General features: G+C 59.2%; 54 protein-coding genes (1 of these 54 cut by a window edge). 36 read left to right on the top strand and 18 right to left on the bottom strand.

Features of this window, described 5'->3' with window-relative positions:
- The 11 genes from cobM to mdoH all read left to right on the top strand — a co-directional run.
- Positions 1-504, top strand: partial view of a precorrin-4 C(11)-methyltransferase gene (cobM, locus tag GOW60_RS04570; RefSeq protein ID WP_171228404.1) — the 3' portion only. 291 nt of this gene lie to the left of the window's left edge; 504 of the gene's 795 nt are visible here — the last part of the coding sequence; its start codon lies off the left edge, out of view; its stop codon occupies positions 502-504.
- Positions 491-1,813 (top strand): cobyrinate a,c-diamide synthase, encoded by a 1,323-nt coding sequence (locus tag GOW60_RS04565; RefSeq protein ID WP_171228403.1) that lies wholly within the window; start codon positions 491-493, stop codon positions 1,811-1,813. Before cobM ends, GOW60_RS04565 begins: the two co-directional genes overlap by 14 nt.
- A complete protein-coding gene (gene cobA, locus GOW60_RS04560; protein ID WP_171228402.1) occupies positions 1,810-2,538 on the top strand; it encodes a uroporphyrinogen-III C-methyltransferase in 729 nt (242 codons plus the stop codon). Before GOW60_RS04565 ends, cobA begins: the two co-directional genes overlap by 4 nt.
- Positions 2,531-3,301 carry a precorrin-6A synthase (deacetylating) gene (gene cobF, locus GOW60_RS04555; RefSeq protein WP_171228401.1) on the top strand — a complete coding sequence of 257 codons (771 nt, stop codon included), beginning with the start codon at positions 2,531-2,533 and terminating at the stop codon, positions 3,299-3,301. Before cobA ends, cobF begins: the two co-directional genes overlap by 8 nt.
- A gap of 58 nt (positions 3,302-3,359) precedes the next feature.
- Positions 3,360-3,818, top strand: a complete 459-nt coding sequence (locus GOW60_RS04550) for a DUF302 domain-containing protein (RefSeq protein WP_171228400.1) — start codon at positions 3,360-3,362, stop codon at positions 3,816-3,818.
- Positions 3,819-3,896: 78 nt separating this feature from the next.
- Positions 3,897-5,516 carry a thiamine pyrophosphate-binding protein gene (locus GOW60_RS04545; protein ID WP_171228399.1) on the top strand — a complete coding sequence of 540 codons (1,620 nt, stop codon included), beginning with the start codon at positions 3,897-3,899 and terminating at the stop codon, positions 5,514-5,516.
- Positions 5,503-6,687 (top strand): CaiB/BaiF CoA-transferase family protein, encoded by a 1,185-nt coding sequence (locus GOW60_RS04540; protein WP_171228398.1) that lies wholly within the window; start codon positions 5,503-5,505, stop codon positions 6,685-6,687. The genes GOW60_RS04545 and GOW60_RS04540 overlap by 14 nt, the downstream gene beginning before the upstream one ends.
- Before the next feature lie 179 nt (positions 6,688-6,866).
- Positions 6,867-8,237, top strand: coding sequence for a tetratricopeptide repeat protein (locus GOW60_RS04535; protein ID WP_171228397.1), 1,371 nt, complete (start codon positions 6,867-6,869; stop codon positions 8,235-8,237).
- A gap of 28 nt (positions 8,238-8,265) precedes the next feature.
- Positions 8,266-9,483: an OpgC family protein gene (locus tag GOW60_RS04530; protein ID WP_152457447.1), complete on the top strand. Its 1,218-nt coding sequence runs from the start codon at positions 8,266-8,268 to the stop codon at positions 9,481-9,483.
- The gene (locus tag GOW60_RS04525; RefSeq protein ID WP_171228396.1) at positions 9,480-10,979 is read left to right on the top strand and encodes a glucan biosynthesis protein; all 1,500 of its coding nucleotides are present in this window, start codon (positions 9,480-9,482) and stop codon (positions 10,977-10,979) included. Before GOW60_RS04530 ends, GOW60_RS04525 begins: the two co-directional genes overlap by 4 nt.
- Positions 10,976-12,847, top strand: a complete 1,872-nt coding sequence (gene mdoH, locus GOW60_RS04520) for a glucans biosynthesis glucosyltransferase MdoH (protein WP_171228395.1) — start codon at positions 10,976-10,978, stop codon at positions 12,845-12,847. Before GOW60_RS04525 ends, mdoH begins: the two co-directional genes overlap by 4 nt.
- On the opposite strand, the gene GOW60_RS04515 is transcribed toward mdoH, so the two are convergent.
- Both GOW60_RS04515 and GOW60_RS04510 read right to left on the bottom strand, forming a co-directional pair.
- Positions 12,848-13,672: a PHB depolymerase family esterase gene (locus GOW60_RS04515; RefSeq protein ID WP_171228394.1), complete on the bottom strand. Its 825-nt coding sequence runs from the start codon at positions 13,670-13,672 to the stop codon at positions 12,848-12,850. It lies immediately after the preceding gene.
- The gene (locus GOW60_RS04510) at positions 13,669-14,109 is read right to left on the bottom strand and encodes a rhodanese-like domain-containing protein (RefSeq protein WP_171228872.1); all 441 of its coding nucleotides are present in this window, start codon (positions 14,107-14,109) and stop codon (positions 13,669-13,671) included. Before GOW60_RS04510 ends, GOW60_RS04515 begins: the two co-directional genes overlap by 4 nt.
- A gap of 256 nt (positions 14,110-14,365) precedes the next feature.
- On the opposite strand from GOW60_RS04510, the gene GOW60_RS04505 reads away from it, so the two are divergent.
- Genes GOW60_RS04505 through selD form a run of 7 tightly spaced genes read left to right on the top strand, consistent with a single transcriptional unit; the run spans position 14,366 to position 22,455 of the window.
- Positions 14,366-17,236 (top strand): monovalent cation/H+ antiporter subunit A, encoded by a 2,871-nt coding sequence (locus tag GOW60_RS04505; RefSeq protein WP_171228393.1) that lies wholly within the window; start codon positions 14,366-14,368, stop codon positions 17,234-17,236.
- Entirely contained in the window at positions 17,236-17,595 is a 360-nt protein-coding gene (locus tag GOW60_RS04500; RefSeq protein WP_152457442.1) for a Na+/H+ antiporter subunit C, read from the top strand. Before GOW60_RS04505 ends, GOW60_RS04500 begins: the two co-directional genes overlap by 1 nt.
- Positions 17,592-19,133, top strand: coding sequence for a monovalent cation/H+ antiporter subunit D (locus GOW60_RS04495; protein WP_171228392.1), 1,542 nt, complete (start codon positions 17,592-17,594; stop codon positions 19,131-19,133). Before GOW60_RS04500 ends, GOW60_RS04495 begins: the two co-directional genes overlap by 4 nt.
- Positions 19,133-19,630: a Na+/H+ antiporter subunit E gene (locus tag GOW60_RS04490; protein WP_152457440.1), complete on the top strand. Its 498-nt coding sequence runs from the start codon at positions 19,133-19,135 to the stop codon at positions 19,628-19,630. The genes GOW60_RS04495 and GOW60_RS04490 overlap by 1 nt, the downstream gene beginning before the upstream one ends.
- Positions 19,627-19,896 (top strand): K+/H+ antiporter subunit F, encoded by a 270-nt coding sequence (locus tag GOW60_RS04485; protein ID WP_152457439.1) that lies wholly within the window; start codon positions 19,627-19,629, stop codon positions 19,894-19,896. The genes GOW60_RS04490 and GOW60_RS04485 overlap by 4 nt, the downstream gene beginning before the upstream one ends.
- Positions 19,897-19,903: 7 nt before the next feature.
- A complete protein-coding gene (locus tag GOW60_RS04480; protein WP_152457438.1) occupies positions 19,904-20,290 on the top strand; it encodes a Na+/H+ antiporter subunit G in 387 nt (128 codons plus the stop codon).
- Positions 20,291-20,295: 5 nt separating this feature from the next.
- Positions 20,296-22,455 (top strand): selenide, water dikinase SelD, encoded by a 2,160-nt coding sequence (gene selD / locus GOW60_RS04475; protein WP_171228391.1) that lies wholly within the window; start codon positions 20,296-20,298, stop codon positions 22,453-22,455.
- On the opposite strand, the gene mnmH is transcribed toward selD, so the two are convergent.
- Together mnmH and GOW60_RS04465 are read right to left on the bottom strand one after the other, a co-directional pair.
- Entirely contained in the window at positions 22,446-23,498 is a 1,053-nt protein-coding gene (mnmH, locus tag GOW60_RS04470) for a tRNA 2-selenouridine(34) synthase MnmH (protein WP_171228390.1), read from the bottom strand. The genes selD and mnmH overlap by 10 nt on opposite strands.
- A gap of 47 nt (positions 23,499-23,545) precedes the next feature.
- Positions 23,546-24,211 (bottom strand): SOS response-associated peptidase, encoded by a 666-nt coding sequence (locus GOW60_RS04465; protein ID WP_171228389.1) that lies wholly within the window; start codon positions 24,209-24,211, stop codon positions 23,546-23,548.
- 94 nt (positions 24,212-24,305) lie between these two features.
- Here GOW60_RS04465 and GOW60_RS04460 point away from each other — a divergent pair, with 94 nt between their 5' ends.
- A complete protein-coding gene (locus GOW60_RS04460; protein WP_171228388.1) occupies positions 24,306-25,919 on the top strand; it encodes a tetratricopeptide repeat-containing sulfotransferase family protein in 1,614 nt (537 codons plus the stop codon).
- 61 nt (positions 25,920-25,980) lie between these two features.
- Here GOW60_RS04460 and GOW60_RS04455 read toward each other — a convergent pair whose 3' ends face one another.
- Positions 25,981-27,564, bottom strand: coding sequence for a bifunctional UDP-sugar hydrolase/5'-nucleotidase (locus GOW60_RS04455; RefSeq protein WP_171228387.1), 1,584 nt, complete (start codon positions 27,562-27,564; stop codon positions 25,981-25,983).
- A gap of 107 nt (positions 27,565-27,671) precedes the next feature.
- On the opposite strand from GOW60_RS04455, the gene GOW60_RS04450 reads away from it, so the two are divergent.
- From GOW60_RS04450 to arsC, 4 genes are read left to right on the top strand one after another with little or no spacing between them, the layout of a single operon-like run.
- Positions 27,672-28,010 (top strand): DUF952 domain-containing protein, encoded by a 339-nt coding sequence (locus tag GOW60_RS04450; RefSeq protein ID WP_171228386.1) that lies wholly within the window; start codon positions 27,672-27,674, stop codon positions 28,008-28,010.
- A complete protein-coding gene (locus GOW60_RS04445; RefSeq protein ID WP_171228385.1) occupies positions 28,007-28,438 on the top strand; it encodes a DUF1330 domain-containing protein in 432 nt (143 codons plus the stop codon). Before GOW60_RS04450 ends, GOW60_RS04445 begins: the two co-directional genes overlap by 4 nt.
- Positions 28,435-29,493: a quinone-dependent dihydroorotate dehydrogenase gene (locus GOW60_RS04440; protein ID WP_171228384.1), complete on the top strand. Its 1,059-nt coding sequence runs from the start codon at positions 28,435-28,437 to the stop codon at positions 29,491-29,493. The genes GOW60_RS04445 and GOW60_RS04440 overlap by 4 nt, the downstream gene beginning before the upstream one ends.
- Complete coding sequence (gene arsC, locus GOW60_RS04435) at positions 29,490-29,831, top strand: arsenate reductase (glutaredoxin) (protein ID WP_152457429.1); 342 nt, start codon at positions 29,490-29,492, stop codon at positions 29,829-29,831. Before GOW60_RS04440 ends, arsC begins: the two co-directional genes overlap by 4 nt.
- On the opposite strand, the gene GOW60_RS04430 is transcribed toward arsC, so the two are convergent.
- Genes GOW60_RS04430 through GOW60_RS04420 form a run of 3 tightly spaced genes read right to left on the bottom strand, consistent with a single transcriptional unit; the run spans position 29,828 to position 32,086 of the window.
- Complete coding sequence (locus GOW60_RS04430; RefSeq protein ID WP_171228383.1) at positions 29,828-31,144, bottom strand: MATE family efflux transporter; 1,317 nt, start codon at positions 31,142-31,144, stop codon at positions 29,828-29,830. The two genes, arsC and GOW60_RS04430, sit on opposite strands and share 4 nt — an antisense overlap.
- Positions 31,145-31,146: 2 nt before the next feature.
- Positions 31,147-31,665, bottom strand: coding sequence for a PaaI family thioesterase (locus GOW60_RS04425; protein WP_152457427.1), 519 nt, complete (start codon positions 31,663-31,665; stop codon positions 31,147-31,149).
- A gap of 1 nt (position 31,666) precedes the next feature.
- Entirely contained in the window at positions 31,667-32,086 is a 420-nt protein-coding gene (locus GOW60_RS04420; RefSeq protein ID WP_152457426.1) for a PaaI family thioesterase, read from the bottom strand.
- 115 nt (positions 32,087-32,201) lie between these two features.
- Here GOW60_RS04420 and GOW60_RS04415 point away from each other — a divergent pair, with 115 nt between their 5' ends.
- The 8 genes from GOW60_RS04415 (at position 32,202) to GOW60_RS04380 (ending at position 39,933) form a co-directional block, all read left to right on the top strand.
- On the top strand, positions 32,202-32,570 hold the full coding sequence (locus GOW60_RS04415) for a MerR family DNA-binding transcriptional regulator (RefSeq protein WP_152457425.1): 369 nt from the start codon (positions 32,202-32,204) through the stop codon (positions 32,568-32,570).
- A gap of 267 nt (positions 32,571-32,837) precedes the next feature.
- A complete protein-coding gene (locus GOW60_RS04410) occupies positions 32,838-33,239 on the top strand; it encodes a MerR family DNA-binding transcriptional regulator (RefSeq protein ID WP_152457424.1) in 402 nt (133 codons plus the stop codon).
- A 42-nt stretch (positions 33,240-33,281) separates the two neighbouring features.
- Entirely contained in the window at positions 33,282-35,063 is a 1,782-nt protein-coding gene (locus tag GOW60_RS04405; RefSeq protein WP_171228382.1) for an acyl-CoA dehydrogenase C-terminal domain-containing protein, read from the top strand.
- A gap of 53 nt (positions 35,064-35,116) precedes the next feature.
- The gene (locus GOW60_RS04400; RefSeq protein ID WP_152457422.1) at positions 35,117-35,329 is read left to right on the top strand and encodes a hypothetical protein; all 213 of its coding nucleotides are present in this window, start codon (positions 35,117-35,119) and stop codon (positions 35,327-35,329) included.
- A gap of 60 nt (positions 35,330-35,389) precedes the next feature.
- Positions 35,390-36,028: a glutathione S-transferase family protein gene (locus tag GOW60_RS04395; protein ID WP_171228381.1), complete on the top strand. Its 639-nt coding sequence runs from the start codon at positions 35,390-35,392 to the stop codon at positions 36,026-36,028.
- 11 nt (positions 36,029-36,039) lie between these two features.
- On the top strand, positions 36,040-37,251 hold the full coding sequence (locus tag GOW60_RS04390; RefSeq protein WP_152457420.1) for an acetyl-CoA C-acetyltransferase: 1,212 nt from the start codon (positions 36,040-36,042) through the stop codon (positions 37,249-37,251).
- Entirely contained in the window at positions 37,251-37,739 is a 489-nt protein-coding gene (locus GOW60_RS04385; RefSeq protein WP_170347235.1) for a cupin domain-containing protein, read from the top strand. Before GOW60_RS04390 ends, GOW60_RS04385 begins: the two co-directional genes overlap by 1 nt.
- Positions 37,732-39,933 carry a 3-hydroxyacyl-CoA dehydrogenase NAD-binding domain-containing protein gene (locus GOW60_RS04380; RefSeq protein WP_171228380.1) on the top strand — a complete coding sequence of 734 codons (2,202 nt, stop codon included), beginning with the start codon at positions 37,732-37,734 and terminating at the stop codon, positions 39,931-39,933. The genes GOW60_RS04385 and GOW60_RS04380 overlap by 8 nt, the downstream gene beginning before the upstream one ends.
- Before the next feature lie 56 nt (positions 39,934-39,989).
- Here the strand turns inward: GOW60_RS04380 and GOW60_RS04375 are convergent, their stop codons facing one another.
- Both GOW60_RS04375 and GOW60_RS04370 read right to left on the bottom strand, forming a co-directional pair.
- Complete coding sequence (locus GOW60_RS04375) at positions 39,990-40,763, bottom strand: Hint domain-containing protein (protein WP_367396931.1); 774 nt, start codon at positions 40,761-40,763, stop codon at positions 39,990-39,992.
- A gap of 281 nt (positions 40,764-41,044) precedes the next feature.
- Entirely contained in the window at positions 41,045-41,980 is a 936-nt protein-coding gene (locus tag GOW60_RS04370; RefSeq protein WP_171228379.1) for a DMT family transporter, read from the bottom strand.
- 147 nt (positions 41,981-42,127) lie between these two features.
- Here GOW60_RS04370 and GOW60_RS04365 point away from each other — a divergent pair, with 147 nt between their 5' ends.
- Positions 42,128-43,141 carry a hypothetical protein gene (locus GOW60_RS04365; protein ID WP_152457416.1) on the top strand — a complete coding sequence of 338 codons (1,014 nt, stop codon included), beginning with the start codon at positions 42,128-42,130 and terminating at the stop codon, positions 43,139-43,141.
- Positions 43,142-43,147: 6 nt separating this feature from the next.
- Here the strand turns inward: GOW60_RS04365 and upp are convergent, their stop codons facing one another.
- The 7 genes from upp to GOW60_RS04330 all read right to left on the bottom strand — a co-directional run bounded on the left by upp (position 43,148) and on the right by GOW60_RS04330 (position 49,535).
- Positions 43,148-43,780 carry a uracil phosphoribosyltransferase gene (upp, locus tag GOW60_RS04360; protein WP_152457415.1) on the bottom strand — a complete coding sequence of 211 codons (633 nt, stop codon included), beginning with the start codon at positions 43,778-43,780 and terminating at the stop codon, positions 43,148-43,150.
- Entirely contained in the window at positions 43,777-44,763 is a 987-nt protein-coding gene (locus GOW60_RS04355) for an adenosine deaminase (RefSeq protein WP_171228378.1), read from the bottom strand. Before GOW60_RS04355 ends, upp begins: the two co-directional genes overlap by 4 nt.
- Positions 44,760-45,971, bottom strand: a complete 1,212-nt coding sequence (locus GOW60_RS04350) for a phosphopentomutase (RefSeq protein ID WP_171228377.1) — start codon at positions 45,969-45,971, stop codon at positions 44,760-44,762. The genes GOW60_RS04355 and GOW60_RS04350 overlap by 4 nt, the downstream gene beginning before the upstream one ends.
- A complete protein-coding gene (locus GOW60_RS04345; RefSeq protein ID WP_171228871.1) occupies positions 45,968-47,275 on the bottom strand; it encodes a thymidine phosphorylase in 1,308 nt (435 codons plus the stop codon). The genes GOW60_RS04350 and GOW60_RS04345 overlap by 4 nt, the downstream gene beginning before the upstream one ends.
- Before the next feature lie 4 nt (positions 47,276-47,279).
- A complete protein-coding gene (locus GOW60_RS04340) occupies positions 47,280-47,696 on the bottom strand; it encodes a cytidine deaminase (protein WP_171206635.1) in 417 nt (138 codons plus the stop codon).
- Between the two features lie 68 nt (positions 47,697-47,764).
- Complete coding sequence (locus GOW60_RS04335) at positions 47,765-48,868, bottom strand: cupin domain-containing protein (RefSeq protein WP_171228376.1); 1,104 nt, start codon at positions 48,866-48,868, stop codon at positions 47,765-47,767.
- Positions 48,831-49,535 (bottom strand): hypothetical protein, encoded by a 705-nt coding sequence (locus GOW60_RS04330; RefSeq protein ID WP_171228375.1) that lies wholly within the window; start codon positions 49,533-49,535, stop codon positions 48,831-48,833. Before GOW60_RS04330 ends, GOW60_RS04335 begins: the two co-directional genes overlap by 38 nt.
- 185 nt (positions 49,536-49,720) lie before the next feature.
- Between GOW60_RS04330 and GOW60_RS04325 the strand changes: the two genes are divergently transcribed.
- From GOW60_RS04325 to GOW60_RS04310, 4 genes are all read left to right on the top strand, one after another.
- Positions 49,721-51,994 (top strand): NADP-dependent malic enzyme, encoded by a 2,274-nt coding sequence (locus tag GOW60_RS04325; protein ID WP_171228374.1) that lies wholly within the window; start codon positions 49,721-49,723, stop codon positions 51,992-51,994.
- Positions 51,995-52,158: 164 nt separating this feature from the next.
- On the top strand, positions 52,159-52,350 hold the full coding sequence (locus GOW60_RS04320) for a hypothetical protein (RefSeq protein ID WP_171228373.1): 192 nt from the start codon (positions 52,159-52,161) through the stop codon (positions 52,348-52,350).
- 10 nt (positions 52,351-52,360) lie between these two features.
- The gene (prpE, locus tag GOW60_RS04315) at positions 52,361-54,250 is read left to right on the top strand and encodes a propionate-CoA ligase PrpE (protein WP_171228372.1); all 1,890 of its coding nucleotides are present in this window, start codon (positions 52,361-52,363) and stop codon (positions 54,248-54,250) included.
- A 90-nt stretch (positions 54,251-54,340) separates the two neighbouring features.
- Positions 54,341-55,792, top strand: a complete 1,452-nt coding sequence (locus GOW60_RS04310; protein ID WP_171228371.1) for an amidase family protein — start codon at positions 54,341-54,343, stop codon at positions 55,790-55,792.
- A 240-nt stretch (positions 55,793-56,032) separates the two neighbouring features.
- Here the strand turns inward: GOW60_RS04310 and GOW60_RS04305 are convergent, their stop codons facing one another.
- Entirely contained in the window at positions 56,033-56,794 is a 762-nt protein-coding gene (locus tag GOW60_RS04305) for an NAD kinase (protein ID WP_254443845.1), read from the bottom strand.
- Between the last annotated feature and the right edge of the window lie 246 nt (positions 56,795-57,040).

The raw sequence follows: 57,040 nt of genomic DNA, 5'->3' as shown, positions 1-57,040 counted from the left end.
AAGGAAATGGGCATCCCGGTCAGCGTGACCCCAGGCGTTCCGTCCTTTGCGGCGGCTGCGGCGGCTTTGGGAACCGAACTGACTCTGCCCGGGCTGGCGCAATCCGTGGTTCTGACCCGGACGCCGGGCCGTGCATCTTCCATGCCCGAAGGCGAGACGTTGGAGAATTTCGCACGCACGGGGGCGACACTTGCCATTCATCTGTCCATCGGCAATCTGGACAATGTCATTGCCGATCTGACCCCGGCCTATGGGGCCGACTGTCCGGTCGCCGTGGTCTATCGCGCAAGCTGGCCGGATGAACGGATCATCCGCGCCACGCTGGGAACGCTCAAAGAGGCGCTGGATGACAGCATCTCGCGGACTGCGTTGATCATGGTCGGTCCGGCACTGGCGGGCGAAGGTTTCGACGAAAGCTGCCTGTATTCGAAAGATTACGACCGCCGCTATCGCCCGCAAAGCGCCGAGAGCCCCTGGTCAAGCTGGAGCCATGGTGATGATTAACCCTCCGGGCCTTCTGATTTCCGCCCCGTCTTCGGGTACGGGCAAGACAACGGTCATGCTGGGCCTGTTGCGCGCGTTGGCCGAGGATGGCCTGACCGTTCAACCGTTCAAGAGCGGACCGGACTATATCGACCCCGCCTTCCACCGAGCCGCGTCCGGGCGGGCTTCGTTCAATCTTGACAGCTGGGCGATGGGCGATCCTTTGTTGAACGCGATCTCCGCGCAGGCCGAAAGCGCCGACATCGTGGTGGCGGAAGGTTCGATGGGCCTGTTCGATGGCGTGGCCAAGCCGGGTGAGTTGGGTCATGGGTCCAGCGCCGAGACCGCTGCGCGGATGGGTTGGCCGGTTGTTTTGGTGCTGGATGTCGGCGGCCAGGCGCAATCTGCAGCGGCAACCGCGCTGGGGTTCAGGATGTACAACCCCGATCTGCCCTTTGCTGGCGTCATTCTAAACCGCTGTGCCAGCCCCCGGCACGAGCGCCTGACCCGGCTGGGGATGGAACGCGCCGGCCTGCCGGTTCTGGGTGTGCTTCCGCGCCGAGGCGATCTGACCCTACCCGAGCGGCATCTGGGGTTGATTCAGGCAGTCGAACATCCGGATCTGGAAAGCGCCATTGTAGGCTATGCCGCATTTCTGCGCGAACATGTGGATCTCGAGGCGATCAAACGGGCGGCTTCCTCAGGCCCCATTGGGCCATCGTCAGACGCGCTGCCGCGCCCTCCGGCCCAGCGGATTGCATTGGCACGGGATGCGGCTTTTTCTTTTACATATCCACATTTGCTGGAAGGCTGGCGCACCGCCGGGGCCGAGATCCTGCCCTTCTCGCCGCTGGCTGATGAAGCCCCGGCGGCGGATGCCGATCTGGTCTGGCTTCCCGGCGGATATCCTGAACTGCATGCCGGGACGTTGGCCGCAGCCCAAACGTTCCTTGCGGGTCTGCGCAAGCACGCGGAAACAAGGCCTGTGCATGGCGAGTGCGGTGGATACATGGCGCTGGGTCATGCGCTGATCGACAAGGATGGCGTGCGGCATGAAATGGCTGGCCTGCTGGGGCTGGTGACGTCGTACCAAAAACGCAAATTCAACCTGGGCTATCGCAAGGCCGAACTTTTGGCCCCGATGCCGGGTTTTGCGCGGAATGCAGCGCTACGCGGGCATGAGTTCCACTATTCCTCGATCGTGGATCAGCCTGACCCGCCGCTGGCCCGTGTGTTTGATGCCGAAGGCGCAGAGGGACCTCAGACCGGCTCCGTTCGCGGCAATGTCACAGGTACGTTCTTTCACCTGATTGCGGAGGCAACTGCATGAGCGGATTTGTCTCTTTCATCGGCTCGGGCCCCGGCGATCCGGAGTTGCTGACATTGAAGGCCGTCGACAGGATGCAAAAGGCCGATGCGATTTTGTTCGATGACCTCAGCAGCGGGCCGATTCTGAGCCACGCGCGCGAAGACGCCGACCTTGTGGGCGTGGGCAAACGGGCAGGTCGCCCCTCGCCCAAACAGGACCATGTCAGCAGGTTGCTAGTGGACTACGCCCAGACCGGCCAACATGTCGTGCGGCTGAAATCCGGCGATGGCGGCATGTTCGGGCGGCTGGAAGAAGAACTTGTTGCCCTTCGGGATGCGGGCATTGAATTCGAGATCATCCCCGGCATCCCGTCTGCCGTGGCTGCCGCAGCTGCCGCAGGTATCCCGCTGACGCGTCGTCTGACCGCACGGCGGGTGCAGTTCGTCACGGGGCATGACGTCAGTGGCGCGTTGCCGAACGACCTGAACCTGACAGCCTTGGCCGATTCTCAGGCCACCACCGTCGTATTCATGGGCAAACGTACTTTCCCGCTTCTGGCAGAAGCGCTGCATTCACACGGCCTGCCTTTGGATACGCCTGCTTTGATGGCTGAATCTGTTTCGACCCCGGATCAGAAGCTGACGCGCGCCACCATCGGTGCCCTGGCCGAACAGCTGAAATCCGAGATCGGCACGGCTCCGGCCCTGATCCTTTACGGGCCACTGGCGGAGTTCGAAGATGATTGACCTGAGCCTGATTGGCATCGGCACCGGCAACCCCGATCACGTGACCTTTCAGGGCGCGCAGGCGATCCGGTCGGCCGATCTGATCCTGATTCCCCGCAAGGGCGAAAACAAGGCCGATCTGGCCGGGCTGCGTGAGGACATCATCGATCGGGTAACCGAGACACCGCCAGAGATTGCCTATTTTGACATCCCCAGGCGCCGGGCGGATGACGGCTATCTGCGTGGCGTGGACGAATGGCACGACGCCATTGCGCTGCGCTGGCAAGAGGCAATGGATGCCCACCCGGAGGCGCAGCACATTGCGCTGCTGATTTGGGGCGACCCGTCGCTGTATGACAGTTCGCTGCGCATTGCGGCGCGGCTGGACCCCAAGCCCAACACCAGGGTGATCCCGGGCATCACGGCCTTGCAGGCTTTGACCGCGGCTCATGCGATCCCGATCAATGACCTGGGCGCACCCTATGTCGTGACCACCGGGCGTCGTATCCGGGATGAAGGCTGGCCTGAAACCGCTTCGAAGGTCGCCGTCATGCTGGACGGCGAATGTTCGTTCCAGTCCCTCAGGATGGCAGAGTATGACATCTGGTGGGGGGCCTATGTGGGCATGAAAGAAGAACTGCTGATCAGCGGCCCTTTGGATCAGGTCGCGCAGCGGATCCTGGACACGCGCGCCCGCGCACGAGCCGACCATGGCTGGATCATGGATATCTACGTGCTGAAGAAACGCGACGTGCAGCAGCGCGCGGCGAACACGGATTCGTGACCGCGCAGAACTCTCAAGTCTGGCACATAGGTCAGAGCAAGATACCGGAGACGCGTTGATGAAAGCCTTCATTCCCCTGCTCTGCCTGATCGCTTTACCTCTGTGGGCTCAGAATGCGCCCGAGGGCTGGGCCGTGTACCCAACCCGGAAACCGTATGTAGAACTGGTTGACGCAACCAAAGCAGCGATCAAGGAAAACGGGCTGATCGTCGTGACTCAGGCGGGCCCGACCAAAGCGGCGGCAGCACGTGGGATTTCGATTCCCGGAAATCGCGTGATCGGCGCTTTCAACAATGACTACGCCGTGCGGGTTCTGGAAACCTCGATCCACGCGATGATTGAGGCCCCGATCCGGTTTTACGTTACCGAGAACAAAGACGGGACGGCGAACCTGTCGTATAAAACCCCCAGTTTCGTCTTTGCGCCCTACGTCTCGGAAGGTGGTCAGAACCTGATGGATATTGCCGCCGAGCTTGACTCGACGTTTCAATCGATCGCTGAACGCGCAGTCAAATAGTCACACTGGCGTGAACCGCCTTGCGTCCGGGAACGTCCTCCGCAATCTGCTTGAAACGGTTTTATCGGAGCATGACTGATGCAAGACCCCTCGCCCCGCGCTGCGGATATTCTGGCCCAACGCCTCTATGAAGCGGGGTGCCGACACGCATTCGGGATGCCGGGAGGCGAGGTCCTAACGCTGGTCGATGCGCTGGAAAAGGCTGGGATCACCTTTCATCTGACCAAGCACGAAAACTCTGCCGGGTTCATGGCCGAGGCCGTTCATCATCGCGACGGTGCACCTGCGATTCTGGTCGCCACTCTGGGTCCGGGCGCAATGAACGGGATCAATGTGGTGGCGAACGCTTTGCAGGATCGTGTGCCGATGGTCGTTCTGACCGGATGCGTCGATGCAGACGAAGCGTTGACCTATACCCATCAGGTCATGGATCACAGCCGGGTTTATCGCTCGATCACCAAAGGCACTTATACGCTGACAGCCAAAGGCGCGGATATCATTGCCGACAAGGCGGTGTCGCTGGCCATGCAGCCACGACCCGGTCCGGTTCATATCGACGTCCCGATCTCGGTTGCCGACACGCCTGTTAACGGCGTGAAACGCCGCCGGCTGGCCAAGGTCGCGCCGGTCAGCCCCGGTGGTGAATGCCTTGAGAAGGCCCGCCGCTGGGTGGCCGAGGCCGAACGCCCCATTGCCATCATCGGCCTGGATGTCCTCTATGACGACTCGCGCAGTGTCGTGCAGGCGTTCCTTGAGCATTTTGGCATTCCTTTCGTGACGACCTATAAGGCCAAAGGCGTCGTGCCCGAGGATCACGCGCTGTGTCTGGGTGGCGCGGGGCTGTCGCCGCTGGCTGACAAGCATCTTGTGCCTCTGATCGAACAATCGGATCTGGTATTGTGCCTGGGATATGACCCGATCGAAATGCGCCCCGGCTGGCGTGAGATCTGGGATCCGGAAGAAAAGCGCGTCATCGATATCTCTGCCGTGGTCAACGACCACTACATGCATCAGGCTGGATTGAACCTTGTTGCCCACACGGGCGAGACATTGGAGGCAATCGCCAAGGGCAACCCGGCGCGTGAAACATGGCCGGGCAACGAACCCGAGCAGGTCAAGGCCGCGCTGGCAAAGGCCTTCCCCACCGATGACAACTGGGGGCCCGCTGCCGTCATTGCCGAAACCCGCGCCGTCCTGCCGCCTGAAACACTGGCCACGGCCGACAGCGGCGCACACCGCATTCTGCTGAGCCAGATGTGGGCGTGCAGCGAAGAACGCGGGCTGATCCAGTCCTCGGCGTTGTGCACGATGGGGTGCGCCCTACCCATGGCCATTGGCCTGAAACTGGCCGAACCCGACCGCCCGGTGATCAGCTTCTCGGGGGATGCGGGGTTCCTGATGGTTGCGGGCGAGTTGTCGACAGCGGCTGAAATGGGCGGCAACCCGATTTTTCTGGTCTTCGTGGATGCCAGCCTTGCCCTGATCGAGCTGAAACAACGCCAGCGACAGATGCGCAACACAGGCGTGGATTTCGGCCATCATGATTTTGCCGCCATGGGCCGGGCCTTTGGCGGCAATGGCCATACGGTTCGCAACAGGCCAGAGTTGCGCGCCGCGCTGGAAGCTGCTGTAAAGGCTAAGACATTTACGGTGATTGCTGCTGAAGTTGAGCGTGGAGGCTATGATGGCCGCATCTGAAGGCCCGTTGAGGGGTGTCAAGGTTCTGGACCTTAGCCGGATCCTGGCAGGCCCGACATGCACGCAGCTTCTGGGTGATCTGGGCGCAAGCGTCATCAAGATCGAAAACCCGGCAACCGGGGGCGATGACACGCGGCAATGGGGCCCGCCCTACGTTAGCGATGCCGAGGGCAACCGCTCGGATCTGAGCGCCTATTTCATGTCTGCCAACCGCAACAAGAAATCCGTCGCGCTGGATATCTCCTCGGCCGAGGGTCAGGCGGAAATCAAACGCTTGGCGTCACATGCGGACATCCTGATCGAGAACTTCAAACCGGGCGGGCTGGCCAAATACGGGCTGGACTATGCCACCCTGTCGCAAGAGTTTCCAAGCCTCGTATACTGTTCAATCTCGGGCTATGGTCAAACCGGGCCGAATTCCAGCAAGCCCGGCTATGACCTGATGGCGCAGGGCTATGGCGGGATCATGTCGCTGACCGGCGACCCCGAGGGCGCGCCCATGAAGGTGGGTGTTGGCATCGCCGACGTGATGTGCGGGATGTATGCAACCGTGGGTATCCTGGCCGCGCTGCGCCACCGCGACTTGACCGGCGAGGGCCAGCAGATCGATCTGGCGCTGGTGGATTCTCAGATCGCCTGGCTGATCAATGAAGGCGTCAACTATCTGACGTCAGGCAATGTTCCGCAACGACGCGGAAACGGGCACCCCAACATCGTCCCTTATGACGTCTACGAAACCGCCGATGGGCACGTGATTCTTGCGGTTGGAAATGACGGCCAGTTCAGAAAACTGTGCAACTTCATCAATGCTCCTGAACTGGCAGACGATCCGAGATTCGCGACCAACCCGGCCCGATTGGAGCATCGTGACGCGCTGAATTCGATTCTTCGCCCCGCTGTGAAGGCGCTGGACACCCAGACCGTCATTTCCGGTCTGGAGGCTGTCAAAGTGCCCGTCGGCCCGGTGCAGACGCTGGATCAGGTGTTCAACACGGAACAGGTGGCCGCAAGACAGATGCAGATTGCCATGCAGGCCCAGCCGGGTCAGGTCAACCTGATCGGGAATCCTCTGAACCTGTCTCGGACACCTGTAACATATCGTAACGCCCCACCGGTCTGTGGGGCCGATACTGAGGCTGTTCTGAGCGCCGAAAACCCGTTCGAGGATTGAAATACTTGCACATTTAGGCGGCAAGTCGCTGAAACATGCCCTTGAATCGGCGGTTTTTTTCATCTTTTTCGCACACGTCATTTCACCAATTCGAGAGCAGCGTCGATACTGTTACGCCCCTCTCGCACACTCTGGTACATCGAACAGTGTCAAATATCGCAATCAGATTGGACCCAAGTATGAAACAAGACGTTTTCGGACAGATGAACACCCTGACCCAGCCGGCGGCAGTCGAAGCGTGGAATGGTGTTCTGCTTGGGTTCATGGCTCATGCCGCTGTCACGCCGCAGCACCTGGGCAAAGTGCTGGAACTCGAGCCCGACTTCGCGCTGGGTCAAGCGGTCAAAGGTCTGTTCATGGCGCTGCTTGGGCGGCGCGAGATGATGGCGGTTGCTGTCGAAGCGCTGGCTGCTGCCAACGCGGCGATGGAACGTCAACCTGCAACTGAACGCGAACGTCTCTACGTGGATGCGCTGGCCCTGTATCTGGCCGGACAACAGGCACAGGCGGTTCAGAAATTCGAAGCGATTCTGCGTGACCATCCGCAGGACACTCTGGCGATGAAACTAAGCCATGCGACCCGCTTCGTTCTGGGTGATGCAAACGGAATGCGCCGCTCGATCGAGCGGGTGATGCCCGCTTATGAGCCGGACCACCCCGGGCGCGGCTATCTGCTGGGCTGTCATTCCTTCGCGCTGGAAGAAACAGGCGCTTATGAAAAAGCCGAAATCGCGGGCCGTCAGGCGCTGTGGATGGTGTCCGATGATGCCTGGGGCCTGCACGCGGTGGCCCATGTCCATGAGATGACGGGCAATGCGCAGCTGGGCCTAGACTGGCTGGCCGGGCGCGAGGCGGCCTGGGCCCACTGCAACAACTTCCGGTACCACGTGTGGTGGCACAAGGCACTGATGCATCTGGATCTGGGTCAGGTCGATCAGGTGATGGAACTGTATGACAACCATATCCGCAAGGACAAAACCGACGATTATCGTGACATCTCGAACGGTACTTCGCTGCTGATGCGGCTTGAACTTGAGGGCGTGAATGTCGGAAATCGCTGGGAAGAGCTGGCTGATCTAAGCGCCGCACGAACGGAAGACGGCTGCCTGATCTTTGCCGATCTGCACTATCTGCTGGCACTGACCGGTGACAATCGCGCCGATGCCACGGCCAAGATGCTGAACCGCATGAACAAGGATGCGGCCCGCGCCGACGACGACACCACCCGCCGCATGGCAGACCCCGGTATCGCTGCGGCCATGGGCCTAGAGGCCTTTGGTGACGGCCACTATGGAACGGCGTTTGATCATCTGCTCGCGGCGCGCGATTCCATGCAACTGGCCGGTGGCAGCCACGCGCAACGTGATGTATTTGAACGCATTACCATTGATTCCGGCCTGCGCGCGGGTCGCCTGGACGCGGTGGAACGCATTCTGGATGACCGTCGCGCCAAGCGCGCCGGGGGCGAAGACAATTATGCCATCGCGCGTCGCGCCCTGATCGACGCGGCCCGCGACAGCGGTGACGTCCAAAGCGTCCCTGCCGAATAACAAGAAGACCAAGAAGGACAGAAAACGTATGGCGACCATATCGCCCGCTTCTGATTTTGTACCCGCTGCGGCCCCGGCCGCAGCCCCTGCCAGTGCGCGTGACCCGCGTCTGGATTTCTATCGCGGCATCGCGATGTTCATCATTCTGATCGCCCATATTCCCAACGATCCCTGGGCAAAGTGGATTCCTGCCCGCTTTGGGTACTCGGACGCAACCGAGATTTTTGTGTTCTGCTCGGGCATGGCCTCGGCCATTGCGTTTGGTGGGGCATTTCTGCGCAAGGGATGGTGGATGGGCACCGCCCGAGTGGCCTACCGCATCTGGCAGGTCTATTGGGCGCATATTGCCCTGTTCTTCTTTGTTGCAATGACAATGGCCGCGTTGGATCAGACCGGCGCGTTCGAGAAGACCTATGTCTCGTCGTTGAACCTTCAGCATTTCTTCAATGACCCGGCCCCGCAATTGGTCGGGATTTTCACACTGACCTATGTGCCGAACTACTTCGATATCCTGCCGATGTATCTGGTCGTACTGGCGCTGATGCCGCTTTATATGGCGCTCTACCGCGTCAGTTTCTGGCTGATGGCGGCAGTTTGCGTGGCCATCTGGTTCATCGCCCAAACCGGCGCGCTTGCCCTTCCCGCCGAACCCTGGTCCGAGCGCCAGTGGTTCTTCAACCCCTTCGGATGGCAATTGCTGTTTTTCACCGGCTTCGCCTTCATGCGCGGTTGGATTCCGGCCCCGCCCGTGTCGAAATCCTTGATCTGGGTGGCGATTGCCTTTGTCGTTTTGTCAGCCCCGTTCGGGTCATGGAAAGTCTTCACCTGGATCAACACGGCTGCACCCGAGCTTGGCGCAGTGATCCGCAAGGGCTGGCCCCTGACCGAAGAGCTGCGTGGCAAAACCGAGTTCGGCCTTCTTCGATATGTCCACTTTCTGTCGCTGGCCTATCTGGGATGGGTTGCAGCGGGCGAACACGGCCACCGCCTGATCGCGACGGGTCATGGTGTGGGCGCACGTATCTGGCAATTCCTGCTGGCCGTTATCACCAAGGTCGGCCAGCAATCCCTTGCCGTTTTTGTGTTTTCGATGGCCGCGGCCCGGCTGATCGGCGTCGCGCTGGATCAGGCTGGGCGGGATGTCGCCACTGTCTTCATCGCCAACATGATTGGGTTTGCGATGATCATCGGCGTTGCCTATCTGGCAGCTTGGTTCAAGTCACAACCCTGGAAGTCGAAGAAATGAAATTTACCCGTCGCGCATTCCTCGTCTCGACGACTGCTTTGGCCTTCGCCCCATCCGCCTATGCGACGGGCGGTGAGACGCCTTTTGACCGCGACTATGTGATCGAGATGGCCCGCGATCTGGCCAGCCGCCCCTATGTGGAACGCGAGATGGTACCGCAGGAATGGCAGGACCTGACCTATCAGCAATACCGTTCCATCCGGTTCCGGCTTGACCGGGCGCTGTGGTATGAAACCGAGACGCCCTTCAACGTGGATTTCTTCACCCCCGGCCTGTATTTCCCACGCACCGTCAAGGTGGAAACGGTCGAGAACGGCATGACCAAGCCGGTCGCCTTCGATCTGGATATGTTCGACAAGTCCGAAGACGTGCCGCAACTGCCGATCGATGACACGCTGGGCTTCTCGGGCCTGCGCCTGCGCACTGAAATGCACCGCCCCGGCAAGACAGATGAATTCTGCGTCTGGCAGGGGGCCAGCTATTTCCGCGCCATTGGCCTGCACGAGGTTTACGGACTGTCCGCGCGGGGTCTGGCGTTGAAAACCGGCGACCCGGATGGCGAGGAATTTCCCGAATTCATCCGTTTCTGGCTGGAACGTCCCGAACCGGGCCAACGCAACATGGTCGTGCACGCATTGTTGGACAGCCCCAGCGTGACCGGCGCCTATCGTTTCAACGTCACGGCGGGCGCGGATTGCATCATGGATATCGAGGCAACGCTGTTCCCGCGCGAAGACCTGCCCCATGTGGGTATCGCTCCGGGAACTTCGATGTTCCTGTTCGACCAGACCAACCACAGCCGGTTCGACGATTTCCGCCCTGCTGTGCACGACAGCGACGGGTTGATGATCCGCAATGGCGCGGGCGAGGTCCTGTGGCGCCCGTTGGCCAATCCGACCCGATTGCAGGTTTCATCCTTCGTCGATACAAACCCACGCGGGTTTGGTCTGATGCAGCGCAAACGAGAGTTTTCGGACTATGCCGATCTCGAGGCCAATTACCACAAGCGCCCGGGCCTGTGGGTCGAGCCCCGGGAAGACTGGGGCAAAGGCTCGGTCACGCTGGTCGAGATCCCGGCAGATCAGGAAATCTATGACAACATCGTCGCCTATTGGCGTCCGGCTGAACCCTATGCGGCAGGCAGTCAGGTTGATCTGTCCTATCGCCTGATCTGGGGGGAAGAACCCCAGCGCACACCGATGCCGCGCGTGATCAACACCGCGATGGGCGAGAACACCTTTGGCGAAGGCCGGCTGGCCGTGATCGATTTTGAAGACAGCGAGCTGTTCGAGGACCTGGGCGCAATCACGGTCTTTGTGGATTCGCCACATGCGGAAACTTCGGAAGGCGTCTTGCAGCGCAACCCGGATACCGGTGGTCCACGCCTGGCGTTTTCGTTCCAGCCCGGCGAACGCAACCATGTCGAGTTGCGCGCGCAATTGTTGAAAGACAAACAGCCCGCCTCGGAAGTCTGGCTGTACCGTTGGACCGCATGAGCCGCGATCTGCATATCATGCCGCCCGAGGCCCCTCTGGCGATGCCGGCGCAGAATTTTGGCGCACGGTTCCGGGATGCCGATGCGCCTTCCGGTCAGCACAAATCATCTGCCGGATTCTGGCGCGCGCTGGTTTTTTCGCCTGCTATGGCCGCCACTCTGGCGTTGCTGTGGGTCATGTGCGACTGGTTCGGCGCGGAAGGCATCAACGTGGTCGAAGCCATCCTTTTGGCATTGATTTCGTTCAACTTCTTCTGGATTTCCTTCACCGTCTGCACCGTTTTGCTGGGCATGGTGTCGCTGGCGAAACAGGAACGCCCCGAGCGCCGGACCGCGGCGCAACCCCTGCGGGTGGCCCTGCTGACCCCGGTGTACAATGAAGTCCCCTGGAACGTGTTGGGCAATGCCCGCACCATGCTGGAGGATCTTCAGGCGCGGGGCGGCAAACACCACTATGCCATGTTCATCCTGTCGGACACGCGCGATCCCGAGATTGCGGCGCAGGAACAGGCCAGCGTCGAAGCACTGCGCACCACGCTGGCACCCGGGCTCGAGCTGTATTATCGCCGCCGCGAACAGAATACCGACCGCAAGGTGGGCAATATCGCCGACTGGGTTAGCCGTTGGGGCGCGGATTGGGATGCCATGCTGGTGCTGGATGCCGACAGCCTGATGACCGGGCGCGCGATCCATCGCTTGACTGATGCACTGGCATGCGATCCGGGTGCGGGCTTGATTCAAAGCTATCCGCAGCTGATCGGCGCACAGTCGGTCTTTGCCCGGATGCAGCAATTTGCAAATGGCGTCTATGGCATCGCCTTTGCCGAAGGTCTGGCCCGTTGGTGCGGGCAAGAGGGCAACTATTGGGGCCACAACGCGATTATCCGCACCAAGGCTTTTGCCACCAGCGCCGGCCTGCCCAAGCTGCGTTCGTTCAGCGGTCAGGACAAGCTGATCATGAGCCACGATTTCGTCGAGGCCGGCCTGCTGCGCCGCGCCGGATGGGCCGTGCGATTTCTGCCGCGTATTCGCGGGTCATATGAAGAAACACCGCCGACCCTCATCGATCACGCCATGCGGGACCGCCGCTGGTGTCAGGGCAATCTGCAACACCTGAAACTGCTGGGTTCTTCCGGATTCCGTGCCGTGTCGCGGTTTCACATGTTCCACGGCGCGGTCGGCTATCTGATGTCCCCGTTGTGGTTTGCGCTACTGTTGATGTGGGCGCTGATCGGTCAGGGTCAGGATGCCTCTGTCCTGCATTATTTCAGCCCCGACAATCCTTTGTTCCCGCAATGGCCCGAGATGTCGGAAACCCGTCACGTGCTGATCATTCTGGTCATGTACGCGATGCTGCTGGCCCCCAAGGTTCTGGGCGTTCTGGCCCTGCCGCTGAGCGGTGTACGCTACGCGGATTTCGGTGGCGGGCGCAAATTCCTTGCCTCTTTCCTGGCCGAGGTTCTGTTGTCGATCCTTTACGCTCCGATCCTGATGGTGCAACAGATGATCGCTGTGTTCCGTACGGCTTTCGGCATTCAGCGCGGCTGGTCGCCTCAGGCCCGCGACGGTGGCACCTATGGTCTGCGAACGCTGATCCTGTGCCATGCGCTTGAAACCGTCATTGGAGTCGCGCTGAGTGTCGGTATCCTGTCCGGTCTGGTGTCGATCTGGCTGGCCCCGATCGCAATCAGTCTGGCGCTGGCTATCCCGTTGTCAGCGCTCAGCGGTGTCTCGGCAGGTGCCGCGCGCAAGATGGTCGGAATGCGGGAAGACTTCAGCGAACCCGCCATTACCCGGTCAGCGCGCCGCTATCGCGATGAACTGAAGCGACTGGTCGAAGGCAAAGGCAACATGACCCCGGCCGAGTGATCAACTGCCGGGAAGCCCTTCGTACCAATCGACTATCATATCGGCCCAGCCCGCGGGAACGGTGTGCCCTCCGGGAAACAGAGCAAATTCCAGCGCGCTGCCTTTGGCACATGTGGTCCAGCGGCGGCGCATGAAATCCCCCGTCGTGCTGAACCCGGTCGGTTTGTGATCGACGCAACCGTTCGCATCTCGCCAGATTTCGAGACCCGCATGGATATCACCCTGCTGAAAGCGTCCTCCGCCCAGCAAGCGCCCTTCCAGCGGCACCACATTGTCGGTCCAGCCATGCGTGTGGAACATGCGGATCGGACCGTTGCAGGTTTCGGGGTGCGGGCGCCAGAAACCACCGGACACCGGGACATAGGCCGAAAACGTATCGGGGCTCTCGCAGGCCAGATAGTTGACCATGAAGGAGCCGGCGGAAAACCCGCCCAGCAGGACACGGTCAGCGTCGATGCCAAACCGCCGTGCCGCATCTTGCACCGCTTCGGCCAGAAAGGCGGTTTCGTCCCGCTCACCAAAACCGGGATAGAAATTCCAGCTTTTGGTGCTGCCCCGGTCGGGCCGTTCCAACCCCTCAGGGGCCATCACTGCATAACCGCGGCTCAACAGCGGTTCGACCATCCCGCGGTTGCGCATCGTGCCCGACCCGCTGCCGCCATACCCATGCAGGAACACCACCATGGGCGCATTGTCCACATCGGGCAGTTCGATGTGATAGGCCCCCATGGGTGTCTCACAGGTATCCTCTTGTCCGGCACACCCCGCGAAAGCGATCTGCCCGGTCACTGCCAAGGCCAAAACAAGGCTGAATTCCCGGATCATCCTGCATCCTTATCATATTTGCGCACCGGCAATCCGGCCCGAACCCATCCCGGCCCTGCGGCCGAACCCAACATACCCTCGGGCACGTCGATCACATTGGTGAATCCAGCTTCGATCAGGCGGTTGCTCAGGCGCGCCGAGCGCACGCCGCGCGCGCAAATCAAGGCCACCGGGGTCGCCGGATCGCCGCCAGCCAATTCTGTCAGTGCTTTGACAAAATCCTCGCGCCGCATGTCCAGCGGCACGGCACCTTCGCCTATGCCCAATGCGCGCCATTCACGCGGCGTGCGGATATCGATCAACAGAACGTTTCCCTTCGAAGCCTGCTCATGGGCCTCGGCAACCGTTATCCGGCCGCCGCCGTGGTCTTCGGGGATCAAACGGTATTCCCTGATCGCAAACCCGCCTGCAATCGCCGCGCATGCGCCGATCAACATCCATCTTCGGGCTCGGTTCACTTTCTCGGCCAAGATTCAGCCTCCTGTTCGCTGACATGTGTTCTATCACAGATGGTCTGAAACCGGGGCGTCGAAAAACCCGACCCGCATCAAGATCACGTCATTTTATCGAATCCTTGCAGAGTTTTTGATGCGGCCTATAGGACTCTGTAAAAAAGTTACAATATCTGGACAGTCGGGAAAATATCCTTACAAAATTGGCTTCACACTGACCGCCCAGACCGGAGTATCGCACTTGTCCCTATTCCTCATCGCGGCCCTTCCCTTTCTCGGCGCTGTTTTTCCTGCCCTGCTGATCCGGGCAGGCCGGAACGCAGCCGCCTCCGCCGCCGGGTTGACCACATTCCTGGCCCTGATGGGCCTGTTGATCCATATCCCTGCGGTGATGCGCGGAGACGTCGTGACCGCCCGGTTCGACTGGATACCGGGGCTGGGGCTGAACGCGAATTTCATGCTGGACGGCCTGGGATTTTTGTTCGCGTTGCTGATCCTGGGCATAGGGCTGCTGATCATCCTTTATGCAAGGTTCTATCTGTCGCGCGAAGATCCGATGGGGCAGTTCTTTACCTATCTTTTGCTGTTTCAGGGCGCGATGGTCGGGATCGTCCTGTCCGACAACATCCTGCTTCTGCTTATATTCTGGGAGCTTACATCGCTCAGCTCATTCCTGCTGATCGGCTATTGGAAGCACCTTCCCGAAGGTCGTCAGGGCGCGCGCATGGCTTTGGCTGTCACTGGCTCTGGCGGCTTGGCGATGATTGCCGGGATGCTGATCCTCGGCAATATCGTGGGGTCTTACGACCTCAGCGTCATTTTGCAGAACAAAGAACTGATCCAGGCCTCACCCTACTACATGCCGGCGCTGATCCTGATCCTGCTGGGCTGTTTCACCAAGTCGGCGCAGTTCCCGTTTCATTTCTGGCTACCGCACGCCATGGCCGCGCCAACACCGGTTTCGGCCTATCTGCACTCTGCCACAATGGTGAAAGCGGGCCTGTTCCTGATGGCACGGATGTGGCCGGTTCTGGCCGGCACGGATGCGTGGTTCTACATCGTCGCCACGACGGGGCTGATCACAATGCTGATTGGCGCGTCTATCGCGTTGTTCAAGGACGACCTTAAGGCGCTGTTGGCGTTTTCGACCGTTTCGCATCTTGGCCTCATCACCATGCTGCTGGGCTTTGGCACAAAAATTGCAGCTGTCGCTGCCGTGTTCCACATCATCAACCATGCGACGTTCAAAGCCGCCTTGTTCATGACCGCTGGGATCGTGGATCACGAAACCGGCACGCGCGATATCAAAAGGCTGGGTGGCTTGCGCCACCTGATGCCGATCACCTTCACAATCGGCACGATTGCCGCCCTCTCGATGGCCGGGCTGCCGCCTCTGAACGGTTTCCTGTCCAAAGAGATGATGCTTGAAGAAACCGTGCACACCACATGGCTGCACTCTCATTACCTGGTGCCGGGGCTGGCGCTTTTGGCTGCGTTGTTCTCGGCCGCTTATTCCTTCCGCTTCGTCAGCCACGTCTTTCTTGGACCTCAGCGGGAAGATTATCCGGCACATCCGCATGATCCGCCCGTTGGGTTGTGGATTGCGCCCGCGTTCCTGGTCGTACTTGTCATCCTGATCGGCCTCTATTCCGCGGCCATTGTCGGCCCATTGGTCGCAGTGGTGTCCAGCGCGGTGATTGGCGGCGAGAAGCTTCCGTATTACTCGCTGAAACTCTGGCATGGCTTCACACCGGCCCTTTACATGTCGGTCGTGGCCACGCTGGGTGGTCTATTCCTGCTGGCGTTGCACAGACGAGGTGAGCAGATATGGAACGCTCTGCCCCGCCCCGAAGCCAAGCAGATCTTTGAAGCAATCATAGAAGCGCTGACCAGATTGAGCCGATGGATCACGGATGAGATGCACAACGGGGTCCTTAGCCGCTATGCGATCATCTTCGTCGCCTTTACCGTTGGCCTGGGTTATTACGCGTATTCGACCGGAACCATCGGCATTGAAACCCGCGTTCCGCTGCCGGCTCAGATCATTCCTATACTTGGCTGGATCTGTCTTGTGGGTGCGACGCTGGGCATTATGTGGTTCCACCGGAATCGTCTTTTGTCACTGGTTTTGATCGGTGTCGTCGGCCTGATCGTTTCGGTTGCCTTCAACTATCTCTCGGCCCCCGATCTTGCCTTGACGCAGATCTCGGTCGAAGTGGTGACAATGATCCTTTTGTTGCTGTCGCTGAACTTCCTGCCGACCGAAACGCCCTGGGACAGTTCGGCGGCACGGCGCTGGCGGGACGCGGCGATTTCCGTGGTCGCGGGCCTTGGCACCGGTGCGTTGATCTACGCGATGATGATGCGCGATTTCGTGTTCCCGACGATTTCAGAGTTCCATCTGGCCAATTCCTACAAAGGCGGCGGCGGCACCAATGTGGTCAACGTGATCCTTGTCGACTTCCGGGGTTTTGATACCTTTGGCGAGATCATCGTTCTGGGCATCGCCGCGCTGATCATCTTTGCGCTGACGGAATCCGTTCTCGGTACAAATGTCCGCAGCTATCTGCTGAACCGCAAACCGCATTGGCCGCAATCCGGGGATTCGCATCCGCTGATGATGGTTGTGGTCACCCGTGTCATGATGCCGATCGCACTGATGGTCGGGGCTTACATCTTTTTCCGCGGGCACAACCAGCCCGGTGGCGGCTTTATCGCCGGCCTGATCGTCGCCATCGCCTATCTGATGCAATACATGGCCAGCGGCTATACCTGGGCCATCGAGCGGCAAAGGTTCTATTACCACGGCACCATCGGCTGGGGCGTTCTGATCGCCGCGGCAACCGGGTTGGGTGCTTGGTTCAATGAACGCCCCTTCCTGACCAGCGATTTCGGCTACATCAACTGGCCTCCGCTGGAGGAATTCGAATGGGCCACCGCCATGCTGTTTGATACAGGCGTATTCCTGGCGGTTCTGGGTGCGGTCATGCTGGCATTGGACAGCCTGTCCCGCTTTGCGTGGCAACCGGGGATGGCACAGGAATTCCCGATGGATATCAACCCGCTGCGAGACAACCCTCCGGAAGAAGAACAAGAGAAGGAGCAGGCCTGATGGAAGCGCTCGTAGCCTCTGCCGTCGGTATCATGACCGCTGCCGGGATCTTCCTGATCCTGCGCCGTCGGACGTTTCCGGTCATTCTGGGCCTGTCTCTGATCACATACGCGGTGAACGTCTTCCTGTTCGCGACCGGACGACTGGCGCTGAACGCACCAGCGGTTCTGAACAAGTACGAGGACGTCCCCTATACCGACCCACTGCCACAGGCGCTGGTCCTGACGGCCATCGTGATCTCGTTCGGGATGACCGCCGTGATCGTGATGATCTCGCTCAGCGCATACCTGTCCGCCAAGAATGACCATATCGACATGACCGCCCAGGACAGTGTTGACGCGCCGGGAGATGACGCATGAACCACTGGATCGTTGCGCCGATCGTCCTGCCCGCGATTCTGGCCCCATTCATCATCATGGTCCTGCGATACCATCTGGACCTGCAACGCATCTTCTCGGTCGCGGGCGTCGTGGCTTTGCTTGGGATTGCGCTGACAATCACGGCTCAGGCCTCGGGCGGGGTCATTCAGGTGTACGAGCTTGGCGACTGGCCCGCCCCCTTTGGCATCGTCATGGTGCTGGATCGCATGTCCGCAATGATGGTTCTGCTGACCGCCCTGCTGGCCCTGCCGATCGTGCTTTATGCCATCGCCTCGGGCTGGGATGACCGGGGCAAGCATTTCCACGCGCTGTTTCATTTCCAGCTCATGGGCGTCTGTGGCGCCTTCCTGACCGGCGACGCCTTCAACCTTTTCGTGTTCTTCGAGGTGCTGCTGATCGCGTCTTACGGCCTTATGACTCATGGCGGTGGCGCGGTACGGTTGAAAGCGGGTGTGCAATATGTGGCGTATAACCTGTTGGGGTCGACCCTGTTTCTGTTCGCCCTTGGCACGATCTATGGCGTGACCGGTACGCTGAACATGGCGGACATCGCCGTGCGCGTTGCAGAGATCCCAGCCGAAGATACCGCATTGCTGCGGGTTGGTGCGGTGTTGTTGCTGCTGGTCTTCTGCATCAAGGCTGCCGTTCTGCCCCTGCACTTCTGGCTGCCCGCCAGCTATGCCAACGCCCCGCTGCCGGTTGCGGCCCTGTTTGCAATCATGACCAAGGTAGGGGCCTATTCGATCCTGCGAATGTACACTCTGGCCTTCGGCCCCGACGTCGAAGTCACGCAGGGTCTGGTTGGCGATTGGCTGCAACCCGCGGCGCTGCTGACGCTTGCCGTCGGTGCCGTCGGCATTCTGGGATCGCAGCATATTGCCCGCATGGTTGCCTTTTGCGCAATTGCGTCCATGGGGACTTTGCTGATCGCGATTTCGCAATTCACGCCCGGCGCGACGGCAGCCGCTCTTTACTACGTGTTCCATTCGACACTTGCGACCGCGTTGCTGTTCCTCATCGCTGACCTGATCATGGAACGGCAGGGAGGGGCCATAGCCCCCAAGCGGCCGATGCCGCAAAGCGGGTTGATTGCTGCCTTGTTCTTTGTCGGCGCCATCGCGATGGCTGGAATGCCGCCGCTGTCCGGCTTTGTTGGCAAGCTTTTGGTTCTGGACGCTTCGCGTGATGCATCCGATGCCACCTCGGTCTGGGCCGTTATCCTGATTGGATCATTCGTCACCATCGTCGGGCTGGCCCGTGCCGGGACGCTGATTTTCTGGAAAAGCTACGACGCTGAGGTTGTCACAACCGATGAAACCGCCGAAGGCGAAAACGCGTCTGCCGCCGCCCCCGAACCGCAACCCGGCCTTGCTTTTACGGCTGTGTTCGGGGCCGTGGCAGGTCTGGTCCTGCTGACCCTGTTCGCAGGTCCGGCCTTGGAGTACACGAGCAAAACCGCAGAGCAGTTGTTTACGCCTGAAAACTACATCTCTGCCGTCTTGGGAAGGGAAGAGTGATGAAACTGCTGCGCCGAATTTTCCCGCACCCCCACCTGACGATTTTGCTGACGCTTGTCTGGATTCTGCTGGCGAACAAGCCTTCGCTGAACTCTTTGATTTTTGGCCTGATCCTCGGGATCATCATTCCATTCGTCACACAACCCTACTGGCCGGATCGTCCCAAGCTTCGCAACTGGCCAATGGTTGTGGAATATATGCTGGTGGTGCTTTGGGATATCGTGGTTGCGAACGTGACGGTGGCCCGGATCATCCTGTTCAAACGCAATGATAGCCGCCAGCCCAACTGGATCTGCGTCCCGCTTGAACTGCGCACACCCGAAGCGATCACGGTTCTTGCGGGCACCATCACGATGACTCCGGGCACCGTCAGTTGTGATTTGTCAGCTCAGGGGCATAATCTGCTGGTGCACTGTCTTGATGCCCCGGACCCCGAAGCCGTGCGGGACCAGATCAAACAGCGCTATGAACGTCGCCTGAAGGAGATTTTCGAATGATCGACTACGCGATTTATTTTGCATTTGCCTGTTTCGGTGCGGCGATCATGATGTGTCTGTGGCGTATCATAACCGCTGACGGGGTCGGCACCCGGGTTCTGGCCTTAGACACTATGGTGATCAACACCATCGCCCTGATGATCCTATATGGGCTGGATCAGGGGACCGAGATCTTTTTCGAGGCCGCCATGATCATTGCCATGCTCGGTTTTGTTTCCACCGTGGCCTATGCGCGCTTCATGTTGCGCGGCAACATTATCGAATGAGGGCGGGATGACATTCATCGTGGAACTGCTGATCGCCTTTTTCCTGATCGTCTCGGGTATCTTCGGCTTTGTCGGGTCTTTTGGCATGATCAAGCTGAAAGACCCGATGTCCCGCCTGCACGCCCCGACCAAGGCAACGACCTTGGGGGTGGGCGGCGTGCTTCTGGCTTCGATCGTGCATTCTGTTCTTCTGGAAGGAAAGCTGTCCCTGCACGAGCTGCTGATCACTCTGTTCCTGTTCCTGACCGCTCCGATCACGGCCCTGTTCATTGCAAAATGGCACATACATCGGCATGAAAAACCCGAAGACCTGCCGGATGCCGGCGAGGATGAGCTTTGGGCCACCCACGCCGTCGAGCAGGTCGAAGACGTTCCGGATCATAGCGCGAATTGAAACCGATGCATATTCCTCCGCTGCCCCTGACCCGCGATCTGGTTCTTGTTGGCGGAGGTCACACCCACGCGCTGCTGCTGCGCAAATGGGGGATGGCCCCGTTGCCGGGGGCGCGTGTGACAGTGATAAACCCCAGCCCTACGGCCCCGTATTCCGGAATGCTGCCAGGCTATGTCGCCGGGCATTATGACCGGTGGGAGCTGGACATCGATCTGGTCAGACTGGCCCGCTTCGCAGGCGCGCGCGTCATTCTGGGCCCGGTCGATGGAATCGATACTGAACGTCAGGAAATCCATGTTCCCGGGCGTCCTCCGGTAGGTTTCGATGTGGCGTCGGTCAATGTTGGGATCACTTCGGACATGCCCGCAATGCCCGGCTTTGCGGAACATGCCGTACCGGCCAAACCACTGGGACCATTCGCGGCAGAATGGGCTGCTTATCTGGCGGGCAGCGGCCCTGCCTCGGTCGTCGTGATCGGCGGTGGAATCGCCGGGGTTGAACTGGTTATGGCGATGGCTCATGCGCTCAGGGCCAAGGGTCGGTTAGCGCAGGTTACGCTGATCGACAATGCCATTGCCTTGACGGCCACCAAACCCAAAGCGGCAGAGACGATCCGCCGTGCGATGCAGGATCTTGGTGTAGAGGTGATCGAAAACGCCGCGATCAGCCGGATCGCTTCGGATCACGTCGCATTGCAGGACGGGCGCAAGATCCCGACCGGTTTCGTGACAGGTGCGGCCGGAGCCCGCCCGTATGGCTGGATCGAAAAGACCGGGCTGGACCTTGAGGATGGCTTCATCCGGGTAAACAGCTACCTGCAATCCAGCGATCCCGTGGTTTTTGCCGCCGGTGATTGCGCCCATCTGACGGACAATCCCAGACCCAAAGCCGGTGTTTATGCAGTGCGCGAAGCACCGGTTCTGTTCGACAATCTGCGCGCGGCGCTGGGGGTTGGACGGATGCGCAAGTACGTCCCGCAGAAAGATTACCTGAAGCTGATTTCGCTGGGCTGCAAATCAGCGCTGGGTGAGCGTTTGGGGTTGTCCCACAGCGGAGCGATGATGTGGAAATGGAAGAACCACATCGACCAGACTTTCATGAACAAGTTCCGGGACCTGCCGCAGATGAAGCCCCCCGCGCTGCCGCGCGCGCATGCCGCCGGGCTTGTCGAGGTGCTGGGTGAAAAACCGATGTGTGGCGGATGCGGTGCCAAGGTCGGGCGCGGAGCATTGCAGGTGGCGCTGAAATCGCAGCCCGATCCCGTTCGCCCGGATATCATCCCCCTGCCCGGCGACGACGCGGCTCTGCTTCAGACGGGCGGGGTTCGGCAGGTCATGACATCAGATCACCTACGGGCTTTTACCAATGATCCCGCACTTATGGCGCGCATCGCCGCTGTACATGCCCTGGGGGATGTGTGGGCCATGGGGGCCGCACCTCAGGCCGCCACGGCAACGATCATCCTTCCGCGCATGTCTGCTGCCCTGCAACGCCGTACCATGTCGGAAATCATGTCGATCGCAGGAGACGTCATGCGGGACGCCGGTGCCGATATCGTGGGCGGGCACAGTTCCATGGGTGACGAGATGACAATCGGTTTCACACTGACCGGCCTGTGCGACGCCGACCCGATTACGCTGGCCGGCGGGCAACCGGGCGACTGTCTGATCCTGACCAAACCCATAGGAAGCGGCGTTCTTATGGCGGCCGAGATGGCAGGCCAGGCCAACGGTGCCTGGGTCGCCGCAGCCTACCGGCACATGGCGCAGCCGCAGGGCAAGGCGGCCCGCATACTGGCCGGGGCCCATGCGATGACCGACGTGACCGGGTTTGGTCTGGCCGGACATCTGCAAGGCATCTGCGACGCTTCCGGATGCGGGGCCATGATGGATCTGGATGCCGTGGAGTTGATGGAAGGCGCGCAGGAGCTGACGGACCGGGGTGTTCGATCAACCCTTTTTGCAGACAACCGGGCAATAGCACCTGCCCTGCCCGCCGAGGGCAAAGCCGCCCTGATATTCGACCCGCAGACAGCAGGCGGCCTGCTGGCCGCGGTGGCAGCAAAGGATGCCGATACCGTCCTGGAAGACCTCAGGAACGCCGGATATCCGGCCATGGCAATCGGCGAGCTCACCGATGCACCGGGACTGCGCCTTCAGGACTGATCCAGCAGGGTTTCGATCCGGGTGGCCGCCTCGCTCAGGCCGGCATCGTTCAGAAGGGCGATTTCAATATCGGCCAGCACCTCAACGGAACGGGACCGCCGCGACTTTGCGTATGCCGGGTCGTAATGCTGCTCCATCAGGGCCTGGGTCAGCACCTGTTTTTGACCTGCTTCGATCAGCTGCATCCAGCCATCCACAACTTCGTGCCCGCGATGAAAGCGCAGCGGCGACAACCGGTCCCGCAAACGGTCGCCGTCAGACAGGATGTCGTCATAGGCCTGAACGAGATAGGCGGCGCGCGCCTCGAGCGGAGCCGTGATGTTCACCCGTGGGGCTGCGCACAAAGCGTTCCACAGGCTGGGCGGCAATATCAGGCTGCCGATCTTGGACGATTCCGCTTCGATGACGACCGGGCGCGCCGTATGCATCGCACAAAGCGCCCCTGCCAGGGCCGATTCAAAAGCTTTCTGGCTGGGCTGGCCGCCCGGTCTTTCCCCCAGCAGAGACCCTCGGTGATTGGCCAGTGCTTCGAGGTCAAGAACTTGCACCCCGCGTGCCTGCAAAAGTGCCAGCAATTCTGTCTTGGCCGTTCCGGTATAGCCATCCAGCGCCACCAACCGATGCGGCAACGGATCATCGTACAAATACGCATTCACCAGCCTGCGGTAGGTGCGATAGCCGCCGTCGATCACATCCGCTCGCCAGCCGATTTGTTGCAGCATCCAAGTGAACGACCCGGAACGCTGTCCGCCACGCCAGCAATAGATCAGAGGGCGCCATCTGCCTTCGTGGTGGCTCAGATGTTGCTCGATGTGGTTGGCCGCATTGCGGAACACCAGAGCGGCCCCGAGTTTACGCGCCAGAAACGGGCTTTCCTGTACATACATGGTTCCGACACGGGCGCGTTCCTCGTTGTTCAGAACCGGCAGGTTGATCGCGCCTGGCAGATGATCTTCAGCGAACTCTGCCGGGCTGCGCACATCGATGACCGTGTCAAAACCATGCGCATAAAGCTGTGTCAGATCAGAAAAGGTCAGGGCCATGCCGATGGTCTAGCTTGCCGCGTTTGCAAAGGAAAGGCCGCACGCCCTCACTCGTGCAAAGGCTTGACCAGATCAGGTCCGCTTGCGCGGTTCGAGTTCACGACCGGATCAACGCGATGAAACGTCAGCACATCCTCTGCCCCCGGCTGCATCAAACGAGCAGCGCCCTTTCCCGCTTCTCCCAGCCACAATGACCAGTGCTCGGGCTCGAGGATCAGGGGCATCCGATGATGGATGGTGCCAAGGTTTTCGTTGGCCGCCGTCGTCACGATGGCACAGGTGCCCTGACGGTTTTCATCCACCCCCCAATCCTGCCAGATCCCCGCAAAGGCAATGGGGGCGCCGTCCCTACGATGGATGTACCATGGCAAGCGCGTTCCCTCGTCCGTCTTGGTCCATTCGTAGAACCCCGTTGCGACAATCAGACAGCGACGCGACCGGCAGGCATCGCGATAGGCAGGCTTTTCCGCCAAAGTCTCGGCGCGGGCGTTGATCAGCAAAGGCCCGGCGGTTTCCGTCTTGTACCAATGTGGCAGGAACCCCCAACGCAGCGCATCCAGACGCCGACCTGAGTCACCACCCCGAACCACATGCACCTGATTTGTCGGACAAACATTGAAGTTCGGCACGGTTGGCAACGCGTTCGCCGGGCGCGCGGAAAACAGCTGCGCCATCGCGTCATTGGGAAGAGTTATTGCGAACCGTCCGCACATAGGTAATCAACCGACGAAACAATCTTGATACTGGCACAGGATCTCACGGGATCACACGGAAAACCCCAAAACGCAATCCCTCAAGAGTAAAGCGATGGCCCTTTTGGATGCGGGCAGGCTTCCACAGGCGCTGAAAAAGGCCCAATTGGGCATCAAGAAATTCCCCAAGGACTCGGATTACCAAGCCATCGCCGGTTTCGTTTTGACCGAGATGAAGCAATACAGGAAATCCATTCCGCATTTCATTGAAGCCTCGCGGATGAAACCCGATGATCCGCAGTTCGCCGAGAACCTGGCAAACGCTCTGATGCAAACAGGGCAAATTGTGCAGGCATTGACCTACGCAGAGAAAAAGATTGAAAGATTTCCAAACAATCGGGAACTCACCAGAGTTATCGACGAAATACAGCGCCAAGGGGAAAACTGGCGATCCATCATCCAGTTCACCACACACAAACTGGCGTCAGATCCGGACAACGCGGAATTGCTTTCAAAGCGTGCCCGCGCCTACCAAAGCATCGGTTTTGTCGAGGAAAGCACGCGGGATATCCAACGCGCGTACGAGCTGGCAGCAAAGAATACAACGATTGCATTGCAAATGGCCATCAATCTGCATCAGGCCGGTGACAGAGCCCAAGCGATCAAAGTTCTGCAAAACATCCTGGAAACCGATCCCCACAACCCGAATGCCCTGTTGCAATCCGCAATATTGACCGCACCGGAAAACGTGCCGCAGATGATCCCTGCGTTGAACGAGGCCATCGCTCAGACAGATCAACCTTTGCAAGAGCTCGAGCTTGCCAAGGCACATCTGATCGAAAAAAGCGAAGGCTTGGCCAAGGCGTTGCCGCAATTTGCAAAGGCAAACGCAATCCAACAGAGCATCCTGCCCTACGACCCCGAAGCTGAAGAGAATAAAATATCCGATATTCTGGACCTGTTCCCTGAAGGATCGCCTCGGGTCAATGCAGAGCAAAACAGTATGCCGGTACCAATTTTTGTTATCGGTCAGCCGCGATCCGGAACCACTTTGATGGAGATGATGCTGAGCTCTGCGCCCGGTATCGCCGGTTGCGGCGAGCTGATGCTGATGACCGACCTTTCCGCCAAGTTTTATGTGTCCGGCACGTCGCTCGATTCAGAAGCCGCGAAGGCGATTGCCCAAAGCTACCGGGACCAGATGCCTGGGATTCCGGCGGAATCAATCGCCTTTGTCGACAAGATGCCGCACAACTATCAAAATGTCGGTTTCATTCTTGCAGCCTTCCCGAATGCCCGGATCATCAACATGCTGCGGGATCCACGCGATGTCGGTTTGTCAAAATGGATCCAGCGGTTCCTGGCAGACGGCATGAACGACACATCCAACCTTGAAGCGATCGCGCATACAGCAAATCTGTATCGCCGCTACATGTCTCATTGGGGTAAGCTGTTCGGAAACCGCATTCTGACAATGCCCTATGAAGATCTGGTAGCGGACCCCCTGACCCACAGCCAGCGCGTTGCCGAGTTTTGCGGTATTGATTGGTGCCAATCCATGGTACATCCCGAAAAGAACACCAGACAGGTGCGTACGGCCAGCGTAGATCAGGTGCGCAACAAGATCTCGACCAAGTCAATCGGGGGCTGGCGCGAGGTCGCGGATCAGATCAAACCGATGCTGGATGGCTTTGACCCGGAACTTTGGCCGGAATACGATTTCAGTTGATCCGCAGAAGCAGAAAAGCCGCATCACGATGACGCGGCTTTTGTCCTTTTCAATAACAGAGTCACTTCTGCTGGATGCGTCCGTCGACATAAGGCTGGTACGGCGCGTTTTCAGCCAGATATTCCGCGGTTACATCCGCAAGATCCGGACCGAAGTCATAGGCGTTCTTGTCGTCGCCCTCGAACATTGAATACCCGTCGCCACCATTGCGGACGTAGTTGTTGGTTACGACCAGGTAGGTTTTGTTCGGGTCAATCGGAACGAACCCATCACCCTCGGCGACCATCACATCAATGATGCGCCCTTCGTTCGGCGCTACGCTGGGATCCCAGGTAAAGCGCAGGCCCGCCACTTGCGGGAACCGGCCCTTGACCTCTTCCACCTGGCTTACACCGTTTTCCAGCGCGTCAATGACGGTCTGCCCGGTGATCTCAAAAGTGGACAGCGTGTTCTGGAACGGCAGCACGGTCAGCACTTCGCCCATGGTCACTTCGCCTTCGTCAATCGACGCGCGCAGACCGCCAGAATTCGCAATCGCAATCTGAGCGCCCTGATCGGCAACCCGCGCCAGCATGGCGTCGGCGACAAGGTTACCCATTGCGCATTCTTGTACGCGGCAAACCGCCCGATCGCCTTCAATTGCAGCGGCCGAGCTGGCAACGACGCGTTGCTTCATTTCTTCGATCGGTGCGCCCATTTCGGCCACGCGTGCAACGATATCCGCATCGGGCGTGACAGACGCATCAAGCAGGATAGGCTCACCTTCCGCTAAAATCAGGTTGCCGTCATCATCAAAGGTCAGCGTGATCTCGCCCAGATATTTGGAATAGGCATAGGCCTGCACGATCGGGACATCACCGACCATCATCGGATATGACCCAGCCGCACCTTCCTGCGTGTTCGAGAGCAGCGTGTGCGAATGGCCGCCGACAACAAGGTCAAGCCCCGGCACCTGCTCTGCGATCTCTAGGTCCTTGGCCAATCCAACATGGTTCAAAGCAATGATGATATTGACACCTTCATCCTGCAAGGCAGCTACATCAGCCTGCAGGCTTTCTATCTCATCCTTGAAAATTACGTCCTTGCCGGGGCTTGACGTTTCAACCGTGTCCGTTGCCAGTGCTGAAATTATGCCGACCTTCTGACCGCCAACGTCAAGCACAACATGGTTACCTACCTTGTCCTTCAACTCGGCCGACGATGACAGGTCCAGATTGCCCGAGATCACTGGGAAACTGACCGCGTCGATGAACGTCGCCAGACCTTCCGGGCCATCGTCGAATTCGTGGTTGCCAACGGCCATAACATCGTAACCGATGGCTTCCATGAACTCGGCCTCTGCCGCGCCCTTATATGTTGTGTAGTACAGCGATCCCTGGAACGGATCCCCCGCATCCAGCAGCAGCACATTCTGATCCGCCAGCGCATCGCGTCGGGCGTCTACCATGGTCTTGAGGCGTGCAACGCCGCCAAAACACTTACCTTCGGCTTCGCCTTCTGCGTCACAGGTCGAGTCGTATTTGTTGATCGACTCGATACGACTGTGAATGTCGTTAGTATGCAGAATGGTCAGCTTGTATTCTGCCGCCGCCACGCCAGCGGTCAGGCCAAGAATTGCAGCCGAAGCCAGGAAACGCGTCAACATATTGAATCTCCCTGTTTTAATTTGCAGGGATCGTGCGCCGATGACGCCAAAGAGTCAAAGAAGAAATCCGGCTTGATTCCAACGCGTACGCGGGGCATCAGGTCCGTATGCTGATTTACAAGATTTTCCGAGCCGAAGAGTGGGCCGCCTTGCAGAACCAGGGTGCCTCGGACGGTGCTCCGATCGACGTCGCTGACGGGTTTGTCCACTTTTCCACCGCTGAACAAGCAGCTGAAACCGCAGCCAAACATTTTGCCGGTGTCGATGGTCTTGTTTTGCTGGCCTGTGACGCAGATGCGATGGGCGACGACCTGAAATGGGAGGTCTCGCGCGGCGGTGCCCTGTTCCCGCATCTCTATCGCCAGATCCGGATGAGCGATGTTGTTTGGTCACGCCCTCTGCCTTTCGACGGCACCGCGCACCAGTTCCCAAAGGACATGTCATGACATCCTATATCGACCCGGACCGCGACCAGTTCGAGGCCTTCAAGGCATTGGATCGGGACCAGCCGATCGAAATGCTCAACCTGGTGAAGTTTCGGGCCAAGGCGCAGTACCCACCCGCGCATGAACTGGCGAATGCAGACCTGACCGGAGCGCAAGCCTACAAGAACTACGGGGCTGAAACCGCTGCGATCATTGAACGTATCGGGGCGCGCATCCTTTGGCGTGGGGTGTTTGAATCAACCCTGATTGGCCCGGCGGACGAAGCGTGGGATGCCGTCTTCATCGCCCGCTATCCGACGGCACACGCATTTCTGGAAATGGTCAACGACCCAGCCTATCGGGCGGCGGTGATCCACCGTCAGGCGGCGGTGGAAACGTCGCGCCTAATCCGATGCGGTTCAAGTGAAGCCGGGGCGACGTTCGGATGAAACTGACAGAGAAACTGGGCCTCGCCGCCCTGCACCGCATGGACCCCGAGACCGCCCACGGGATGTCGATCAGGGCGTTGAATTCAGGGCTGGCACCCGCACCCGGGCCGGTAACGACCCCGCGCCTGAAAACCGTCGTTGCCGGGCTGACGCTGCCGAACCCGGTTGGGCTGGCCGCCGGGTTCGACAAGAATGGTGAGGTTTTGGCCCCGCTGTCCCGCGCCGGGTTCGGTTTTGTCGAGGTCGGGGCGGTCACGCCGCGCCCGCAACCGGGAAACCCCAAACCCCGCCTGTTTCGCCTGACCGAGGACAAGGCAGCCATCAACCGCTTTGGCTTCAACAATGAAGGCATGGAGATGATGGCCAAACGGCTTGCAGACCGCCCCAAAGACGCGGTCATCGGCCTGAATCTGGGGGCCAACAAGGACAGCGAAGACCGCGCGGGCGATTTTGTCAAAGTGCTGGCCCATTGTGCCGAACACCTGGATTTTGCAACCGTCAACGTATCATCTCCGAATACGGAGAAGCTGCGGGATTTGCAGGGCAAAGCCGCTCTCACCGCGTTGTTGAGCGGTGTGATCGGGACACGTGATGCGCTGCCGCGCCCGCTGCCGATCTTCCTGAAAATCGCTCCGGATCTCACCGAGGCGGAATTGCAGGACATCGCCGAAGTCGCACGCGAAACTGGGGTGGACGCTGTGATCGCCACCAACACCACCCTGTCCCGCGACGGGTTGCGCAGCGCGCAGAAAAACGAAAGTGGTGGTTTGTCGGGTGCCCCGCTGTTTGAAAAGTCGACCCGCGTACTGGCTCGGCTGAGCAAACTGACGGACGGGGATATCCCCCTGATAGGCGTGGGCGGCATCAGCACTGCCGAGCAGGCCTATGCCAAAATCTGTGCCGGGGCATCGGCCGTGCAGTTCTATACCGCAATGGTGTATGGCGGCATTTCCCTGGCGGCCGACATCGCCAAAGGGCTGGATGACTTGCTGGCGCGTGACGGTTTTGACACCGTATCGCAAGCCGTCGGCAGCAAACGAGAGGACTGGCTTTGATCGAATACTGGCACAACCCCCGCTGTTCCAAATCCCGCGCCGGTCTGGCGCTTTTGGAAGAAAACGGTGCTCAGGTCTGCGTTCGAAAGTACCTGGAAGACGCGCCGTCTATCGACGAGTTGCGCGCTGCACAATCCGCCCTTGGGCTGTCGCCGATCGAAATGATGCGCACGGGCGAAAAACGGTTCAAGGAACTGGGGCTGGCCAAAACCTCGCCCGACGAAGACCTGATCCGTGCCATGGCCGAAAACCCGATCCTGATCGAGCGCCCTCTTGCAATTGCCGGAGACAAAGCCGCCATCGGACGTCCGCCGGAAAACCTGTTGACGTTGCTCTAGGCCACCTGGGCTTCAAGCTTGGGATAGCGCCAGCCCATCGTCACACCACGTGCGATATTAAGAACCATCAGCGCGGCCCACAGGCCGTGATTGCCGAAGACAGGCACCAGCATGAACAAAGCGACCACATAGATCGCCACCGACTGAATCATCGCGTTTCGCATGGCGCGGGTCCAGGTGGCGCCGATGTAGATACCGTCGAACATCCAGCTTGCCACCCCGATCACCGGGGCGATCGCGGCCCAGAACAGGTATTCGCGCCCGGCTTCACGCACCTGCGGTGAAGTTGACATCAGATCGATCAGCGCCGGGCCGGCGACGAAGAAAACAGCCGCCAGCAACAGCGCGCCCCCAACACCCCATTGCGAGGCCATGACAGAGGCGCGACGCACCTGAAACCTGTCTCTGGCACCGACTGCGCCTCCGACCAGCGCTTCGGCGGAAAAGGCGAACCCATCAAGCGCAAAGGCGGTGATTTCAAGAAATTGAAGCAAGACTTGATTGGCCGCCAGATTCACGTCACCCAGATCCGAGCCAACAAAAAGGAATGTCGTGAACGATCCGGTCAACAGAACCGATCGCAGCATGATATCACCGTTGACCTGCACCATACGCCGCAGCCGGGCGGCATCGAAAACCCGAGCCCAATTGCGCCAGATTCCATCTGCGAACCCATCCCGGCAAAGCCACACCCCCAAGGCCAAACCGGTCCATTCTGCGATCAGGGTGGCAATGGCAACCCCTTCGACCCCCCAGCCAAGGCCCAGAACGAACCACAGGTCTAGACCGATGTTCAACCCGTTCATCCAGACCTGAAGGATGAACACGCCGCGCGTACGCTCGACGGCGATCAGCCAGCCGGTAACGGCATATAACGCGATGGTTGCAGGCGCCCCCCAGATGCGGATTTCCAGATAGGATCGGGTCAGGGCTTCGACTTCGGGGCTTGCCGGGGAAAGCGCGAATGCACCCGCAAACACGGCCACCTGCGCAAGGATAAAGAACAGTCCTGCCGCGCCTCCCAGGATCAGGCCGCGCATCAGCAGCGCCCGGGTTTCAACGGTGTCGCCTGCCCCGCGTGCCTGCGCCGCCATCCCGGTTGTGCCCATCCGCAGGAAACCGAAGATCCAATAAATTGTGGACAGGATCACAGCCCCGATGCCGACCGCCCCGATCGGGGCCGCCTCGCCCATCTGACCGACAACGCCGGTATCCACCGCACCCAGTATCGGCACGGTGGCATTCGACAGGACTATGGGCACCGCGATCTTCAGCACCCGCCTGTGCGTGATGGGCGCCGAGGCGTCCTGCACGGTCAGCTCTTGTCTCTGGGAGGTTGCGGCATCAGGAAATGTCCGGAAGCCTGCGCGAACAGTTTCGCGTGGTTGTCCTGCCAGGCTTCGACCCGGACCGAGGCATACCGCCGCCCGGATCTGCTGATGAAAGCCCGTGCATATGCGTCCCGTGGAAGGCCCGAGCGCAGATAGTCGACGGTAAAGTCGATGGTCTTGGGAAAGCGGATATTCGGATCGGTCACAATGGCCTCTCCGTCGATCTCGCCACTTTCGATACGCGGGAACATATGTTCCCAACTGAGGGTGATGACAGCGGTCACTTCGAGGAATGCCGCGGTTACACCGCCGTGAATCGCAGGCAGGAACGGGTTGCCGATCAACTTGTCATCGAAGTTCAGAACGCCGGTCAGTTCATCCCCGCGCCGGTCGAAGCTGATATTGAGAAATCGGATGTAAGGGACACCGTCAACCAGCGCACGCAACGCTGCGTCGCGTCGCTGCTTGACCACCTGCATTGGTTCGGGACGAGGTCTTGCCATGTTATTTCCCCTCAACCGTAAAGGACCCCGAGGCCGTGGCCACCGGCAGGTCTTTGTCATGGTCCATAGCTGTGGCTCGTACAAACGCCACGTTCCGCGTGATGTGATAGCAGACGGCATGCGCTGTCACCGTCTGACCCGGTGTCGCTGCGCGCATGTAGTCAATGCGCAGATCGATCGTGGCTGTCCCGCCGGGGGCCGAGGGGTGGCTCATCACAGCAGCACCGCAGCATGTGTCGAGAATTGTGGAAATCGCCCCACCGTGAATCACCCCTGTGCGCGGATCCCCGATCAGATCCTCATTGTAGGGCAAAGTGATCTCTGCCTCGCCCTCACCGATCTGCGTGAGCTTGAGGTTCAATGCCCGCGCATGGGGGATCGCCTCAATAAACTGGCGGGCTAAAACTGTCTTGTCGACCATTGGTTTGCGTCCTGTTCTCTGCCCGTCCTTTATGAGCCGCTGTTTCCGCAAAGGGCAAGCCCACCTGTTGCGCTTGGGATCGGGACCGCCTAGGTTGCTGACAAGGAGATCGGGAATGTCCAACAACCGTTTGTCATTCAAAGAGATGTGCGCCGAGTTCGACGTGACCCCGCGCACTCTGCGCTATTACGAATACATCGAACTTTTGCAACCGGACCGTGAAGGTCGGTCCCGGTTTTACGGCCCGCGCGAATGCGCGCGGATGAAGCTGATCATGCGCGGCCGCAAGTTCGGATTTCCTCTGGAAGAGATCCGCCAATGGCTTTTGATCTACGAAGATCAGGGCAATGAGGCGCAAATGGCCACCTTCGTCGAGATGGCGGATCGCCAGATGAACGAGCTTCAGCAGCAGCGCCAGCAACTGGACGAAGCCATGGACGAACTCAAGCGTCTGCGCGACCAGACGGCCAAGTCCTTGGGATAGCCGCCCCCCATCCGAAAAATCGAATTAATCACCCTGAATCTGCGCAAGCAGATGCGCGGTGTTTCCGCAATTGCGACAGCTTTGGCGGGAAATTCCGCATGACGCTACGGAAAGAAAATTGCGTCAGACCGTGCTTACGTGACCGGATGTTACGTCAACTTTGAAATGACGCAGCGTCTGGATTACGTAAACGTCACTCTCGTGTTGTAAAGCGCGTACCAACTGCGCAACTCATATCTCATGACGCCAGTGACGAGAGTATGACGAATGACCGAAGATGTGATGACCATCCGTGAGATGTGCGAGACCTATGATGTCACGCCACGCACCTTGCGGTTCTATGAGGCCAAGGAACTTCTGTTCCCGATCCGTGAAGGCCAGAAACGTCTGTTCACCAAGCGTGATCGGGCGCGGCTCAAACTGATCCTGCGCGGCAAACGATTTGGGTTCAGCCTGGAAGAAATTCGACAACTGCTGGATTTGTACCATGTAGGCGACCAGCAGGTCACACAGATGACCCGCACCTATGAAATCGCGTGCGAGCGTCTGGAGGACATGGAAGCGCGCCGTGAAGAGCTGACGCAGGCCATCGACGATCTGAAAGAGCAGTTGCGCTGGGGCGAGAAAGTCATCGCCTCGATGAAACAGGAAAAGAAGGCAGCCGAGTAACCTCGACCTGTCATCCGGACATATGAATTAAGGGAGCTTCACATGCCCGTTTACAACGCGCCAACCAAAGACATGCAGTTCATCCTGCACGACGTGCTGAATGTCTCGCAGTCGGACATACCCGGCTATAACGAACTGGAAGCCGAGTTTACCGGCGCGGTTCTGGAAGAAGCTGGCAAGGTTGCCACAAATGTTCTGCATCCGCTGAACGTTGTCGGCGACACCGAAGGATGCCGGTTGGAAAACGGTATTGTGTACACCCCGACCGGGTTCAAGGAAGCCTTCGAGCAGATGAAGGAAGGCGGCTGGACTGGCCTCGACATGCCGGAAGAGTATGGCGGCCAAAACATGCCCTATGTGTTGGGCACTGCTGTGGGTGAGATGTTCTCGGGCTCAAACCAGGCTTTCACAATGTACCAGGGCCTGACGCACGGCGCGGCCTCGGCGATTCTGGCGCACGGAACGGACGAGCAGAAGAACAAGTACCTGCCCAAAATGGTCAGCTGTGAATGGACCGGTACCATGAACCTGACTGAACCGCATTGCGGCACCGATCTGGGCCTGATGCGCACCAAAGCGGAACCGCAGGGCGACGGAAGCTACAAAATCTCTGGCCAGAAGATCTTTATCTCGGCTGGCGATCACGACATGGCCGACAACATCATCCATCTGGTGTTGGCGAAAATCCCCGGCGGCCCCGAGGGTATCAAAGGCGTATCGCTGTTCATCGTGCCCAAGTTCATCGTGAACGAGGACGGTTCGCTGGGCGAGCGTAACGGCGTCTCGGTCGGCAAGATCGAAGAAAAGATGGGCATCCACGGCAACTCGACCTGCGTCATGAACTATGACGAAGCCACCGGCTGGCTGCTGGGCCAAGAGCACAAAGGTATGCGTGCGATGTTCACGATGATGAACGAGGCGCGTCTGGGTGTGGGCATGCAGGGCCTGTCGCAGGCCGAAGCGGCGTATCAGAACGCTCTGGAATACGCCAAAGACCGCCTGCAAGGCCGCGATGTAACCGGTGTGAAAAACCCCGATGGCCCGGCTGATCCGCTGATCGTTCACCCCGACATCCGTCGCAATCTGATGGATCAGAAAAGCTTCACCGAAGGCGCGCGCGCGTTCATCCTTTGGGGCGCGACCATGATCGACAAGGCGCACCGGTCGGGTGACAAGGACGCGGACGGGCTGATCTCGCTTCTGACCCCAGTCATCAAGGGCTTCCTGACGGATGAAGGTTACGACATGACCGTTCAGGCGCAGCAGGTCTATGGTGGGCACGGCTACATCGAAGAATGGGGCATGTCGCAATACACCCGCGATGCCCGGATCGCCATGATCTATGAAGGCGCCAACGGCGTTCAGGCGTTGGACCTTGTTGGCCGCAAACTGGCGCAGGATGGCGGCAAGCACGTCATGGCCTTCTTCGACATGGTCAAAACCTTCTGCAAGGAAAACGCAGGCCAGAACGAGGCTTATGACAAAGCCTTCATCGAACCGCTGAAGGCTGCGTCCAAGGATCTGCAGGCGGCTGGCATGTATTTCATGCAGGAAGGCATGAAAAACCCGAACAACGCGCTGTCCGGTTCCTATGACTTCATGCACATGTTCGGTCATGTCTGCCTGGGCCTGATGTGGGCGCGTATGGCCAAGGCCGCACAAGAAGCGCTCGACAGAGGCACGTCGGACAAAGAGTTCTACGAGACCAAGATCAACACCGGCCGCTTCTACATGGCCCGCCGTCTGCCCGCCACGGCGTTGCATCTGTCGCGCATTCAAACCGGCGCAGACACGGTCATGGCGCTGGAGGCTGCAAACTTCTGATCTTTCTCCGGTTCCGGGGTCCCGCCCCGGAGCCGGTTTTCGGAGGAGATAAAATGCCAAAACGATTTCGCCTGACCCGCCGTTTCCCGGTCGCCATGACCGAGGACGGCTATCGAAAGCTCAGGGCTTTTGCCCGTGAGGCAGGATTAGATGAAGGTGAAGCGCTGTCTTTTCTGTTCGAAAATTTCAACAGCGTCATTGATGAGGACAACCTTACCCACCGATTGCGTCTTTTCAATTCCGAGCTGGAGGCGCGCAAGCGCTAGGCACCAAAACCGCCGAGCTAGGGTGAAAGACGCACAAAACGCCACGGGAGGGGCGATTGCATGACCATTAAACTGCACTGCTTCGGAGAAAGCGGCAATTCCTACAAGGCCGCTCTGGCGCTGGAAATGTCTGGCCTCGATTGGGAACCGGTCTTTGTCGATTTCTTCAACGGCGTCACCCGCAGCCCCGAATTCCGTTCGGAAATCAACGTGATGGGCGAAGCGCCCTTCATGGTCGATGGCGATTTCCAAACCTCCCAATCCGGTGCCATTCAAGCCTATGTGACTGAAAAATCCGGCAAGTTCGGCGGCAAGAGCCGGGAAGAGAATTATGACATCCTGCGCTGGGTGCTGTGGGACAATCACAAGCTCAGCTCGATGGCGGGCCTGACCCGGTTCCTGATCAACTTTCTGCCCGAACAGCACCGCAACCCGGATGTGATCGCCTTCAACCAGGGCCGCCTGAAGGCTGCCTATCAGGTGCTGAACGCGCATCTGGAAGACCGCGACTGGATCGTCGGCGACGGCGTGACCAACGCCGATCTCAGCTGCTGCGGCTATCTGTATTACCCCGAACCATTCGGCTTTGACCGTGCCGACTGGCCCAACATCGACGCCTGGCTGACTCGCCTGTCCGAACAGCCCGGCTGGAAACACCCCTATGACCTGATGCCCGGCAACCCGTCGGATCGAGCTTGAGGAGAAGACCCATGACCGAAGCTTATATTTATGACGCCCTGCGCACCCCGCGCGGCAAGGGCCGCAAGGATGGCAGCCTGCACGAGGTGACCTCGGTACGCCTGTCCGCCCTGACCCTGAACGCGATGAAGGAACGCAACAACCTGGAAGGCCACGCCGTCGAGGACGTGATCTGGGGCAACGTCACGCAGGTGATGGAGCAAGGCGGCTGTCTGGCGCGCTCGGCTGTTCTGGCCTCGGATCTGGACCAGTCGATCCCCGGCCTGGCGATCAACCGCTTCTGCGCGAGCGGGATGGAAGCCGTGAACCTGGCCGCAAACCAGGTCAAGGGCGGAGCTGGCGACGCCTACATCGCCGGTGGCGTCGAGATGATGGGCCGTGTTCCCATGGGCAGCGACGGGGCGGCGATTGCCGTTGACCCCTCTCTGGCGATGGAGACCTACTTTGTGCCGCAGGGCATCTCGGCCGACATCATTGCCACGGAATACGGGTTCAGCCGCGATGACGCGGACGCTCTGGCGGTTGAGTCGCAAAAGCGCGCGGCGGAAGCCTGGGCGGAAAACCGGTTCGAAAAGTCGATCATCACGGTCAAAGACCAGAACGGCCTGCCCATTCTGGACCGCGACGAGTACATGCGGCCGGGCACCGACATGCAAAGCCTTGGCGCGTTGAACCCGTCCTTCCAGATGATGGGCGAGCAGATGCCCGGTTTCGACAAGGTGGCGATGCTGAAATACCCACATCTTGAGCGTATCAATCACATCCACCATGCGGGCAACAGCTCGGGCATCGTGGATGGGGCTGCGGCCGTGCTGATCGGCAACAAGGAATTTGGTGAAAAATACGGCCTGAAACCCCGCGCACGCATCAAGGCCACCGCCAAAATCGGCACCGACCCGACCATCATGCTGACCGGCCCGGTTCCTGTGACCGAGAAGATCCTGGCCGATAACGGCATGAAGATCAGCGATCTGGACCTGTTCGAGGTCAACGAAGCCTTTGCCTCGGTCGTGCTGCGGTTCCAGCAGGCCTTTGATGTGGATCCGGCGCTGGTCAACGTCAACGGCGGCTCGATCGCGATGGGTCACCCGCTGGGCGCAACCGGTGCGATCATCATCGGCACCTTGCTGGATGAACTGGAGCGTCAGGACAAGGAAACCGGTCTGGCCACGCTCTGCATTGCGTCCGGCATGGGTGCGGCAACGATTATCGAGCGGGTCTGATGCCCAAGCTGGATCTCTCTCAGATCCCGTTCAAGGGGGGCTCGTCCTATCCGGGCAAGCTGGCCGAGGCGACCGCTGGTCGTTTTGTGCAGCGCGTCGGGGATGCGGGCGGGCTGACCCAGTACGGGGTCAACATCGTGCGGCTGGAGCCTCGGGGCCTCTCGTCGCTGCGCCACTACCATATGGAGCAGGACGAGTTTGCCATCATGCTGAGCGGCAAATGCGTGCTGATCGATGACGATGGTGAGCATGAGATGCTGCCCGGTGACTGCGCCGCTTGGCCCGCTGGTGAGGCCAATGGCCACCACCTTGTGAACAAGACCGATGCGCCCGCGACCTTTCTGGTGGTGGGCACACGGACCCCGACCGAGACCGGCTATTACAGCGACATAGACATGATGGTGAAGGATGATGAAAACGGATTCTCTTTCACCCGGAAAGACGGCAGCCCGCTGACGGCTGACCAGATTGGAGATGACAATGACTGATTTCACTCTGACCAAAGACGCGGATGGCGTCGCCTTTGTGACCTGGGACGCCCAGGGAAAATCCATGAACGTGCTGACCCGCGAGGCTTTTCAAGAAGTCAGCCAACTGATTGATCAGGCCCTGAGCGACGACGAGATCAAAGGTATTGTCATTACCTCGGGCAAGGAAGGCTCGTTTGCCGGCGGAATGGACCTGAACACATTGGCCACCATCCGTCAGGAAGCCGGGGACGAACCTGCGCAGGCGTTGTTTGATTTCGTCATGGGCGGACATCACATCCTGCGCAAGCTGGAATTGGCGGGCATGGACCCCAAGACCAAGAAAGGTGGCAAGCCCATCGCCTGCGCGATCAACGGAACCTGCGCCGGGATCGGGACCGAGATTGCACTGGCCTGCCATCACCGCGTCATGACAAGCAATCCAAAGTCCAAGATCGGGCTGCCCGAAATCCTGCTGGGCATCTTCCCCGGCGGTGGCGGCACCATCCGTTACAGCCGCATGGTGGGCGCCATGGCGGCGGCCCCGGTGTTGCTTGAGGGCAAGATGATGGATCCGGCCAAGGCCAAGGGCGCGCAGTTGATCGACGCAGTTGCCGACGATCCGGTTGCCGCGGCCAAGGAATGGGTTCTGAATGCCAAGGACGCCGACCTGGTGAAACCCTGGGACGCGAAGGGCTACAAGATGCCCGGTGGTGCGCCCTACCACCCTGCCGGTTTCATGACCTTCGTGGGCGCGAGCGCCATGGTTCATGGGAAAACGCAAGGCGCCTTCCCCGCGGCCAAAGCCCTTCTGAGCGCGATCTATGAAGGCGCGCTGGTCGACTTTGACACTGCGTTGAAAATTGAAGCCCGCTGGTTCACCAACATTCTGATGAACCCGTCCTCGTCGGCGATGATCCGGTCACTGTTCCTCAACAAGGAAGCGCTTGAAAAAGGCGCGGTCCGTCCGAAAGGTGTGCCCGATCAGCGTGTCAAGAAGATCGGCGTTCTGGGCGCTGGCATGATGGGGGCCGGTATCGCGTTGGTTTCGGCCCAAGCTGGCATGGAAGTCGTTCTGGTCGACCGCGATCAAGAGGCGGCCGACAAAGGCAAAGCTTATACCGAAACCTATCTGGACAAGGGTATCAAGCGCGGCAAGGTCACGGCTGAAAAGAAAGAGGCCATGCTGGACCGCATCACGGCGACACCGGATCTGGACCATCTGAAAGGGTGTGACCTGATCATCGAAGCCGTGTTTGAAGACATGGGCGTAAAAGCCGAGATGACCAAAAAGGTCGAGGCGATCATCCCCGAGGACTGCATCTTTGCCTCGAACACCTCGACCCTGCCGATCACCGACCTGGCCAAGGCAAGCGTGCGTCCGGACCAATTCATCGGCATCCACTTCTTCTCACCGGTCGAGAAGATGCTGCTGGTTGAGATCATCAAGGGCAAGGAAACCGGTGATCGCGCGGTGGCCAAGGCGCTCGACTACGTGCGCCAGATCCGCAAGACGCCGATCGTGGTCAACGATGCGCGCTTCTTCTACGCCAATCGCTGCATCATTCCGTACATCAACGAAGGCGCACGGATGATCACCGAAGGCGTGAGCCCCGTGCTGATCGACAACGCCGCACGTCAGTTGGGCTTTCCGGTTGGTCCGATCCAGCTGACCGATGAAACCTCGATTGATCTGGGGGCCAAGATCGCCCGTGCGACCAAGGCCGCCATGGGCAATGCCTATCCGGAAAGCCCCTCGGACAATCTGATCTTCTGGATGGAAGAACAGGGCCGTCTGGGCCGCAAGGCAAACGCCGGCTTCTTCGACTATGACGAAAAAGGCAAGCGCGTCGAATACTGGAAGGGTCTTCAGGATAAGTATCCGCTTGCCAAAGACCAGCCCGACCTGATCGAGGTACAGGAGCGCCTGATGTTCGCTCAGGTTCTGGAAGCGGTTCGGGCGCTGGAAGAAGGTGTGCTGGAAGACATTCGTGAAGGCGACGTGGGCGCCATTCTGGGCTGGGGCTTTGCGCCGTGGTCCGGTGGTCCGCTCAGCTGGCTCGACATCATCGGCACGCCCTACGCAGCCGAAAGATGTGATCAGCTGGCCGAGAAATATGGCGAACGCTTTGCCTGCCCGCCGCTGCTGCGTGAGATGGCAGAAAAGGGTCAAACCTTCTACGGGCGTTTCAACCCAGAAGCAAAAGCTGCCTGAATCAGTGACGCAGGCGCGTGAAATCACGCGCCTGCATCGTTTTTGTCAGTGTTTGGTTAGATCTGCCATTCGGGCCGCAGAAACAGCACCGGCGCGTTTGGACGCCCCGGTCGACCCGGCCGCCTGACCCCAGAGGGCGGACGGATCGGAAATATCGGTTCCTGCGGAATGGGTGCAGGCAGGGCACCCAATGGGTTGGCAAGGGCTGACATATCTCCCCTGCTTGCAATCAGGTTGACCAGCTTTGTGCCGGTCTCTTCATCGGCGACATCGTAACCAGCCCCGCTGACCCTGCCGCGCATGTTGAACAGGCCGGAAGGGCAGTAAGCTTGCAGGCCGCCCTCGACAAAAATCACCTGATCTTCGTCGAAAAACAGGGAACGGACCTCAAACGACGATCCCGGTGCCTGCGACATAAACCGACCCACGCCATTCAGCAGTCTTGCGGATACGACGGAACATCCGCTGACATCGGCATCAATCTGCGACAGGTTCAGAGCAATGCCCTGTTCGGGCATCAGCCAAACGGGGCGCCCGTTATACGCGGCGCGTGCCGGTACGAAAACCGGCAAATACTCGGAACGGCGCTCTTCGGCAGGAATGACCACGACGCTGGTCGAGATGCGGCGCACCTCTTTGAACCCGTGATCCAGAGTTCGGACCAGATCGCCGACTGCAATGCGCTCAACCGGTTTCCACCCGCTGGTCGTCGCAACCTTCGTGCCGTTCAAAAAACCACCACGGCGCGCGTTCACCGCGTGGTTCAAACCGGATGGATCAGTATCGGACGACTGATCAAGATAAACAGAAATACTCGTAACTTCAGACACGTGCCTAACCCCCTTTGGCACAAACTCACTATGCAATACAGCTAACATCAAAAACCGGAACTGTCTTATTTCGGACATATTTATGCCCAATTTGGACCGTCTCAGCGCGTTCCCATGGCGATTTTGTGAACACTCACAAGGCACAAACAGGCTTTTGTGCAATTTTCGAAACGGTCAGCATGCATGGAACTTACGAATCCATCTGCACCTGATCCGTTGAAATGAACCCGCTTGTTGAGGTTGCAGCCGCAAAATCCGTTGGCAGTGCGCTGTTGTACGTGTCAGGCAAGTTCCTGCTGGGTGGATGACCGCCTGGCCCGCCAGCCCAGCAAAACCCCTGCCGCCGCGATCAGGACAATCCCGGACACTTGCATCAAATCGAGGGTCTGACCCAGTGCGACGAATGCAAAGAGCGGCCCGAAGATCATCACCGAATACTCGAACACGGCCACGTAAGAGGTTTCGCCTACCTGATAGGCTTTGATGAGCATGAAGACCGCAATGGTCGACCCGACGGCCTGAACAACAATCCATGGCAGCGCGGGCCCCACTTCCCAGGCCCAACCCCGTGTAACAAAGCCATCCGGCCCGTCCAGCGTGGCAACGGGCGCAACCGTGAACAAGGTGGCGCCCACGGCCCCTGACAGCCCAAGGGTAATAACCATGGCTGCCAGCATCGCAACCGTGCTTTCACGCGCGCAATATGTCCGCGTCATGATCGAACTCAAGGCATAGAAAAAACCTGCGGCAATTGGAAAAACCGAACGCATGTCAAATTCGACTGGGTTGGGTTGCAAAACCAGAAGGGTGCCCGAAAAACCGACCAGCACAGCCAGAATGCGCCAGGGCCCGATCTTTTGCCCAAGCGCAAAGGACGAAATCAGCAGCACGAAAATCGGCGAGGTGAACAACCCTGCCAGGGCTTGCGCAATCGGCATCATCGACAGCGACGCAAAATAGAAAAACATGGCCGTCGTAATCAGAAGACTGCGCAAGGTGACCGCCCCCCACCGTTGCGGCCTCAGCCTGCCCAGCCCCATAAGGGACAGGCCGACAATCAGCGGCAGCATCAGCAATGCCCGCATGAAATGGAATTGCCACAGCCCGACCGTCTCGGCCAGCAGGATCACAACATTGTCGATCACGCCGATAATAGCCATTGCTGCGACCATAAGGGCTGAAGCCAGCACCGGAGAGGTGGTCGTATCTGCCTGCATGTCCGTGCCCTTGTTGCGATCAAAGATCGGCGATCTTTTTCTTGAAGGGTATCCAGCACAAATCGGAATACCTGCGCAACAGGTTTGCGCACGGCGTTTTCACCATGCTAAGCTGCGGCAAAACAAATTCGAGCAGACCCCAACCAGATGACGGCCCTGAAACAGTACCAGCGGATCGAAGCCACCGGTCTGTGGCGCCCTTCGCCCGATGAACAGCGGCGCGAAGTCGTGGTATCGATTGGCAAGGCGACCCTGACCATTTCCGATTTCAATGACAGGGCTTTGACGCATTGGTCTTTGGCGGCGCTTGAACGGCAGAACCCCGGTGCCTTTCCGGCTGTTTTTTGCCCCGACGGCGATCCGGATGAGACACTGGAACTGGGAGAATCCGAAACCACGATGCTTGAAGCGATCGATCGGCTGCAACGGGCCATCGAACGCTCGCGCCCCCATCCCGGCCGTTTGCGCTGGATGAGCGTCGGAGGCGTTGTGGCCGCGGTTCTGGCCGTATTGTTGTTTTGGCTGCCCGGTGCGTTGCAAAACCATGTTGTCTCGGTCGTGCCCGAAATCAAACGGCAGGAAATCGGAGACACGATCCTGCGTCGGATCGAGCGCGTCTCGGGACCGGCCTGTTCTTCCGTGGATGCGCAGGCTTCACTGGATCGCTTGGCCAGTCGTACGGGCGTACGGCAGATCGTTATTCTGCCCGCCGGCGTTCAGGACAGCCTCAGCTTGCCGGGTGGCACCGTTCTGTTGAACCGGGCGCTGGTTGAAGACCACGAAGACCCTGCTGTCGCAGCAGGCTATGTTGTTGCAGAGCGCGCGCGGACGGCGCTCAACGACCCGCTGGATGATCTGCTGGACAGAACCGGGGCGGCCTCGGCCTTCCGGCTGTTGACAACCGGGGAACTGACACCTGAGATCATCGACACCTATACCGAACAGGTCCTCTCGCAGCCCCGACCTTCCCTTCCGGACGAAGACTTGCTGGCGATGTTCTCGCAAAGCGCCCTGCCTTCCACCCCTTACGCCTATGCTCAGGACATTACCGGAGAGTCAGTATTGGGCCTGATCGAGGCCGATCCCATGGCCGGTCGGACACTGGAACAGGTGTTGCCGGACCGTGATTGGGTCCGGCTGCAAAACATATGCGGTGAATAAGCCGGTTTACTTGGTTCCAAACATCCGGTCGCCCGCGTCGCCCAGACCCGGCATGATATAGCCTTTCGAGTTCAACTCGCGGTCCAGTGCGGCGGTGACGATGTGCACATCCGGGTGCGCCTCTTTCATACGCGCCACACCTTCCGGCGCGGCCAACAGGCACAGAAAGCGGATATCCGTCGCCCCCGCCTCTTTCAGAAGGTCAATCGCCGCGGCCGAGCTGTTGCCGGTGGCCAGCATCGGATCCACCGCGATAACCAAACGGTCTTTCAGGCTCTCGGGTGCCTTGAAGTAATACTGCACGGGTTTCAGCGTTTCTTCGTCGCGATACAGACCGACAAAGCCGACGCGCGCAGAAGGAACAAGCTCCAGCACCCCGTCCAGCATCCCGTTTCCGGCACGCAGGATCGACACCAGCGCCATTTTCTTGCCCGCCAGAATGGGTGCATCCATTTCTTCCATCGGTGTTTCGATATGGCGCGTGGTCAACGGAATTTCGCGTGTGACCTCATAGGCCAGCAGCAGCGTTATTTCGCGCAGCAACTGACGGAACACGGCGGTCGAGGTGCCCTTGTCCCGCATGAGCGTCAGTTTGTGTTGCACCAGAGGGTGATCGACGATGGTCAGATGTTCGCTCATGTTTTCTCCAGTCTTTTCTTGACCCGCGCGCGGGTAGCGTCATCGCAAAAGGCCGCTTCCAGGGCGGTTTCGTTCAGGGCCGCAAAATCTTCGGCATCCCAGCCGAAAGCTGCGTTCAGCATTTCATATTCCCGCCGCATGGTCGTGTGAAAAAATGGCGGGTCATCCGTTGAGACGGTGACTTTCACGCCCGCATCACGCAAGGCCGCGATTGGATGTGTCGCAAAATCCGGGAAAAGCCCCAGAACGACATTCGATCCCGGACAGACCTCAAGAGTGATGTCCCGGTCGACCAGTTCGCGAACAAGGTCCGGATCCTCAATGGCGCGAACACCGTGCCCGATGCGCTCGACCCCCAGATCACGGACGGCATCGCGCACGCTTTGAGGGCCTCCGAACTCACCGGCATGTGTCGTCAGCCGCAACCCGGCCTCGCGCGCGCAATCGAACGCCCATTTGAAATCGCCCTGCGTGCCAACGGATTCGTTTCCACCCATGCCAAAACCGATGATCCAGTCGCCTGCGGTCTCTGCCGCGCAATAGGCGCTGCGCTTGGCTTGATCGGGGCCGAAATGGCGCACACAGGTAATGACGCCGCGCAGGGTGATGTCAAACTTGCGCTCGGCCTCGTCCGCCGCGTCCTGAATGGCGTTCAGATAGTCCCGCCAGGCGTGCAGGTCGCCGCCGCCACAAAAATCGGGGCTCAGAAAAGTCTCAGAATAGACGACACCGTTTTCGGCGCTTTCTTCGAGAATGGCCAATGTCAGCCGCCGGAAGTCTTCGGGTGTCTTCAGGACTTCGCAAGCCGCTTCATACACATTCAGGAAATGCGCGAAATCGCGGAAATCATAGGATCCGTCCGGCTTGAAGATACCGCTCAGGTCCACCCGTTTTTCATGCGCAAGCTGACGTATGAAGGCCGGGGGGGCCGCGCCTTCGTGATGCAGGTGCAGTTCTATTTTCGGCAGATCGGCGACGCTCATAGAAAGTTCCTTCCCGGCCCTTGCGCCGGAATGTTCAGGTGATGGGCGATGCTGGCGGTAATATCGGCAAAGTCTACCTGGCCGATCTGCCCCGTGCCCGACCCGGAAATCAGAACCGGCACTTGTTCACGTGTGTGATCTGTCCCGGTCCAGCTTGGATCATTGCCATGATCGGCGGTCAACACCAACAGGTCGCCGGGGCGCAGCCTGGCCAGAATCTTGCCGATCTCGTGATCGAACCATTCCAACGCTCGGGCATAGCCGCTGATATCGCGGCGGTGGCCGTAAAGACTGTCGAATTCAACAAAGTTGGCGAATGTCAGGCTGCCCTCTTCGGCGTCATCCACCAGATCTGAAAGGTGCCGCATGAGTTCAGCGTCCGACCCTTTACGCAGCGTGTCGATACCCTGCATGGAAAAGATGTCGCCGATCTTGCCCACCGCGTGCACCTTCCGCCCGGCATCCTGCACCCAATTGGTCAGAACCGGTGCCGGCGGCAGAATGGCGAAATCCTTGCGGTTGGTTGTCCGTTCGAATCCCGCCTCTGGCGAGCCGACAAAGGGGCGCGCAATGACACGGCCCACTTTCATCTCGTGCAAGCGCGGTGCAAGGGCGTGGCACATACCCAGCAAACGGTCCAGTCCGAAACTCTCCTCATGGGCTGCGATCTGAAACACACTGTCGGCTGAGGTGTAGCAGATCGGCCAGCCGGTTCGCATATGCTCGGCACCCAGTTCAGCGATGATCGCCGTGCCCGAGGCGTGGCAATCGCCAAGGATGCCTTCGGTTCCGGCGGCCTGGGCCGCTGCGCGGCTCAGGTCCGCAGGGAAAGCCGGAACCGTATCCGGGAAATAGTGCCAATCCCACGGCACCGGCAGACCTGCCAGTTCCCAGTGGCCCGAGGGCGTGTCTTTGCCGGGCGAATGCTCGCGCGCGCAGCCCCACAGCCCATTGGGTTCGGCGTTCAATCCGGGGGTTGCGTCCCCAGACGCCAGTCGCGCAGCCGCACCCAAACCCAGCGCGTCGAGGTTCGGCAGGTTCAAGGGGCCCGAGCGCCCGTCTTCGGCCTGCCCTTCGGCACAGGCCTGCGCGATATGGGCCAGCGTATTTGCCCCACTATCCGGGACGTCGCCATTGAAAAAACGATCGGCATCAGGCGCACCGCCTATTCCAACGGAGTCCATGACGATTAGAAATGCACGGCTCATACGCTGATCCTTTCATGGATCAGATCCGGAAGCGTCGGAGCCGTATCGCTGATCTCAATCGCGCTCAACACGGTTTCCGAGGCTCGGCGCGCGGCATCTTCCCGAGCAGCATGGATCACTGCAATCGGCGCGCCTTTTGAAACGCGATCCCCAAGCCGGAGAATACTGGATATCCCGACGGCGGGGTCGATCTCATCACTTTCGACTTGACGGCCACCGCCCAGCGCAACCACGACAAGACCCAGAGCTTCGCCGTCAACGGCCGAGATGAAGCCGTCCTGCGGGGCTGGAACCTCTTGAATGACATTTGCCTCAGGCAGGAACCGGGCCCAGGTATCGACAAACTGAACCGGGCCACCAACCGCTGCCATCATGCGCCCGAACCGTTCGGCAGCACGACCGTCACGGATGATTTCAAAGATCTTCTCGCGCCCTTCCGCAATCGTTCCGCACATTCCTGCGTCAGTCAGCAGGACACCCCCCAACTCGGCGGAAATGTCTGCCAAAGGAGACGCATTCGACCCCGTCAGCACTTTCATCACTTCCGCGATTTCCAAGGCATTGCCCAACGCCGGGGCCAATGGTTGGTTCATATCCGTGATCACCGCCGACGTGCGGCATCCTGCTGCGTTTGCGGTCTGGGTCAATGCGGTGGCCAATTTGCGGGCATCTTCCATCGTTTTCATGAAAGCACCGCTGCCGGTTTTGACATCCAGAACCAGCGCGTCCGGGCTGGCGGCCAGCTTTTTGGACAGGATCGACGCTGTGATCAGATCCAAGCTCTCGACCGTCGCGGTCACATCCCGCACCGCGTAAAGGCGCTTGTCTGCCGGCGCGATCTGGCCGGTCGCCCCGACGATGGCCGCGCCGGTATCGCTTAAAATCTGCGCAAGACGGTCCTGCCCAATCTGAGTGCTGACCCCCGGTATCGCCTCAAGCTTGTCCAGCGTTCCGCCGGTATGCCCAAGACCCCGGCCCGAGATCATTGGGACATACGCCCCACATTCCGCCAACGCCGGAGCAAGAACCAGGCTGACGCTGTCCCCGACCCCTCCGGTCGAGTGCTTGTCGATCACCGGCCCGTCCACGTCCCAGGTCAGAACGTCACCGCTGTCGCGCATCGCAATCGTCAGATCCGCGCGCCCCCGAGGGTCCAGTCCGCCCATGCAGACAGCCATGGCGAATGCCCCGGCCTGCGCGTCGCTGACGCTTCCATCCGCAAGCCCCTGCGCAAACCAGATCAGCTCCTCGCGCCCGGGCACCTCCTGCCTGCGCAGTTTTGCTATGATCGAGCGGGCATCCATGCGTTCAGACATCCTCCATATGTGACGCGTCGAATGCGCCCGGCAACAAATCCCCGATGGTTGTCTCGAATTCAGCGCCGTCCACGGTTGCTAGGGTAACCTTCACGTCGCGCTTGCCAAATTCGGCCAGTTTCTGGCGACACCCACCGCAAGGCGGCACAGGCTGAGGGCTGGAGGCGACCACATAGACCTCGGTCAGTTCCTGCTCTCCTGCGGCGACCATCGCGGCGATTGCGCCGGCCTCGGCACAAGTGCCTTCGGGATAGGCCACGTTTTCAACGTTGCACCCGGAAAAGATCTGACCCGTCGAAGCCCGAAGCGCTGCGCCAACCTTGAAATTCGAATAAGGCGCATAGGCGTTTTCGCGGACTGACAAGGCAGCGTCTTTGAGCGACATGGCGATTCCCCGTTTTTTGATCATCTGGTCAGAAATTTGGATCGTTACGTAAAAAGGCCTAGGAATTGAAGCCCCCAGCCAATGTTTTTCAGTCAGCCCAGTGTTGTCGTGAACGTACCGGGCAAGGTGACTTCCAGCAACTCGATGTTGTCCGCGGGCGAGGACAAACGCGTGCGCATCCCGGGCGGGATGACAAAGGCGTCTCCTTGCTCCAGCCGGTAAGGCTCGCGCCCCTCGCCTTCCAGTGTAACCGCCCCGTCCATCACGAAGGTAAAGTGAATGTCCGTATCGTGACTGGCCCATTCGGTATCGCCCTGCCCTTTGCGGACGACCTGGACGCCGGCGACCCCTTTGGTGTTCTCGGCAATTGTCGTATCGCGGCAGATGTAACCTGGAAGACGGAATGGCACCCATTCAGCATCCTTGGCCTGGTTGTAGACAAAGCGTTGCCCTTGCCATTCACGGTCCGGGCGAAAATGCGGCGTGGGAAGCTGCATGTCATGGTCGATTTCCGTGACATGCTCCGCTGGCACACCTATCTCGATAACCTGAACATTGTCTGACGCCTCGAGCACGCGGTGACGAATTTCCGGCGGCTGGATAAAGCAATCCCCTGCGGTCAGGCGCATTTTTTCTCCCTGATCCTCGTAGACGACATCCACCCAGCCATGAATGCAGAATATCAGCTGGAAACCGACTTTGTGAAAATGCACCATATCGGGCACCGGGCCCCCGTCCGGGATGCGGATATGGCTGGCGATGATCGATCCGCCCAGACGATCCGGCACCAGATCGCGATAGTGCATCCCCGCCCGGCCGATGATCCAGGGCGCCTGATCCTTGAGCCTGCGCACCACGAAGGAATGAACTGTTTCAGGCATCACCAGCGGCGGGTTACGCTCTTCGATTTCGATCCGGGTCCCATTCGGCGCGACAAGAACGCGTTGGCCATCTGCAAAGCTTTCCGGGTCATCTGTCAGGATGCGCAATGTTCCCGGACCTTCGGGCGCGTCTTTTTCAATCCGCAGCCGCAGACCGTGCCCTGAAAACACTGCGACGCGCGGATCGTCCGCGGGATAGATCATGTCCATCTGCATCCCCAACACCTTGGTATAAAAGGGGATGTCGTTTCGAATTTCCTGGGTAGGCAAACGAAATTCAGCTTGGGTCCGGGAAGGCTCGGATGTCTTTGTCATGAGATGTCTCGTCAGAATTCGATTTTGACCATCCGATCAGAACAGAGGCCAAAATGCCAATCGAAAAGAACATCTCGAGCGTTTCTTCCATCACGAAAAGCCGCGTCTTCATAACTGACGACAAAGCTTCGCCGTGCAGCCCGGTGAATTCTTCAAAAAGCTGAGCGATGACGGCAAGACAGCCGGCCGCAATGAACACGATCATAAAAGGCGCGCGCCGCTTGACAGCACGCCATCCAGTCGGGATCCCATGCCAGATGACACCCCCCAGAACAACGCAGGCCAGCAAGACCCTGACCAGAGTGATGTCCAGCACCGAATCCAGACCGTCAAGGATCATGAACGGCAAGCTGCCTTCAGGATAAACGCCTGCTTCCAGCTCACGCTCGGCCAACAACAGGAATGTCAGCCCGATATACAGCCGGGTGACACCCGGATATCGCCACAAAGCGGCCACACCCGCTGCAAACAAACACACCGCGGAAATTGTTTCAAACAACCCGCCTTCCTGATTGAAAACCAGTGCCTGTTCTGGCCAGATGCCAACAGCACCGAGAAGCACAACACCTGACAGCACCGCCAACCAAAGGGTTAGCCGCACAACTCCGGTATCCGCCACAGAACCGGAGAACAGGCCATCGACCTGATCATTTGCCTTGAAAGTCATTACTGCTTCGTCTTGCCTGAGTGTTTGTTCGTTTTGCAAAGTTGCCTAGATGTAAAAAAAATATGTCAAAATTCAACCCATTTCGGGTGTGCAACTGCGCCACGTCGGCAAAATTACGCAACGTAGCCAAGCTTGGACGAATAGTTTAATGTTAAATCAAATTCTAAGAGGGAACTGAAACTTCAATGTCTGACACCCCCAGCCTGCGACAGGCCGCGCTTGACTATCACGCCCATCCGAAACCCGGAAAACTTGAGATCAAGGCCACGAAACCGATGGCCAACGGTCGCGATCTGGCGCGCGCCTATTCGCCCGGCGTGGCCGAGGCCAGCCTTGAAATCAAAGCCGACGCCGCAAACGCGGAAAAGTACACGGCACGCGGCAACCTTGTCGCCGTGGTATCCAACGGCACCGCGGTTCTTGGTCTGGGCAATATAGGGGCGCTGGCCTCGAAACCGGTGATGGAGGGCAAAGCCGTCCTGTTCAAGAAATTCGCTGGCATTGACTGTTTTGATATCGAAGTAGACCAGCCTGATCCTGAAAAGCTGGCGGATATCGTCTGCGCGCTGGAACCGACATTCGGGGCCATCAACCTGGAAGACATCAAGGCACCGGATTGTTTCATTGTCGAAAAGCTGTGCCGCGAGCGTATGAACATTCCCGTTTTTCACGACGATCAGCACGGAACCGCAATTGTCGTCGGGGCTGCGGCCAAGAACGCTTTGCATGTGGCGGGGAAATCCTTTGCGGACATCAAAGTCGTATCAACTGGCGGCGGGGCTGCTGGGATTGCCTGCCTGAACATGCTGGTGAAACTGGGTGTGAAACAGGAAAACATCTGGCTGTGCGATATTCACGGGCTCGTCTACGAGGGGCGCGCCGAGGATATGAACCCGCACAAGTCGCAGTTTGCGCAGAAAACGGAATTGCGGACTCTGGATGATGTAATCGGCGATGCGGATCTGTTTCTGGGCCTTAGTGGCCCGAATGTCCTAAAGCCTGAAATGGTTCAGAAAATGGCCGATCGTCCGATCATCTTCGCACTGGCCAACCCAACGCCAGAAATTCTGCCTCAGGCCGCGCGTGAGGTTGCACCGGACGCGATCATCGCCACCGGGCGCAGCGATTTTCCCAATCAGGTCAACAACGTATTGTGCTTTCCGTTTATCTTCCGGGGTGCTCTGGATGTGGGCGCGACCGAGATCAATGACGCAATGCAGATCGCCTGCGTTGACGGCATTGCGGAAATGGCCCGCGCGACGACAAGCGCCGAGGCCGCAGCCGCCTACAAGGGCGAGCAACTGACCTTTGGGCCGGATTACCTGATTCCGAAACCTTTTGATCCGCGTTTGGTGGGTGTCGTCTCATCTTCCGTTGCCAAGGCAGCCATGGAAAGCGGCGTCGCAAAGCGCCCCATTAGGGATCTTGAGGCCTATAAGGAAAAACTCAACCAGTCTGTTTTCAAGTCAGCGCTTTTGATGCGCCCCGTATTCGAGGCCGCGGCCGTCGCATCCCGTCGCATCGTATTTGCCGAAGGCGAAGATGAAAGGGTGCTGCGGGCCGCACAGGCCATTCTTGAGGAAACGACGGAAACACCGATCCTGATCGGACGCCCCGAAGTCATCGAATCCCGATGCGAAAAACTGGGCCTGACCATTCGCCCGGGCACAGACTGCCAGATCGTGAACCCGGAAAACGATCCGCGTTATTACGATTACTGGAGCTCGTATCATCAGATCATGCAGCGCCGAGGTGTGACCCCCGATCTGGCCAAGGCGATCATGCGTACAAATACAACCGCCATCGGCGCGATCATGGTGCATCGGGGCGAGGCCGACAGTCTGATCTGCGGCACGTTCGGCGAATATCGCTGGCATCTGAACTATGTTGAACAGGTGCTTGACGATGGCAACCTGCGCCCGCACGGCGCGTTGTCGCTGATGATTTTGGAAGACGGCCCCCTGTTCATCGCCGATACGCATGTCCGGCAATTGCCGACGCCCGAAGAACTGGCGGAATCCACCATTGGCGCCGCGCGGCATGTTCGCCGATTTGGGATCGAACCCAAGATCGCATTCTGTTCGCAATCACAATTCGGCAATCAGGCGGAAGGATCGGGAAAACGCCTGCGCGCTGCATTGGACATCCTGGACCAGAAACCGCGCGACTTTGTCTATGAAGGCGAAATGAACCTGGATGCGGCCCTTGATGCGGATCTTCGGGCACGGATTTTTCCGGGTTCTCGCCTGCATGGCGCGGCAAATGTGCTGATCTTTGCTCATGCGGATGCGGCCAGCGGCGTGCGCAATATCCTGAAAATGAAAGCGGACGGGATCGAAGTTGGCCCCATTCTGATGGGAATGGGCAACAAGGCGCACATCGTCACCCCGTCCATCACCGCACGCGGATTGCTGAACATGGCTGCCATCGCGGGGACCCCGGTGGCGCATTACGGGTAAGCCGGCCGCCCGACGCCCAAAACCGCATCCCCTACGGGGGTGCGGTTAACACAATTCTCACCTTTTGACTGCTATATGCCGTTGCATCTCCGTGGGAGCCGTGGGGCACGCGGAAGAAGGGCGAATTGGCTTTGCGCCGAGTCGCCTCGGACGTGATCTTTTGCATGGTTGAATTTGCAAGTTTGCAAAATGGCCTATTTGGCGCAGAAAATCCAATGCTGGAAAAGAAGTTTGCAAAAATTTGCAAGCTGTTGCGCGAATTACTGCAAATATTTTGCGATAAACTGACGCGTCGTCATTTGACGCGCTTGCCCGATAGTTTTCTGGGTCCTAACACAAAGACCAAGTCGTTGTGAGGAGGACGAGATGGCGTATCAGGACGTTTATGACAGTTGGAAGAAAGACCCCGAGGCGTTCTGGATGAACGCCGGCAAGGGGATCGATTGGGTCAAAGAACCCAGCAAAGCTCTGTTCGACGACAACGCACCTTTGTATGAATGGTTCAGCGACGCACGAGTCAATACCTGCTGGAACGCCGTGGACCGCCACGTGGAAAACGGGCGCGGCGAGCAGACCGCCATCATCTATGACAGCCCGATCACCCATACCAAGCGCGAGATTTCATATGTCGAGCTGCGCAACCGCGTGGCCAATCTTGCCGGCGCGCTGCGGGCAAAAGGTATTGAGAAAGGTGACCGCGTCATCATCTACATGCCGATGATTCCCGAGGCGCTTGAGGCGATGCTGGCCTGCGCACGTCTGGGCGCTGTGCATTCCGTTGTGTTCGGCGGATTTGCCAGCAACGAACTGGCAGTCCGTATCGACGACGCCAAACCCAAAGCCGTCATTGCGGCGTCCTGTGGTATGGAACCTGGCCGGGTCGTGCACTACAAGCCGCTTCTGGACGGCGCCATCGAACTTGCCGAGCACAAGCCGGATTTCTGCGTCATCTTTCAGCGCGAACAGGAAGTTGCGCAACTGATCGAAGGGCGCGACTACAACTGGCACGGGTTCCAGTACGGTGTCGAACCGGCGGAATGTGTTCCCGTCGACGGCAACGATCCGGCGTACATCCTGTACACTTCGGGCACCACGGGGGCGCCCAAGGGCGTCGTGCGCCCCACTGCCGGGCATCTGGTGGCACTGAACTGGACCATGAAGAACATCTATGACGTTGATCCCGGTGATGTATTCTGGGCGGCATCTGATGTGGGTTGGGTCGTTGGACATTCCTATATCTGCTATGCACCCCTGATCCACGGCAACACGACGATTGTGTTCGAAGGCAAACCGGTCGGCACCCCTGATGCGGGAACCTTCTGGCGCGTAATCTCTGAACATAAGGTGAAAAGCTTCTTCACCGCCCCTACGGCGATCCGTGCCGTGAAACGAGAAGACCCCAAAGGCGAATTGATCGCCAAGTATGATCTGTCTCATCTGCGGGCACTGTATCTTGCGGGGGAACGGGCTGACCCCGACACCATCATCTGGGCGCAGGATGCGCTGAAGGTTCCGGTGATCGACCATTGGTGGCAGACCGAAACCGGATGGGCCATCGCCGGAAATCCGCTGGGCATCGAAGAGCTTCCGATCAAGCTGGGTTCGCCCGCGAAACCGATGCCCGGCTATGACGTGCAAATTCTCGACGAAGGCGGCCACCCGATGAAAGCCGGCGAACTGGGGGCCATCGCGGTCAAACTGCCTTTGCCTCCGGGCACCCTGCCGACCTTGTGGAACGCCGAGGAACGGTTCAGGAAATCCTATCTTGAACATTTCCCCGGCTATTATGAAACCGGCGATGCCGGCATGATCGACGAGGACGGATATCTTTACATCATGGCCCGCACCGATGATGTCATCAACGTCGCGGGTCACCGTCTGTCGACCGGGGGGATGGAGGAAGTGCTTGCCGCTCACCCGGACGTGGCCGAATGTGCGGTGATCGGTGTATCGGATCCGCTAAAGGGTCAGATGCCCGTTGGGTTCCTGTGCCTGAATGCCGGCGCTGATCGGGATCATGGCGACGTGGTTCAGGAGGTCGTCAAGATGGTGCGGGAAAAGATCGGCCCGGTGGCGGCCTTCAAACTGGCCGTCGTCGTCGACAGGTTGCCCAAGACACGTTCGGGTAAAATCCTGCGGGGTACGATGGTGTCGATTGCAGACGGTCAGGATTACAAAATGCCTGCAACGATCGATGATCCAGCCATTCTTGACGAGATCAAAGAGGCCTTGCAGACAATCGGTTACGCCAAGTAACCCGGGGGGCGGCATTAGCCGCCCATTTTTTTGTCCTCTCTTGCAACCGGAAGCAGCCCCTCTACTGTCACGTTAAGACAGTGAGGACCCATGACACAGACCGATATCTGGCGTCTCAGCGCCACAGACCTGACCACCCTGACAAGACGCGGCGACCTGAGTGCGACCGAGGCGGTTCGGGCCTCGATCGAGCGAATGGATGAGGTCAACCCGCATTTGAATGCGGTGGTGGAAGACCTGCGCGAGCAAGCGTTGGAACGTGCCGAAGCGCTGGACAATGCGCGGGCTGGCGGCAAACCCACGGGTCCGCTGCACGGTGTGCCGGTCACGATCAAGGTGAACGTTGACCAAAAAGGCCATGCCACAACCAACGGTGTCGTCGCATTGAAGGATGTGATTGCACCGGATGACGCCCCGGTTGTGAGCAATCTGTTAAAGGCAGGGGCTGTTGTTGTCGGGCGAACCAACACGCCCGAGTTCTCATTCCGCGCCGACACGGACAATCCGCTGTATGGCCGCACGCACAACCCCTGGGGGCGGCATATCTCGCCCGGCGGCTCTTCCGGTGGGGCTGGCGCCGCGGTCATGGCCGGAATCGGCGCGCTGGCCCACGGCAACGATATCGGCGGCAGCCTGCGCTTTCCCGCAGCGGCCAACGGAGCCGTGACGGTGAAACCCGGGCTGGGGCGTGTCCCGGCATGGAACCCAAGCCAGAAGGTCGAACGCGGTTTGCTGGCGCAGTCGATGTCAGTTCAGGGCCTGATAACCCGGTCGGCTGCTGACCTGCATCTGTCCATGCCCAGCCTGATCGCCGCCGACGCGCGTGACCCGTTTCACGTGCCGATGCCCTGGCGTGGTCCTGATCCCGACGCGCCCGTCAAGGTGGCCTTCACCAAGAACACATTCGGCTATGCCCTGCACCCCGAGGTGGAAAAAGCGCTCGACACGGCGCGGGACGCACTGACCGATGCGGGTTATGTGGTGCAAGAGATTGACCCTCCCGATGTATTTGAATGCGGTCGGATCGGTTACCGTACGCTGATGGGCGAAGTGCTCACGCTCATGCAGTCAGATATCGAAGCGGCCGGTTCGAAAACCATTCAGAATATCTTTGCGGTCTATTTCCAGGAATTCCCGCCAATTGTCGAAACCGAGATGGTTCAGATGCTGGCCAAACGAAGCCACTATGCGCGGGAATGGTCCCTGTTTATGCAGGATTACCCTTTGGTGCTGTCGCCTTTCCTGCCACAACCGTTCTTCAAACCCGACCGGGACACCGAAGGCGCCGACGGAGTGCATGAGGTTCTGGGGTGCGCCGTATATTCCTATGCGATGAACTTTCTGGGCCTGCCTGCGGCATGTGTCCCGGCCCGGCTGGCTGAATTGTCAAAGGGCCCCCAGCCGATCAATGTTCAGATTGCGGCACAGCGCTGGCGCGAAGATCTGGCGGTGGATGCGGCCGCGGCAATCGAGGCACGCGTGGGGCAAATGTGCCTGCCGCTTTGGGAAAAGTCAGAGTTGCTGGGCGGCAGCAAAAAATAGACCCCGGGACATTGTACCCGGGGCCCGACTGCTAAAATAAGCCCGGATTTCTGATGACGAGCGTAGCACCACCCACCCTCGCCAGCGCAAAATCTGCGCAATCATTCGAATACGCCGTTCAGGTGGCCACTCACTCCCACCTTGGCGTGTTCTCCGGGCAGTTTCACATTAGCCAATTGCCCAAAGATTCCCTGTGAACTGCTTCACACAGTTTCAAAAAATCCTCGCAAAGACGCAATTTTATGTGAATTGCTCGGAAATCAGTCGTTCTTCCAAACCGTGCCCGGGGTCGAAAAGAATGCGATGTGAAATCGTAGGCTCGGACCGGATTTCGACCCAGTCAATGTCTGGGAAAGCTACGGAATCAGCGGCAACGATAACGGGTCGCTTGTCCGCATCCAGCACATCGAACCGTACCTTGGCGATTTTTGGCAGCAAGGCACCACGCCATCGGCGGGGGCGGAATGCGGCGATCGGGGTCAACGCGAGAACGTCCGAGCCAATCGGCAGAATAGGCCCGTGTGCCGAGTAGTTATACGCCGTGGACCCCGCCGCTGTGGACAGCAGCGCTCCATCGCATACAAGTTCGTCCATTCGCTCGCGGCCATCAACGCTGATCTTCAGCCGCGCGGCCTGCGGGCCTGCCCGCAACAATGACACTTCGTTGATCGCCAACGCCTCGTGCAGCTTTCCGGACTGATCCATCGCCCGCATCGCCAGCGGATTGATGACCTCTTCCTCGGCATCCTCCAGGCGGGCCATAAGGTCGTCTTCGTGATACGCGTTCATCAGGAACCCGATCGTGCCACGGTTCATCCCGTATACCGGTGTATCAAGATGCTGCATGTTGTGCAGGGTATGCAACATGAAGCCATCCCCCCCAAGAGCAACCACAACATCCGCGTCGCGGGGCGCCGCATTACCGTGTTTGGACACCAGAATATCCCGGGCCGTTTGCGCCACTTTGACCTCACTGGCAAGAAAGGCGATTCTTTTTTTCATGTTTTCCGGTTTCCGGTGCTGCACATTTGGTTCCGAAACAAACATACCTTTCCCCGATAGGCCAGTCTTGACGCCGCAGCGGGCCAAATCGTCGCTTTAAGCCTTTTGCGAATGTGGCGTTTCCGATAGGAAATCCGCAAGATTTTTACCCAGCCATGTGGAGCGCCCATGAACGCCAATCTTCGTGATACCGGATTTTTCACCCAGTCCCTTGCTGATCGTGATCCCGAGCTTTTTGGCTCGATC

This window comes from Ruegeria sp. HKCCA4008 (assembly GCF_013033125.1).
In the GTDB taxonomy this organism is placed as follows: Bacteria; Pseudomonadota; Alphaproteobacteria; order Rhodobacterales; family Rhodobacteraceae; genus Ruegeria.
The sequence above is the reverse complement of the archived record's forward strand: the minus strand, read 5'-3'. Positions and strand labels throughout refer to the sequence as shown.

Excerpts from the sequence above, each read along its gene's own strand:
- GOW60_RS04525 (WP_171228396.1), top strand. The coding sequence starts at position 9,480 with ATGAAATTTACCCGTCGCGCATTCCTCGTCTCGACGACTGCTTTGGCC.
- cobF (WP_171228401.1), top strand. The coding sequence starts at position 2,531 with ATGATTGACCTGAGCCTGATTGGCATCGGCACCGGCAACCCCGATCAC.
- GOW60_RS04415 (WP_152457425.1), top strand. The coding sequence starts at position 32,202 with ATGTCCAACAACCGTTTGTCATTCAAAGAGATGTGCGCCGAGTTCGAC.
- GOW60_RS04345 (WP_171228871.1), bottom strand. The coding sequence starts at position 47,275 with ATGGATGCCCGCTCGATCATAGCAAAACTGCGCAGGCAGGAGGTGCCC.
- GOW60_RS04330 (WP_171228375.1), bottom strand. The coding sequence starts at position 49,535 with ATGACTTTCAAGGCAAATGATCAGGTCGATGGCCTGTTCTCCGGTTCT.
- GOW60_RS04530 (WP_152457447.1), top strand. The coding sequence starts at position 8,266 with ATGGCGACCATATCGCCCGCTTCTGATTTTGTACCCGCTGCGGCCCCG.
- GOW60_RS04305 (WP_254443845.1), bottom strand. The coding sequence starts at position 56,794 with ATGAAAAAAAGAATCGCCTTTCTTGCCAGTGAGGTCAAAGTGGCGCAA.
- GOW60_RS04385 (WP_170347235.1), top strand. The coding sequence starts at position 37,251 with ATGCCCAAGCTGGATCTCTCTCAGATCCCGTTCAAGGGGGGCTCGTCC.
- GOW60_RS04335 (WP_171228376.1), bottom strand. The coding sequence starts at position 48,868 with ATGACAAAGACATCCGAGCCTTCCCGGACCCAAGCTGAATTTCGTTTG.
- GOW60_RS04540 (WP_171228398.1), top strand. The coding sequence starts at position 5,503 with ATGGCCGCATCTGAAGGCCCGTTGAGGGGTGTCAAGGTTCTGGACCTT.
- GOW60_RS04320 (WP_171228373.1), top strand. The coding sequence starts at position 52,159 with ATGGTTGAATTTGCAAGTTTGCAAAATGGCCTATTTGGCGCAGAAAAT.
- GOW60_RS04440 (WP_171228384.1), top strand. The coding sequence starts at position 28,435 with ATGAAACTGACAGAGAAACTGGGCCTCGCCGCCCTGCACCGCATGGAC.
- GOW60_RS04445 (WP_171228385.1), top strand. The coding sequence starts at position 28,007 with ATGACATCCTATATCGACCCGGACCGCGACCAGTTCGAGGCCTTCAAG.
- GOW60_RS04390 (WP_152457420.1), top strand. The coding sequence starts at position 36,040 with ATGACCGAAGCTTATATTTATGACGCCCTGCGCACCCCGCGCGGCAAG.
- GOW60_RS04565 (WP_171228403.1), top strand. The coding sequence starts at position 491 with ATGGTGATGATTAACCCTCCGGGCCTTCTGATTTCCGCCCCGTCTTCG.
- GOW60_RS04310 (WP_171228371.1), top strand. The coding sequence starts at position 54,341 with ATGACACAGACCGATATCTGGCGTCTCAGCGCCACAGACCTGACCACC.
- GOW60_RS04365 (WP_152457416.1), top strand. The coding sequence starts at position 42,128 with ATGACGGCCCTGAAACAGTACCAGCGGATCGAAGCCACCGGTCTGTGG.
- GOW60_RS04510 (WP_171228872.1), bottom strand. The coding sequence starts at position 14,109 with ATGTTGATCGGCGCATGCGCGGCGATTGCAGGCGGGTTTGCGATCAGG.
- GOW60_RS04380 (WP_171228380.1), top strand. The coding sequence starts at position 37,732 with ATGACTGATTTCACTCTGACCAAAGACGCGGATGGCGTCGCCTTTGTG.
- GOW60_RS04405 (WP_171228382.1), top strand. The coding sequence starts at position 33,282 with ATGCCCGTTTACAACGCGCCAACCAAAGACATGCAGTTCATCCTGCAC.
- GOW60_RS04395 (WP_171228381.1), top strand. The coding sequence starts at position 35,390 with ATGACCATTAAACTGCACTGCTTCGGAGAAAGCGGCAATTCCTACAAG.
- mnmH (WP_171228390.1), bottom strand. The coding sequence starts at position 23,498 with ATGGCCCTGACCTTTTCTGATCTGACACAGCTTTATGCGCATGGTTTT.
- GOW60_RS04410 (WP_152457424.1), top strand. The coding sequence starts at position 32,838 with ATGACCGAAGATGTGATGACCATCCGTGAGATGTGCGAGACCTATGAT.
- GOW60_RS04350 (WP_171228377.1), bottom strand. The coding sequence starts at position 45,971 with ATGAGCCGTGCATTTCTAATCGTCATGGACTCCGTTGGAATAGGCGGT.
- GOW60_RS04340 (WP_171206635.1), bottom strand. The coding sequence starts at position 47,696 with ATGATCAAAAAACGGGGAATCGCCATGTCGCTCAAAGACGCTGCCTTG.
- GOW60_RS04550 (WP_171228400.1), top strand. The coding sequence starts at position 3,360 with ATGAAAGCCTTCATTCCCCTGCTCTGCCTGATCGCTTTACCTCTGTGG.
- GOW60_RS04465 (WP_171228389.1), bottom strand. The coding sequence starts at position 24,211 with ATGTGCGGACGGTTCGCAATAACTCTTCCCAATGACGCGATGGCGCAG.
- GOW60_RS04325 (WP_171228374.1), top strand. The coding sequence starts at position 49,721 with ATGTCTGACACCCCCAGCCTGCGACAGGCCGCGCTTGACTATCACGCC.
- GOW60_RS04400 (WP_152457422.1), top strand. The coding sequence starts at position 35,117 with ATGCCAAAACGATTTCGCCTGACCCGCCGTTTCCCGGTCGCCATGACC.
- GOW60_RS04460 (WP_171228388.1), top strand. The coding sequence starts at position 24,306 with ATGGCCCTTTTGGATGCGGGCAGGCTTCCACAGGCGCTGAAAAAGGCC.
- GOW60_RS04495 (WP_171228392.1), top strand. The coding sequence starts at position 17,592 with ATGAACCACTGGATCGTTGCGCCGATCGTCCTGCCCGCGATTCTGGCC.
- GOW60_RS04545 (WP_171228399.1), top strand. The coding sequence starts at position 3,897 with ATGCAAGACCCCTCGCCCCGCGCTGCGGATATTCTGGCCCAACGCCTC.
- GOW60_RS04515 (WP_171228394.1), bottom strand. The coding sequence starts at position 13,672 with ATGATCCGGGAATTCAGCCTTGTTTTGGCCTTGGCAGTGACCGGGCAG.
- upp (WP_152457415.1), bottom strand. The coding sequence starts at position 43,780 with ATGAGCGAACATCTGACCATCGTCGATCACCCTCTGGTGCAACACAAA.
- cobA (WP_171228402.1), top strand. The coding sequence starts at position 1,810 with ATGAGCGGATTTGTCTCTTTCATCGGCTCGGGCCCCGGCGATCCGGAG.
- GOW60_RS04425 (WP_152457427.1), bottom strand. The coding sequence starts at position 31,665 with ATGGCAAGACCTCGTCCCGAACCAATGCAGGTGGTCAAGCAGCGACGC.
- GOW60_RS04535 (WP_171228397.1), top strand. The coding sequence starts at position 6,867 with ATGAAACAAGACGTTTTCGGACAGATGAACACCCTGACCCAGCCGGCG.
- GOW60_RS04490 (WP_152457440.1), top strand. The coding sequence starts at position 19,133 with ATGAAACTGCTGCGCCGAATTTTCCCGCACCCCCACCTGACGATTTTG.
- GOW60_RS04355 (WP_171228378.1), bottom strand. The coding sequence starts at position 44,763 with ATGAGCGTCGCCGATCTGCCGAAAATAGAACTGCACCTGCATCACGAA.
- GOW60_RS04455 (WP_171228387.1), bottom strand. The coding sequence starts at position 27,564 with ATGTTGACGCGTTTCCTGGCTTCGGCTGCAATTCTTGGCCTGACCGCT.
- selD (WP_171228391.1), top strand. The coding sequence starts at position 20,296 with ATGCATATTCCTCCGCTGCCCCTGACCCGCGATCTGGTTCTTGTTGGC.
- GOW60_RS04370 (WP_171228379.1), bottom strand. The coding sequence starts at position 41,980 with ATGCAGGCAGATACGACCACCTCTCCGGTGCTGGCTTCAGCCCTTATG.
- GOW60_RS04450 (WP_171228386.1), top strand. The coding sequence starts at position 27,672 with ATGCTGATTTACAAGATTTTCCGAGCCGAAGAGTGGGCCGCCTTGCAG.
- GOW60_RS04485 (WP_152457439.1), top strand. The coding sequence starts at position 19,627 with ATGATCGACTACGCGATTTATTTTGCATTTGCCTGTTTCGGTGCGGCG.
- prpE (WP_171228372.1), top strand. The coding sequence starts at position 52,361 with ATGGCGTATCAGGACGTTTATGACAGTTGGAAGAAAGACCCCGAGGCG.
- GOW60_RS04500 (WP_152457442.1), top strand. The coding sequence starts at position 17,236 with ATGGAAGCGCTCGTAGCCTCTGCCGTCGGTATCATGACCGCTGCCGGG.
- mdoH (WP_171228395.1), top strand. The coding sequence starts at position 10,976 with ATGAGCCGCGATCTGCATATCATGCCGCCCGAGGCCCCTCTGGCGATG.
- GOW60_RS04480 (WP_152457438.1), top strand. The coding sequence starts at position 19,904 with ATGACATTCATCGTGGAACTGCTGATCGCCTTTTTCCTGATCGTCTCG.
- GOW60_RS04420 (WP_152457426.1), bottom strand. The coding sequence starts at position 32,086 with ATGGTCGACAAGACAGTTTTAGCCCGCCAGTTTATTGAGGCGATCCCC.